The organism is Aeromonas sp. 25-248, assembly GCF_053005425.1.
The window spans coordinates 1-57229 of sequence record NZ_JBRKTB010000004.1 but is presented as its reverse complement, the minus strand read 5'-3'; the positions used below and the strand labels follow the sequence as shown (position 1 = coordinate 57229).

The 57229-nt window shown below is 62.0% G+C and carries 49 protein-coding genes and 2 tRNA genes; 30 read left to right on the top strand and 21 right to left on the bottom strand.

The genetic code is table 11. The annotated features are described in order from the left end of the window. Nucleotides 1-73 precede the first annotated feature (73 nt). Nucleotides 74-2695, bottom strand: coding sequence for a type I DNA topoisomerase (gene topA, locus ACVDHI_RS08230; RefSeq protein ID WP_039040523.1), 2622 nt, complete (start codon nt 2693-2695; stop codon nt 74-76). Between the two features lie 360 nt (nt 2696-3055). Here topA and astB point away from each other — a divergent pair, with 360 nt between their 5' ends. Further along, nucleotides 3056-4393: an N-succinylarginine dihydrolase gene (gene astB, locus ACVDHI_RS08225; RefSeq protein WP_270829621.1), complete on the top strand. Its 1338-nt coding sequence runs from the start codon at nt 3056-3058 to the stop codon at nt 4391-4393. 230 nt (nt 4394-4623) lie between these two features. Here astB and sohB read toward each other — a convergent pair whose 3' ends face one another. Beyond that, the gene (gene sohB, locus ACVDHI_RS08220) at nt 4624-5631 is read right to left on the bottom strand and encodes a protease SohB (RefSeq protein WP_039040521.1); all 1008 of its coding nucleotides are present in this window, start codon (nt 5629-5631) and stop codon (nt 4624-4626) included. A 224-nt stretch (nt 5632-5855) separates the two neighbouring features. Here sohB and ACVDHI_RS08215 point away from each other — a divergent pair, with 224 nt between their 5' ends. Both ACVDHI_RS08215 and ACVDHI_RS08210 read left to right on the top strand, forming a co-directional pair. Then, entirely contained in the window at nt 5856-6611 is a 756-nt protein-coding gene (locus tag ACVDHI_RS08215) for a YciK family oxidoreductase (RefSeq protein WP_447211953.1), read from the top strand. 89 nt (nt 6612-6700) lie between these two features. Beyond that, nucleotides 6701-7585, top strand: a complete 885-nt coding sequence (locus ACVDHI_RS08210; RefSeq protein WP_128344474.1) for a LysR family transcriptional regulator — start codon at nt 6701-6703, stop codon at nt 7583-7585. 71 nt (nt 7586-7656) lie between these two features. On the opposite strand, the gene ACVDHI_RS08205 is transcribed toward ACVDHI_RS08210, so the two are convergent. Beyond that, on the bottom strand, nt 7657-8829 hold the full coding sequence (locus ACVDHI_RS08205) for an MFS transporter (RefSeq protein WP_039040518.1): 1173 nt from the start codon (nt 8827-8829) through the stop codon (nt 7657-7659). Between the two features lie 164 nt (nt 8830-8993). Here ACVDHI_RS08205 and ACVDHI_RS08200 point away from each other — a divergent pair, with 164 nt between their 5' ends. Together ACVDHI_RS08200 and ACVDHI_RS08195 are read left to right on the top strand one after the other, a co-directional pair. Further along, nucleotides 8994-10133, top strand: coding sequence for a MalY/PatB family protein (locus tag ACVDHI_RS08200; RefSeq protein WP_324024557.1), 1140 nt, complete (start codon nt 8994-8996; stop codon nt 10131-10133). A 148-nt stretch (nt 10134-10281) separates the two neighbouring features. Continuing rightward, nucleotides 10282-11637, top strand: coding sequence for a TAXI family TRAP transporter solute-binding subunit (locus ACVDHI_RS08195; protein ID WP_201894322.1), 1356 nt, complete (start codon nt 10282-10284; stop codon nt 11635-11637). A 63-nt stretch (nt 11638-11700) separates the two neighbouring features. Here ACVDHI_RS08195 and ACVDHI_RS08190 read toward each other — a convergent pair whose 3' ends face one another. Next, on the bottom strand, nt 11701-12603 hold the full coding sequence (locus tag ACVDHI_RS08190) for a LysR family transcriptional regulator (RefSeq protein WP_041212603.1): 903 nt from the start codon (nt 12601-12603) through the stop codon (nt 11701-11703). Between the two features lie 190 nt (nt 12604-12793). Between ACVDHI_RS08190 and ACVDHI_RS08185 the strand changes: the two genes are divergently transcribed. From ACVDHI_RS08185 to ygjK, 4 genes are all read left to right on the top strand, one after another. Continuing rightward, on the top strand, nt 12794-14050 hold the full coding sequence (locus tag ACVDHI_RS08185; protein ID WP_010673886.1) for an adenylosuccinate synthetase: 1257 nt from the start codon (nt 12794-12796) through the stop codon (nt 14048-14050). Between the two features lie 178 nt (nt 14051-14228). Continuing rightward, nucleotides 14229-14762, top strand: a complete 534-nt coding sequence (locus ACVDHI_RS08180; RefSeq protein ID WP_049637270.1) for a YbhB/YbcL family Raf kinase inhibitor-like protein — start codon at nt 14229-14231, stop codon at nt 14760-14762. An 11-nt stretch (nt 14763-14773) separates the two neighbouring features. Next, on the top strand, nt 14774-15586 hold the full coding sequence (locus tag ACVDHI_RS08175) for a helix-turn-helix transcriptional regulator (RefSeq protein ID WP_048207195.1): 813 nt from the start codon (nt 14774-14776) through the stop codon (nt 15584-15586). A gap of 184 nt (nt 15587-15770) precedes the next feature. After that, complete coding sequence (gene ygjK, locus ACVDHI_RS08170) at nt 15771-18251, top strand: alpha-glucosidase (RefSeq protein ID WP_447211952.1); 2481 nt, start codon at nt 15771-15773, stop codon at nt 18249-18251. An 81-nt stretch (nt 18252-18332) separates the two neighbouring features. On the opposite strand, the gene tyrS is transcribed toward ygjK, so the two are convergent. Then, entirely contained in the window at nt 18333-19532 is a 1200-nt protein-coding gene (tyrS, locus tag ACVDHI_RS08165) for a tyrosine--tRNA ligase (protein WP_039040151.1), read from the bottom strand. 114 nt (nt 19533-19646) lie between these two features. On the opposite strand from tyrS, the gene ACVDHI_RS08160 reads away from it, so the two are divergent. Continuing rightward, entirely contained in the window at nt 19647-20957 is a 1311-nt protein-coding gene (locus ACVDHI_RS08160; protein WP_069784477.1) for a peptidoglycan DD-metalloendopeptidase family protein, read from the top strand. Between the two features lie 154 nt (nt 20958-21111). Beyond that, entirely contained in the window at nt 21112-22236 is a 1125-nt protein-coding gene (locus ACVDHI_RS08155) for an anhydro-N-acetylmuramic acid kinase (protein ID WP_447211951.1), read from the top strand. Between the two features lie 113 nt (nt 22237-22349). On the opposite strand, the gene ACVDHI_RS08150 is transcribed toward ACVDHI_RS08155, so the two are convergent. After that, nucleotides 22350-22751, bottom strand: a complete 402-nt coding sequence (locus ACVDHI_RS08150) for a hypothetical protein (protein ID WP_223929890.1) — start codon at nt 22749-22751, stop codon at nt 22350-22352. A gap of 377 nt (nt 22752-23128) precedes the next feature. Then, the gene (locus ACVDHI_RS08145) at nt 23129-24001 is read right to left on the bottom strand and encodes a hypothetical protein (RefSeq protein WP_041212597.1); all 873 of its coding nucleotides are present in this window, start codon (nt 23999-24001) and stop codon (nt 23129-23131) included. A 1070-nt stretch (nt 24002-25071) separates the two neighbouring features. Between ACVDHI_RS08145 and ACVDHI_RS08140 the strand changes: the two genes are divergently transcribed. Further along, nucleotides 25072-26337, top strand: coding sequence for a RidA family protein (locus tag ACVDHI_RS08140; RefSeq protein ID WP_447211950.1), 1266 nt, complete (start codon nt 25072-25074; stop codon nt 26335-26337). A gap of 441 nt (nt 26338-26778) precedes the next feature. After that, nucleotides 26779-27153 carry a hypothetical protein gene (locus ACVDHI_RS08135; protein ID WP_447211949.1) on the top strand — a complete coding sequence of 125 codons (375 nt, stop codon included), beginning with the start codon at nt 26779-26781 and terminating at the stop codon, nt 27151-27153. Nucleotides 27154-27256: 103 nt separating this feature from the next. Here the strand turns inward: ACVDHI_RS08135 and tkt are convergent, their stop codons facing one another. Then, nucleotides 27257-29248, bottom strand: a complete 1992-nt coding sequence (gene tkt, locus ACVDHI_RS08130) for a transketolase (RefSeq protein ID WP_447211948.1) — start codon at nt 29246-29248, stop codon at nt 27257-27259. Nucleotides 29249-29588: 340 nt separating this feature from the next. On the opposite strand from tkt, the gene metK reads away from it, so the two are divergent. The 7 genes from metK to ruvX all read left to right on the top strand — a co-directional run bounded on the left by metK (nt 29589) and on the right by ruvX (nt 35259). After that, nucleotides 29589-30740, top strand: coding sequence for a methionine adenosyltransferase (metK, locus tag ACVDHI_RS08125; RefSeq protein WP_010673869.1), 1152 nt, complete (start codon nt 29589-29591; stop codon nt 30738-30740). Between the two features lie 67 nt (nt 30741-30807). After that, entirely contained in the window at nt 30808-31347 is a 540-nt protein-coding gene (locus tag ACVDHI_RS08120) for a SprT family zinc-dependent metalloprotease (protein WP_039040145.1), read from the top strand. Between the two features lie 73 nt (nt 31348-31420). Then, nucleotides 31421-32113, top strand: a complete 693-nt coding sequence (locus ACVDHI_RS08115; RefSeq protein WP_039040144.1) for an endonuclease — start codon at nt 31421-31423, stop codon at nt 32111-32113. 129 nt (nt 32114-32242) lie between these two features. Further along, nucleotides 32243-32974 (top strand): 16S rRNA (uracil(1498)-N(3))-methyltransferase, encoded by a 732-nt coding sequence (rsmE, locus tag ACVDHI_RS08110; protein ID WP_104455513.1) that lies wholly within the window; start codon nt 32243-32245, stop codon nt 32972-32974. 119 nt (nt 32975-33093) lie between these two features. Beyond that, the gene (gene gshB / locus ACVDHI_RS08105; protein ID WP_069651516.1) at nt 33094-34044 is read left to right on the top strand and encodes a glutathione synthase; all 951 of its coding nucleotides are present in this window, start codon (nt 33094-33096) and stop codon (nt 34042-34044) included. 154 nt (nt 34045-34198) lie between these two features. After that, the gene (locus ACVDHI_RS08100) at nt 34199-34753 is read left to right on the top strand and encodes a YqgE/AlgH family protein (protein WP_010673864.1); all 555 of its coding nucleotides are present in this window, start codon (nt 34199-34201) and stop codon (nt 34751-34753) included. An 83-nt stretch (nt 34754-34836) separates the two neighbouring features. Next, nucleotides 34837-35259: a Holliday junction resolvase RuvX gene (gene ruvX / locus ACVDHI_RS08095; RefSeq protein ID WP_010673863.1), complete on the top strand. Its 423-nt coding sequence runs from the start codon at nt 34837-34839 to the stop codon at nt 35257-35259. Here the strand turns inward: ruvX and yidZ are convergent. From yidZ to ACVDHI_RS08075, 4 genes are all read right to left on the bottom strand, one after another. Next, on the bottom strand, nt 35256-36296 hold the full coding sequence (gene yidZ / locus ACVDHI_RS08090; protein WP_104455511.1) for an HTH-type transcriptional regulator YidZ: 1041 nt from the start codon (nt 36294-36296) through the stop codon (nt 35256-35258). The genes ruvX and yidZ overlap by 4 nt on opposite strands. A 10-nt stretch (nt 36297-36306) precedes the next feature. Next, complete coding sequence (locus tag ACVDHI_RS08085) at nt 36307-37473, bottom strand: MdtL family multidrug efflux MFS transporter (RefSeq protein WP_447211947.1); 1167 nt, start codon at nt 37471-37473, stop codon at nt 36307-36309. A gap of 292 nt (nt 37474-37765) precedes the next feature. Next, a complete protein-coding gene (gene blaMOX, locus ACVDHI_RS08080; RefSeq protein WP_323919106.1) occupies nt 37766-38917 on the bottom strand; it encodes a CMY-1/MOX family class C beta-lactamase in 1152 nt (383 codons plus the stop codon). A 179-nt stretch (nt 38918-39096) separates the two neighbouring features. Continuing rightward, entirely contained in the window at nt 39097-40527 is a 1431-nt protein-coding gene (locus ACVDHI_RS08075; protein ID WP_010673860.1) for an alanine/glycine:cation symporter family protein, read from the bottom strand. 725 nt (nt 40528-41252) lie between these two features. Here ACVDHI_RS08075 and tal point away from each other — a divergent pair. Together tal and ACVDHI_RS08065 are read left to right on the top strand one after the other, a co-directional pair. Then, nucleotides 41253-42203 carry a transaldolase gene (gene tal, locus ACVDHI_RS08070; protein WP_447211946.1) on the top strand — a complete coding sequence of 317 codons (951 nt, stop codon included), beginning with the start codon at nt 41253-41255 and terminating at the stop codon, nt 42201-42203. Between the two features lie 180 nt (nt 42204-42383). Continuing rightward, complete coding sequence (locus tag ACVDHI_RS08065; RefSeq protein WP_010673858.1) at nt 42384-42563, top strand: DUF3545 family protein; 180 nt, start codon at nt 42384-42386, stop codon at nt 42561-42563. A 96-nt stretch (nt 42564-42659) separates the two neighbouring features. Here ACVDHI_RS08065 and ACVDHI_RS08060 read toward each other — a convergent pair whose 3' ends face one another. Both ACVDHI_RS08060 and ung read right to left on the bottom strand, forming a co-directional pair. Then, complete coding sequence (locus ACVDHI_RS08060) at nt 42660-43205, bottom strand: hemerythrin domain-containing protein (protein WP_041212588.1); 546 nt, start codon at nt 43203-43205, stop codon at nt 42660-42662. Between the two features lie 160 nt (nt 43206-43365). After that, entirely contained in the window at nt 43366-44046 is a 681-nt protein-coding gene (gene ung / locus ACVDHI_RS08055; protein ID WP_323907652.1) for a uracil-DNA glycosylase, read from the bottom strand. A 611-nt stretch (nt 44047-44657) separates the two neighbouring features. Between ung and grcA the strand changes: the two genes are divergently transcribed. After that, nucleotides 44658-45038: an autonomous glycyl radical cofactor GrcA gene (gene grcA / locus ACVDHI_RS08050; protein ID WP_010673855.1), complete on the top strand. Its 381-nt coding sequence runs from the start codon at nt 44658-44660 to the stop codon at nt 45036-45038. A 78-nt stretch (nt 45039-45116) separates the two neighbouring features. Here grcA and ACVDHI_RS08045 read toward each other — a convergent pair whose 3' ends face one another. The 7 genes from ACVDHI_RS08045 to hemA form a co-directional block, all read right to left on the bottom strand. Next, nucleotides 45117-46400 (bottom strand): dicarboxylate/amino acid:cation symporter, encoded by a 1284-nt coding sequence (locus ACVDHI_RS08045; RefSeq protein WP_447211945.1) that lies wholly within the window; start codon nt 46398-46400, stop codon nt 45117-45119. 289 nt (nt 46401-46689) lie between these two features. Next, entirely contained in the window at nt 46690-47544 is an 855-nt protein-coding gene (gene kdsA / locus ACVDHI_RS08040; RefSeq protein ID WP_039039605.1) for a 3-deoxy-8-phosphooctulonate synthase, read from the bottom strand. Nucleotides 47545-47555: 11 nt separating this feature from the next. Then, nucleotides 47556-48356 carry a SirB1 family protein gene (locus ACVDHI_RS08035; RefSeq protein ID WP_447211944.1) on the bottom strand — a complete coding sequence of 267 codons (801 nt, stop codon included), beginning with the start codon at nt 48354-48356 and terminating at the stop codon, nt 47556-47558. An 11-nt stretch (nt 48357-48367) separates the two neighbouring features. Next, nucleotides 48368-48751 carry a SirB2 family protein gene (locus ACVDHI_RS08030; RefSeq protein WP_324062282.1) on the bottom strand — a complete coding sequence of 128 codons (384 nt, stop codon included), beginning with the start codon at nt 48749-48751 and terminating at the stop codon, nt 48368-48370. 41 nt (nt 48752-48792) lie between these two features. Further along, nucleotides 48793-49626 carry a peptide chain release factor N(5)-glutamine methyltransferase gene (gene prmC / locus ACVDHI_RS08025; protein WP_069651507.1) on the bottom strand — a complete coding sequence of 278 codons (834 nt, stop codon included), beginning with the start codon at nt 49624-49626 and terminating at the stop codon, nt 48793-48795. After that, nucleotides 49626-50714 (bottom strand): peptide chain release factor 1, encoded by a 1089-nt coding sequence (gene prfA / locus ACVDHI_RS08020; RefSeq protein ID WP_324062279.1) that lies wholly within the window; start codon nt 50712-50714, stop codon nt 49626-49628. The genes prmC and prfA overlap by 1 nt, the downstream gene beginning before the upstream one ends. Nucleotides 50715-50764: 50 nt before the next feature. Then, entirely contained in the window at nt 50765-52024 is a 1260-nt protein-coding gene (gene hemA / locus ACVDHI_RS08015) for a glutamyl-tRNA reductase (RefSeq protein ID WP_041212583.1), read from the bottom strand. Between the two features lie 125 nt (nt 52025-52149). On the opposite strand from hemA, the gene lolB reads away from it, so the two are divergent. The 7 genes from lolB to ACVDHI_RS07980 all read left to right on the top strand — a co-directional run bounded on the left by lolB (nt 52150) and on the right by ACVDHI_RS07980 (nt 57229). Further along, nucleotides 52150-52728 carry a lipoprotein insertase outer membrane protein LolB gene (gene lolB / locus ACVDHI_RS08010; RefSeq protein WP_039039599.1) on the top strand — a complete coding sequence of 193 codons (579 nt, stop codon included), beginning with the start codon at nt 52150-52152 and terminating at the stop codon, nt 52726-52728. After that, nucleotides 52728-53606: a 4-(cytidine 5'-diphospho)-2-C-methyl-D-erythritol kinase gene (gene ispE / locus ACVDHI_RS08005; protein WP_447212014.1), complete on the top strand. Its 879-nt coding sequence runs from the start codon at nt 52728-52730 to the stop codon at nt 53604-53606. Before lolB ends, ispE begins: the two co-directional genes overlap by 1 nt. Beyond that, nucleotides 53586-53660, top strand: a tRNA-Gln gene (locus ACVDHI_RS08000). The genes ispE and ACVDHI_RS08000 overlap by 21 nt, the downstream gene beginning before the upstream one ends. Nucleotides 53661-53899: 239 nt before the next feature. Further along, complete coding sequence (locus ACVDHI_RS07995; protein WP_010673845.1) at nt 53900-54847, top strand: ribose-phosphate pyrophosphokinase; 948 nt, start codon at nt 53900-53902, stop codon at nt 54845-54847. Nucleotides 54848-55096: 249 nt separating this feature from the next. Then, nucleotides 55097-55693: an aminoacyl-tRNA hydrolase gene (gene pth, locus ACVDHI_RS07990; protein WP_039039597.1), complete on the top strand. Its 597-nt coding sequence runs from the start codon at nt 55097-55099 to the stop codon at nt 55691-55693. A gap of 132 nt (nt 55694-55825) precedes the next feature. Continuing rightward, the gene (ychF, locus tag ACVDHI_RS07985; RefSeq protein WP_010673843.1) at nt 55826-56917 is read left to right on the top strand and encodes a redox-regulated ATPase YchF; all 1092 of its coding nucleotides are present in this window, start codon (nt 55826-55828) and stop codon (nt 56915-56917) included. Nucleotides 56918-57152: 235 nt separating this feature from the next. Further along, nucleotides 57153-57229, top strand: a tRNA-Met gene (locus ACVDHI_RS07980).

The following is a 57229-nucleotide window of genomic DNA, read 5'->3' as shown; positions in this document are numbered from 1 at the left end:
GTATATCGCCATCCACCAACAAAGAAGCCCCTCGCAAGGGGCCTCTTTCATCATGCCGTGAGCGGCGTCGCCATCAGGCTTTCTTCGCCTTGGGCAGGCTCTCCTGCCATTTTCCGTTGTCGTAATGGGCTGTCCAGCCGGTCGCCTTGCCGTTGACCTCGGTCATCACGTACTGCTCCTTGGTCTTGCGGCTGAAGCGCACCACGGAGGCGTTTCCGTCAGGATCTGACGCCGGGGCGTCCGCCAGGTACTGGTGCTTGGGAGAGAGGCGATCGCGGAAGCGCTTGAGCTCCTCCACCAGGGGCGCACGGGTCTCGCGGGATTTGGGGAAGTTGCTGGCGGCCAGGAAGAGACCGGCAGCGCCGTCCCGCAGCACGAAGTGGGCGTCGGACTGGGTGCATTTCAGCTCGGGCAGGGGTACCGGATCCTCTTTCGGCGGTGCAATGTCGCCATTTTTCAGGATCTTGCGGGTGTTCTTGCAGCTCTCGTTGGTGCAACCCATGTATTTGCCGAAACGGCCGTTCTTGAGTTGCATCTCGGAGCCGCAGCGATCGCACTCGATGCTCGGCCCTTCGTAGCCCTTGAGCTTGAACTGCCCCTGCTCCACCTCGTAGCCATCGCAATCCGGGTTGCGACCGCAGACGTGCAGCTTGCGGCTGTCGTCGATGATGTAGGCGTCCATGGCGGTGCCGCAGATCCCGCAACGATGCTTGGCACGCAGCGCATCGGTTTCCGCCTCGTCCCCGTCGGTGGCGGAGACGAACTCGTCCGCACTGACCAGGTTGATGGTCTTCTTGCAGCGCTCCTTGGGCGGCAGGGCATAGCCGGAGCAGCCGAGGAAGACGCCGGTGGTGGCGGTACGGATACCCATCTTGCGGCCACAATCCGGGCAGTCGATATCGGTCAACACCATCTGGTTGGCACGCATGCCTCCCTCTTCATGGGGCTTGTCGGCCTGCTCCAGCTCCTGGGTGAACTCGGCGTAGAAGGCGTCGAGCACCTTCTTCCACTCCAGGCTCCCCTCGGCGATGCCGTCGAGCTTGTCTTCCATCTTGGCGGTGAACTCGTAGTTCATCAGCTCGACGAAGTTTTCCACCAGGCGGTCGGTGACGATCTCCCCCATCTTCTCGGCGAAGAAGCGGCGGCTCTCGACCCGCACATACCCACGGTCGACGATGGTGGAGATGATGGAGGCGTAAGTGGACGGACGGCCGATGCCGCGCTTTTCCAGCTCGCGTACCAGGGCCGCTTCGGTGAAGCGGGCGGGCGGCTTGGTGAAGTGCTGGCGCGGATCCAGCTTGACCAGTTTCAGCACCTCGCCGACGGTCACCGCCGGCAGCTGGCTGTCTTCACCCTTGCGGCCCATGGGCGGCAGGGCCTTGGTCCAGCCGGCGAAACGCAGGGTGCGACCGCGCGCCTTGAGCTCGAACTCCCCTGCCTTGACGGTCAGGGTGGAGGAGTCGTACTGGGCCGGGGTCATCTGGCAGGCGACAAATTGGCGCCAGATGAGGTCATAGAGCCGCATGGCATCGGGCTCCATCCCTTCCAGCATCTCGGCAGTCACCTGGACGCTGGAGGGGCGGATCGCCTCGTGGGCCTCCTGGGCATTGGCCTTGGCGCCGTAGAGGTTCGGATCGCTCGGCAGGTAGGCTGCGCCATACTGCTCGCCGATGTATTCCCGCACCGCGTCCACCGCCTCTTTGCTGAGGTTGGTGGAGTCGGTACGCATATAGGTGATGTAACCCGCTTCATAGAGACGCTGGGCCATCATCATGGTCTTCTTGACCCCGAAGCTCAGACGGGTAGAAGCGGCCTGCTGCAGGGTGGAGGTGATGAAGGGAGCGGACGGCTTGGAGCCGGTCGGCTTGTCTTCACGGTTGACCACCTTGTAGTCGACCCCTTCCAGGGCCGCCACGGCGGCGAAGGTCTCGGCCTGGGTCACCGGCTTGAAGTCGGCTCCGTTGCGGCTGACCACCTCCATGCGCAGCTCGCTCTTCTCGGCGGTGAGCAGGTCGGCGTTGAGATCCCAGAACTCCACCGGCACGAACGCCTTGATCTCCCGCTCCTTGTCGACGATGAGGCGCACCGCGACGGATTGCACCCGACCGGCGGAGAGGCCGCGGGCCAGCTTCTTCCACAAGAGCGGGGAGACCATGTAGCCCACCACCCTGTCGAGGAAACGACGGGCCTGCTGGGCGTTGACGCGATGAATGTTCAGCTCGGACGGCTGGGCGAACGCCTCCTGGATGGCGCTCTTGGTGATCTCGTTGAACACCACGCGCTTGTAGCGGCTGTCGTCGCCACCGATGATCTCGCGCAGGTGCCAGGCGATCGCTTCCCCCTCTCTATCCAAGTCGGTTGCGAGATAGATGGTGTCAGCCTTGGCGGCCAGACTTTGCAACTCGCTGACCACTTTTTCCTTGCCGGGCAAAATCTGGTAGTTGGCCTGCCAGCCTGCGGTCGGGTTGATGCCCATCCTTGAGAACAGGGCGTTGCGATCCTTGGCCGCCTTCTCGGATTCGCTGAGCTTGATGCCGCGAATGACAGGTTTTTTGGGCTCGGTGCTGGCGCTGCCGCTGGTCGGCAGATCGCGCACGTGGCCTACGCTGGATTTCACCACGTAGTCCTTGCCCAAATATTTGTTGATGGTCTTGGCCTTGGCCGGAGACTCCACGATGACCAGTGATTTGCCCATGCTGTAACTATTATCCTCATTGCACCCGACGGGGTTGGCGTGCGGTTTTGTGGGGCTGTATAAGAGATTTGACGGGAAAAAGCAATCTTGCGGGTCAATTTGCCCGACAGCCCGAACCGCCCTGCTTCTTTATTTATTAATGCGAAGCCGAGGCGCGGGAAGCAACCGCTTTTTTGTTTTTATGCTATATCCCCCCCTTTTTTAGATTGGAAATGACATATCCAGCCACCCTTGTGACATAAAAACCCATTCTGGTTATCAGCTTGTTACAAAGGATGAAATCTCTTTATAATGGCCGCACACCGCAGCTTTGTGCGCGGAAGGAACCGCTCCCCATATAAAAATCGAAAGGATGTGATCATGAAGCACTTCGAGGTCAACTTCGACGGCCTGGTCGGCCCCACCCACAACTATGCCGGCCTCTCCTATGGCAACGTCGCCTCCCAGAGCAACGCCAAAGAGGCCTCCAACCCCAAGGAAGCGGCCAAGCAGGGGCTGCGCAAGATGAAGGCGCTGACCGACCTCGGCATGGTGCAGGGCGTGCTGGCTCCCCAGGAGAGACCGGATCTCGCGACCCTGCGCCGCCTGGGCTTCACCGGCAACGATGCCAGCGTCCTGACCCAGGCCGCCAGACAGGCCCCCGCCGTGCTGGCCGCCTGCTACTCCGCCTCCAGCATGTGGACCGCCAACGCCGCCACCGTCTCCCCGAGCGCCGACACCCAGGATGGCCGCATTCACTTCACCCCCGCCAACCTGACCAACAAGTTCCACCGCTCCCTGGAGCCCGAGGTGACCGGGCGCATCCTGCGGGCCGTGTTCAACAACGATCGCCACTTCTATCACCACCAGCATCTGCCGGAGAACGACCACTTCGGTGACGAAGGCGCCGCCAACCACACCCGGCTGTGCCGCGCCTATGGCGAAGCGGGGGTCGAGCTGTTCGTCTATGGCCGCAGCGCCTTCGACGTCTCCCAGCCCGCCCCCAAACGCTATCCGGCCCGCCAGACCCTGGAAGCGAGCCAGGCCATCGCCCGCCTGCATGGCCTTGGGGATGAGAGCGCGGTATTCATTCAGCAGAACCCGGACGTGATCGATCAGGGGGTGTTCCACAACGATGTCATCGCGGTGGGCAACCAGAACGTGCTCTTCTTCCACCAGCAGGCGTTCCTCCATACCGAGGCGGCGCTGGCCGAGGTGCGTACCAAGTTCGGCGACGGGGAACTGCACTTCATCGAGGTGCCGACTGCAGAGGTGTCGGTGCAGGATGCGGTGAAGTCCTACCTGTTCAACACCCAGATCCTCACCCTGCCATCCGGCGAGATGGCGATCATCGCCCCCACCGAATGCCGCGACAACCCGGCGGTGTCCGCCTATCTGGCCAGGCTGGTGACCCTGGGCACCCCCATCAAGGACGTCCACTACATGGACGTGAAGCAGAGCATGAGAAACGGCGGCGGCCCCGCCTGCCTGCGCCTGCGGGTCGCCATGAACGACACCGAGCTCGCCGCGGTCAACCCGGCCTGCCTCATCACCGACAGCCAGTTTGCCCGCCTGGATCAGTGGGTCGAGAAGCACTATCGCGACAGCCTGGCGCTGGACGATCTGCGGGACCCCTCCCTGGTGCTGGAGACCCGCACCGCCCTGGACGAGCTGACCCAGATCCTGAAACTCGGTTCCGTCTACCCCTTCCAGCGCTGAGGTGCGCCATCGGCCTGCAGAGCCGACGCAATAAAAAAAGAGAGCCGGGCAATGCCCGGCTCTCTTTTTAGTCCTTTGCACTGAGCTATAAAACCTGTTCACGAGCTGTAGCGAGAGATCGTCAGCAAGGTGAAGAGCAGCGCAGGAACCGGAGTGTGTAGATACACATGAGGATTCCGAGCAGCACATGAGCCTTGATCACGACCTCGCAGTAAGCTCGAAACAGGTTCTCAGCGCCAGGGGCTCTGCTGCCACAGCCGGCCAAGGCCGGCCTCCAGCCCCAGTGCCGCCTGCTTGCCAAGCTTCTGGGTCAGGCTCCTGGGTTTGCTGTAGCGGATGCCGACCACCTTGTGATGGCTGGCCTGGGCCAGCAGGTAGTCATCGCTGGTGCAAAGCGCATCCACCAGTCCGAGCTGCTTGGCCTGGCTCGCCAGCCAATGCTCGCCGGTGGTCACCTTGTCGATGTCGAGACCGGGTCTGTGCTCGGCCACGAAGGCCTTGAACTGTTCGTGGATGGCCCCCAGCTCCTCGCGAAACTTCTCCCGCCCCAGATCGTCGTTCTCGCCGAACATGGTGATGGTGCGCTTGTACTGGCCTGCGGTGTGCATCTCGAATTCGATGTCGTGCTTCTTGAGCAGCTTGTTGAAGTTCGGCATCTGGGCAATCACCCCGATGGAGCCGACGATGGCGAACGGCGCCGCCAGGATCTTGTCCGCGACGCAGGCCATCATGTAGCCACCGCTCGCCGCCACCTTGTCGATGGCCACGGTCAGCGTGATGTCCTTGTCCCGCAGCCGCTGCAACTGGGAGGCGGCCAGGCCGTAGCCGTGCACCACGCCGCCGCCGGATTCGAGGCGCAGCAGCACCTCGTCCCCGGGCCGGGCCACGCCTATCACGGCACTCACCTCTTCCCGCAGGGAGGCCACCTCCTTGGCATCCATGCTGCCGTTGAAGTCGATGACGAACAGCCGGCTGCGCTCATCCTCCCCCTTGGCTTTGGCCTTGTGCTCCGCCTTGCGGGTCTTCTCCATCTGCTTGCGCTCGGCCTTGCCCGCCAGGGCTGCCTGCAGTTGATGGCGCCCCTGCTCCAGCTCGCCGGAGAGATCGGTCACCACCAGCTCCCCCTTGCGGGATTTGGGCTGGCGGCTGCTCGCCACCATCAGGATGACGGCGCCGATGGCCAGCAAGAAGGTGAGGGTCTTGGCCAGAAACAGGCCGTATTCGGTCAAAAATGCCACTTGATGCTCCGCTCAATGTCCGGTTTTTTCACATAGTAAGGAGTTTGCCCCCCTCGCGCAAAAACTCTGCCATCTCCCGTGCCAAGGGCGGAGGGATCGATGCTATCGCCCTGTTTTATTCACATTTTTGCCGTCTCATACTGGTCAACTGCCGGGCCGGATCAGTACACTTGCCCACTCGATTCGTTGCGCCAAGCCGCCAGGCATTGTTAACAGGAGTCCACATGCTCGACTATCAGGCCCCCCGTGATCTGCTCAAGGACAAGGTCATTCTGGTGACGGGTGCCGGTGACGGCATCGGCCGCGAAGCAGCCCTCACCTATGCGGCCCACGGCGCCACCGTGATCCTGCTCGGGCGTACCAGTACCAAGCTGGAGGCGGTCTACGACCAGATTGAAGCGGCCGGTCACCCCCTGCCCGCCATCGTGCCAGTGGACTTGAAAGGGGCTACTGCCGCCCACTACCGCGGCATGGCGGAGACCTTCGCCCAGCAGTTCGGCCGCCTCGACGGCGTGCTGTTCAACGCCGGGCTGCTCGGCACCCTGTCGCCGTTCGAACACATTCAGGAGCAGGAGTGGGACGAGGTGATGCAGGTCAACGTCAAATCCGAATTCCTGCTGACCCAGGCGCTGCTGCCCCTCCTTCGCCAGACCGCCAAGGAGCACGGCGAGGCGTCCATCGTCTACACCTCCTCCAGCGTGGGCCGCAAGGGGCGCGCCTACTGGGGCACCTATGCCATTTCCAAGTTCGCCGTCGAAGGCATGATGGAGGTGCTGGCGGACGAGCTGGAGAACACCAGGGTGCGGGTCAACACCCTGAACCCGGGCGGCACCCGCACCAGGATGCGGGCCAGCGCCTTCCCGGCGGAAGATCCGCAAACCCTCAAGACCCCGGCCGATCTGATGCCCCTCTATCTCTACCTGATGGGGCGTGACAGTCAGGGCCAGAGCGGCAAGACCTTCGTGGCCCAGCCCAAATAAATCAACAAATCAACCGGATGGGATTACAGTGAAGAGGGGGTGCCAAGGCGCGCCCTGTTGAATCCCATCGGCCCCAGACAGGTTGCACTATGTTTCGTCCCAAGAGCACGTTTGAGCAATGGCGGATCTTTCAGGCGGTGGTGGACTGCGGCGGTTATGCCCAGGCTGCCGAGGCGCTGAACAAGAGCCAATCCTCCCTCAATCATGCGGTTGCCAAGCTGCAACAGAGTCTGGGGGTGGCCCTGCTGGAGGTGCGGGGGCGCAAGGCGGTGCTGACGCCGGCGGGGGAGATCTTCCTCAAGCGGGCGCGCCAGCTCAGCCAGCAGGTGGAAGAGCTGGAGAACCTGGCCAACAACCTGGAGCGGCAGTGGGAGCCGCAGATCAACCTCTATGTGTCCGTGGTGCAGCCGCGGGAGCGCCTCTACCGGGCGCTGGCCCACTTCTATCCCCGCAGCCGCGGATGCCGCATCAACCTGCACGAGCGGATCCACTGCCACTTCAATGCGCTGCAGGCAGGAGATCTGATGCTCTCCGAGCACCTGCCCCAGGATCGCACCGGCCTGCCGCTGGACGAAGTCTGTCTGCTTCCTCTGTGCGCAGCGGGCCACCCCCTTGCGGAGCAGGGAGAGCCCATCACCGCCGAGGTGCTGGCCAGCCACAACCAGATAAGCCTGCATCCCCCCATCCACCGCTCGGTGGACTGGAACGATGCGGACGACACCGGCTGGAAGGCGACCCACTATCATGAGGTGCTCAACATGGTGCGCCTTGGCATGGGTTACGCCTGGGTGCCCCGCCACCTGGTGCAGGAGGAGCTCGCCGAGGGCTCGCTGGTGCAGCTCGATCTCACCGGCGGCAACGAACGCTATCTCTACACCTACCTGCTCACCCCCTCGGTGGAGGCGCTGGGGCCGGCGGCCGAGCTGCTGCTGCGCTGCCTGCGCATCGAATACCAGGGAGAGAACCCCAGGTAAGGCCGCTTCAGCCCCGCACGACCGGGGCACAGGTGCCGGCACATCCTGGCATCGGCTCCTTTTTGCATCCCCTATACGTTGGGGACCCGCCAGCAGGCGGCCAGCGCCATCAGCGCCAGGGCCGCCGCCACCATGAAGACCCCGTGGAAGCTCCAGAGCTCCGCCACCGTCCCCGCGATGGCCCCCGCCATGATGGAGCCGGTGCGGATGCTGTTGGAAAAGAGCGTGGTCGCCACCCCGGCGCGCCCCGGCATCAAGTCCTGGAAATAGGACATGCCGATGCCGGCCACGATGCCGATGAAGATGGCATTGAGCAGTTGCAGCGCAATGAGGGCATGCTGGCTCGACAGGGTCACGAGACCGCCATAGAAACCGACCCCGGCCAGCACCGCCAGCAGCATCATGGGCCGCTTGCCAAAGCGCCGGGTGTAGTAGCCCGCCAGCAGCATGAAGGGGATCTCCAGGGCCGCCGCCGTGCCCATCAGCAAACCGGCCAGCTTCTCCTCCAGCCCCAGCTCGCGGGTGATGTAGAGGGGCATGTTGATGAGGTACATGCTGTTGCAGGTCCACATCAGGGTGGAGGCGATGAAGAGCGCCCGCACCGACGGATCCCGCCAGCTGCTCACCCGCTCCACCTCGCTGTCCATCACCGGCAGCGGCAGGGAGGGAAGCCAGCGCCACACCACGAAGGCGCAGATGACATAGGCCAGCGCCGAGGCCAGATACATCACCTCGAAGCCGTAGCCGATGGCGAGCGCGAAGGCGATGGGCGGCCCTATCACCCAGGCCAGGGAGAACTGGGCCCGCAGCACCGAGCTGAACATGTCGGCCTGTTTGTTGCGGCTGTCGGCGTATTCCCGCGCCAGGGCGAACAGCTGCGGGCTGGCGGTGGCGGTCAGGCTCGCCAGCAGCACCCCCAGGCTCACCAGCAACCAGTACTGCCGGTTCCAGGCAAACAGCAGGGAGAGCACGATGCCGGCGAAGCAGCAACGCAGGATCAGCTGCTTGCGATCCCCCTTGTTGTCGGAGCGGTGGCCGAGCCACTGGCTGATGAGGATGCCGATCACCGCGTTCACCGTGTAGAAGAGCCCCACCAGGAAGGGGCGCACCTGCACCTCCTCGGCCAGAAACAGGCTCAAGGTCGGCACCTGCAGCGCCACCGCCACCCCGGTCATGAAGGTCACGGCGAGAAACGAGAGAGAGACGGGATCCGGCCTCTTGCGGGCAACAGACAGCAAACTCATAGAGATACCATTGATATGGAAGAAAAAAAGGAGCCAGATGCGGGCGGGCTTGGCGTATGGCGGCGGCTATTTTATGTCATTATCAACAGCCACCTCAAGGGTTGCGGGGGGGCGTCCAAGTCCGTACATTGGAAGCCCATCCAGCGCCAGTACAAGGATTTAACATGTTTGATTTTGACCGGGAAATAGATCGCAGCGGTACCATGAGCCTGAAATGGGACAAATACAAGGGTCAGGATGTCCTGCCCATGTGGGTCGCAGACACCGACTTCGTCTCTCCCCCCGCCGTACTGGAGGCCCTTACCAAACGGGTCGCCCACGGCATCTTCGGCTATTCGCGCCCCTCTCCCCGGCTCATCGAACTGATCGTATCGCGTCTGGCCAGCCGCTATGGCTGGACCATCCAGCCCGAATGGCTCGTCTTCCTGCCCGGGGTGGTGCCGGGCCTCAATCTCGCCTGCAAGGCCTGGAGCCAGCACGGGCGCGGCATCATCACCCCCAAGCCGGTCTACTACCCCTTCCTGCAGGCACCGGGCTTCAATGACCGCCCCCTGCTCACCGTCCCCGTGGTGGAGGAAGAAGGCCGCTGGGTGCTGGATCTCGAAGAGCTTGAGCGTCAGGCCCCCTCGGCGGATCTGCTGCTGCTGTGCAACCCCCACAACCCGGGTGGCACCGTCTTCACCCGGGAAGAGCTGCTGGCCATCGACGCCATCGCCGAGCGCCACAACCTGGTGATCTGCTCCGACGAAATCCACTGCGACCTGCTGCTGGACAAAGATGCCCGCCACATCCCCTATGGTGCCCTGAGCCTGGAGGCGGCCGAGCGCTCCGCCGTCATGATGGCGCCGAGCAAGACCTTCAACATCGCGGGCCTGTGCTGCTCCTTCGCCGTGATCCCCAATGCCCGCCTGCGGCTCAAGCTGCAACAGGCAATGCGCGGCATCAGCGCCGACGTCAATCTGCTGGGGTTCGTGGCGGCCGAGGCGGCCTATGAGGGGGGCGAGCAGTGGCTGAATGAACAGCTCGACTACCTGACCGGCAACCTGGCCCTGATCGAGCAGGCCGTGGCCCGCTGGCCCGGCGTCAAGCTGGCCCGCAACCAGGCCACCTACCTCGCCTGGATCGACATGAGCGCCCTGGGCCTGGACGATCCCGTCGCCTTCTTCGAACAGGCGGGCGTGGGTCTCTCCCCCGGAGCCCAGTTCGGCAACGGCCAGTTCGTGCGACTCAACTTTGGTTGCACCCGGGCCCGTCTCACCGAGGCCCTGGCCCGCATGGAGAAAGCCATTCTCCAGACCCGCTAGCGAACCGTCCCGGGCGGCGGCCCCAGGCCGCCCGGTGCGCGCAAAAGCGGTAAAATCCGTTCAGCTTCCCGTCTGATACGGATAAGATGAGGCTCATCACCGGATGAGCCCGCCTCCTCCTCATGTTCAGCCACGGTTTCGGTCCACTATGCGCCCATTCGCCTTCTCTGCCCTGTTGCGTCTGTCACGTACCGCCCTGCCCTGGCTTGCGGCCGTGCTGGCGCCCTCCCTCTTCGCCTCCCCCGCCTATGTCACCATCGGTACGGGAGCCCTCAACGGCGTCTACTACCCCACAGGGGGGGCCATCTGCCGCCTGCTCAACGAGGAGAGTGCCCGCCACGGCCTACACTGCACGGTGCAGAGTACCTCGGGCTCCATCGCCAATCTGGCGGCCCTCGCCAAGGGAGAGGTACAGCTCGCCCTGATGCAGTCGGATGTGCTCTACCATGCGGTGCACGGCACCGGCCCCTTCGCGGGCCAGGCCCCGGACGATCAGCTGCGCAGCCTGTTGCGGCTCCACAAGGAGTCCCTGACCCTGATTGCCAGCGCCACCAGCAACATCACCACCCTGGCCGACATCAAGGGCAAGCGGGTCGATGTCGGCGCCCCCAACTCCGGGGACAGGGTCACCAGCCGGGCCCTGCTCGATGCCATGGGGTGGCGGGTCGCCGACTTCAGCCGACCGCCTGTGATCTCCCCGGGCAACCGGCTGGAGGGGCTCTGTGACGGCACCCTGGATGCCGCCTTCGTGGTCGCCGGTCACCCCAATCAGGCCATCGGCGATCTCACCGGCCGCTGTCAGGCCCGCCTCATTCCCATCGAGGGGGAACAGGTGGACAAGCTGCTCAAGCAGCACCCCTACTATGATCGCAGCCGCATCGGCGCCAACCTCTATCCGGGGCAGACAAGCGGTGTCAACACCTTCGCCGTCACCGCCGAACTGGTGGCGCTGGCAAGCCTGCCCGAGAGCGAGGTGCGCACCCTGCGGGACGTGCTGAACGAGCGGCTCAAGCAGTTCACCCGGCTGCATCCGGCACTGACCACCCTCACCTGGGAAGGCATGCAGGCGGGCAGCATCGCCCTGCTCCATCCCGGCATGCTGGATGCCGTGCCCACCCTCCCGGCGGACACCCTCACGGCATCCGGTGCCGTGGCCACCTCGGGCGCCCTGCCAACCTTGCCCCCGGCGAGCAGCGCGGCCACACCGACCGATGGGGCAGGCCCCCAGGAAGGCACCGCGCCACTGGAGGGGTCCGACACCTTGCCGGAGCAGCCGGCCGCCGCGACCCTCTCAACCAGTTCGGGGGCGGCCTCCACCAACCAGGCCCCGGCCCTGACCGAGCCGCCCACACCGGGCAGCGCAACCCTGGCACCAGGCCATCCCCTGACCCCGCCTGAGGCGCCCGCCTCGTCGGCAACGCCGCTGGAGGCGCCATCACCGGAGGCCATGCCGGCCAGCCCGCCCAGCCATGCGGTGGGGACCACAACCCCCGCCGGGCAATGAACACCAACCAAGAGGCCACCCCAGGGGTGGCCTCTTGGTTATCGGGAACGGGCGCCTGGCCTGTCACGGCGCCAGCAGCAGCGCCGGATTCTGGATCTCCTCCTCCACCCAGTGCAGCAGCTGCTTGATGGCCCGGGACAGCACCTGGTTCTGGCGCACCACGTACCCCAGGCTGGTACCGGGAAAATCGGTGAGCCGGGTCACCGGGGCGGTCAGCTTGAGCCTGGGGTGCAGGGAGAAATCCGGCACGATGGCGACGCCAAAACCCGCCTCGGCCCAGTCGAGCTGGGCATCCACGCTCCCCACCTCCATGATGCGGCAGCTCGGCAGGCCGAGCAGGGGCAGGGAGGGATCGATCAATGCCCGGGTCCGGGTGTCGTGCCCCAGCAGGATCAGGGTCGGCTCGTCCAGAGGATCGCTCTCCCCCGAGCTGGCCCGCGCCTGCCAGCGGGCCAGGCCGTGCCCCAGGGCACACCAGGTCACCTGCTGCAACTCGGTGTAGAAGAGCGGCTCGCTGCGCTTTTGTGCCATCACGAAGCCCAGATCCGCCTTGCCCGCCCGCACCAGATCCGCCGCCTGATCCGAGGTGGTGTTGAACAGGGTGAGGTCGATGCCGGGGAAGGCCTGCTTGAAGCGCTGGAACGGCTGGATGAGCAGCAGGCGCGAGATGATGTCGCTGGCGGCGATGGCGAGCGTCCCCTGGCTCAACTGGCTCAGGGCATTGAGATCGGACTGGCAGAGCTGCAACTCGTTGATGGCGCGCTCGGCGCTTTGCAGCAGCCGCTCCCCCGCCTGGGTCAGGCGAAACGGGCTACGCTCCACCAGCTTGACCCGGGTCGCCTGCTCCAGATTCTTGAGGTGCAGGCTCACATTGGGTTGCGTCATGTGCAGTTCGGTGGCCGTCTGGCCGAAGTGCTGCAACCGGGCCAGGGTGACGAAGGTGTGCAGCCAGTGAATGTCCAGCATGGGGTTCCTCTTCTCCCGGGTCGATGGCTGGGCCAGCGCCGCCAGGGCACGGTCACCACACAAGGGAGCGCGGTGTCGATAATGGCACCGGAATTATATGGCTTCCTTATCGGAATTATAAAGATAATTAATTTTTCTAATCCTCACGGGGCTCCTAGGATGGACGCCTAACGTCTTAGGAGAAAGAGTCATGTCGTCTATCGTAGTCGTAGGTGCTAACTGGGGTGATGAAGGCAAAGGCCGCATCGTCGATTATCTGGCAGGCCAGGCTGGCGCCAGTATTCGTTTCCAGGGCGGCAACAACGCCGGCCACACCGTGGTCAACGATCTGGGCACCTTCAAGCTGCACCAGGTGCCGAGCGGCGTCTTCAACCCGGATTGCCTGGTCGTGCTGGGCCCCGGCATGGTGATCAGCCCCGAGAAGCTCACCGTCGAGCTGGAAGAGGTCAAGGCCTCCGGCGTCATTCCCAAGCTCGCCATCTCTGACCGTGCCACCCTCTGCCTGCCGCTGCACGCGCTGGAAGACACCCTGGAAGAGCAACGCCTGGGTGACGGCGCATACGGCTCCACCCGTCAGGGCATCGCCCCGGCTTACGGTGATCGGGTCATGAAAAAAGCGATCCTGGTGGGCTGGCTGAAACAGCCGGACGTGCTGGTCGAGCGCATCCAGTTCATGCTGGACTGGAAACTGCCGCAGATGAAGGCTCTCTATCCGGACTTCGAATTCACCCAGACCGCCCAGGAGATGGCCGACTGGCTGCTGGAAGTGTCTGCTCCCTGGCTGGACGCCGTCTGCAACGTCAGCATGCCCCTCAAGGCACTGCAAGCCGAAGGCAAGACCCTGCTGTTCGAAGCCCAGCTGGGTGCCGGCCGTGATCTCATCTACGGCGAATACCCCTGGGTCACCTCCTCCCACGTTTCCGGCGCCTACGCCGGCATCGGTGGCGGTCTGCCAGGCCTGCGCCCGGAGCGCGTCATCGCCGTGGCCAAGGCCTTCAGCTCCTCCGTCGGTACCGGCACCCTGCTGACCGCCATGGAGAACCAGGACGAGTTCCGCAAGATCACCAACGAGTTCGGCGCCACCACCGGCCGTCCCCGTGACGTGGGTTACTTCGATGCCGTCGCCACCAAGAACGGCGTCGAGCTGCAGGCTGCCACTGAAGTGGCCCTGACCAAGCTGGACTGCCTGACCGGTCTGCCGGATCTGAAGATCTGCGTGGCCTACGAAGGTGCCCACACCGAGAACCCGATCTGGCCGCAAACCGCCGCCCTCACCCCCGTCTACGAGAAGATGGAGAGCTGGAGCGAAGACATCAGCGGCTGCCGCACCTTCGCCGAGCTGCCCAAGGCTGCCCAGGACTATGTGCTGCGCATCGAAGCCCTGCTGGGCGTGCCGGTGCCCATGGTCTCCGTCGGCCCGGGCCGTGACGAGATGATCCTGCGCTAAGGCCCCTCGCCTCTCCCAAAAACCGGCATCCCAGGATGCCGGTTTTTTTATGCCCCTTCAAAAGCCCCGAACAGCTCACAAAAGCCGTCTCAATGGCATAATTTGAGCCATACGGGCACTCTGTTTTGAGCCAGCCCCCTTAGAGTGAATGCCATATTCACATAAAGGAGTGCCCATCATGAGATCCCCCATTATCCCGCTGCTGCCCCTGTTCTGCCTCGCGGCCCTGCCCGCCGGCGCCATGACCCTCAAGAGTACCGACATCCGCGAGGGTGAACCCATGGACAAGGTCTTCAGCTTCAACGGCTTTGGTTGCAGCGGCGAGAACCGCTCCCCCCAGTTGAGCTGGCAGAGCCTGCCCGCCGGCACCCAGAGCGTCGCCATCACCGCCTATGACCCGGACGCCCCCACCGGCAGCGGCTGGTGGCACTGGCTGGTGGTGAACCTGCCGGCCAGCCAGAGCGAGCTGCCGAGCAATGCCTCCGGCAAGATCAAGCAGGGGCTGGAGCTTGGCACCGACTACGGTACCCAGGGTTATGGCGGCCCCTGCCCGCCCGCCGGTCACGGCATGCACCGCTACCAGTTCACCGTCTGGGCCCTGCCCAAGGCGCTGGAGGTGAAGGCCAACACCCCGCCCGCCATGGTAGGCTACATGCTCAACAGCCTGGCCCTTGGCAAGGCCACCCTGACCGCCACCTTCACCACCCCCTAGGAGCCCGCCCGATGAGCACGCCCCTGCTGCAACTGAATCACTACTTCGGGATCCGCCAGCAGCCCCTGCGCCGGGTGCTCATCTACGCGCCGACCCTCATCTGGGTGCAGCAGGGCCGCAAGCAGCTGTGGTGGCGGGAGCAGCGCCTCTCCTTTGACAAGGAGAGCTGGCTGCTGATCCCGGCGGGTCACCGGCTCACCTTCGTCAACCAGCCGGAGCAGGGCACGTTTCGCTCCCAGGCGCTCACCCTGCTGGCCCCGCCACCGGCCGAGTGGCTGGCAGAGAGCACCCTCGATCTCCTCAAGCCACCGGCCATCAGGGTGACGTCGGCCCTCGCCTTCTGCTTCGATCTCGTCACCACCATGGCGCAGCGGCAGCTCTGCGAGACGGCCCAGACCCAGCTGCTGCAAGGGTTTTATGGCGAGCTCAGGGAAGCGGGGGGCCTTGGCCTGCTCTTTCCTGCCACCACCATGACCCTGGGGGAACGGCTGGCCCGTTACCTCAGCGTGGAGCCTGGTCTCGATCACCGGCTGGAGACGGTAGCGACCCACTTCGCCATGAGCCGCGCCTCTCTGGTCCGCAAGCTGGCCGCCGAGGGGCGCAGCTTTCGCCAGGTGCTGACCCAGGTACGCCTGGGGCACGCCCTCACCCTGCTGCAACAGGGGCTCACTCCGCTTCAAACCGCCCTCGCCTGTGGCTACGACTCCCCCGGCCGCTTTGCCGCGCGCTTCAAGGAGGAGTTCGGCCTGACCCCCCACCAATACCTGCGTACCTGCCCCTCCTCTCTCTCACTGACTGCCACCACAAAAGTAAATAATTACTAAAACACAAAGCTATGTAACCTCGTGTAACCGGGTGATCCGGCTCACACTCGCCCCTCCTGCACTGTGACACAGCGCCAACAATCCCGTCAAAATCGCCCTATAATGGCTCTCGCAAACGCTTTCACTAAAATAATCACTAAAAAACACCTTCCTTAACCTACAAAAACTGTCATTGGAGCGAGAAATGTTTCGTAAAAATTTACTTTTCATCACCCTGAGCGTCGCCCTGTTCGGCCTCACTGCCTGCAACGGCAATGACTCCAGCAGCCCGGCCGCCCCCAGCGCCACCCTGGCGAATCAGTATCAGAACGTGATCGACCGCAGCGGCACCCCGCTCCAGTTCCGTGACTTTGACAGCTACGCCAACCTCAAATACAACCCGCTGCTCGATCTCGGCGCTTGGCACGGCTTCCTGCTGCCCGCCAGCGACAGCGAGTGGGGCGGCTTTACCGGCCCCATGGTCATCGCCGAGGAGTACAGCCTGTTCTTCGCAAGGGAATTGGACAAGCTGACCCTGAGCGACGAGAGCGGCCGCGCCTTCCCCCTCACCAGCGCCAGCAAACAGGCGCTGTACGCCATCCCGGGAGCGCTGGTGCAGCGCTTCGATTTCGACCCCTTCACCCTGGAGCTGGAGCTGCGCTACGGCGATGCCCGCACTGCGCTGGTTCGTACCCGCCTCATCAACCACACTGACGCCCCCCTCACCCTCAAGCTCAACTGGCAGGGGGAGCTGCTCAACCAGTGGGATGCCAACAAGACGGTCGCCGAGCAGTACCCCGCCTGGACCCGCACCATCAGCCAGACCGAGCGCGGCGTGGCATTCCAGTTCGGCAAACTGCGCAGCACCTGGAACATCATGCAAAGCGGCAGCGCCAGCTACCGCATCGATCGCACCCTGCCCAGTCGCACCACCCTCGACGAGCAGGGCCTCGGCTACGTGAGCGAGGCCAGCCTCACCCTGGCCGCCAAGGGCCAGCAGGATATCTACACCCTGCAGAGCTATGTCCACAGCAGTGCTGACGCGAGCCGCTTCGAGCAGAGCCGCCAGGCGCTGCTGGCCGACCCCGCCAGCCATTTCGACGACTCCATCCGCCGCTGGGAGGATTACCTGGCGCGCGGCCTCTCCAATCAGGGGATCCCGGAATCGGAGCGGCGCATCGCGGTCAAGGCGATGGAGACCCTCAACGGCAACTGGCGCTCGCCGGCCGGTGCCATCCTGCACGACGGGGTGACCCCCTCCAACACCGCCCGCTGGTTCGACGGGGTCTGGGCCTGGGACAGCTGGAAGCACGCTTACGCAATGGCCCACTTCAACCCCGAGGTAGCCAAGAACAACGTGCGCGCCATGTATGACTACCAGATCCAGGCGGATGACCCGGTTCGGCCGCAGGATGCCGGCATGGTGATCGACGCCGTCTTCTACAACAAGCTCGCCGATCGCGGTGGCGACGGCGGCAACTGGAACGAGCGCGACACCAAGCCGCCCCTCTCCGCCTGGGCCATCTGGGAGATCTACAGCGCCACCCAGGACAAGGCCTTCATCGCCGAGATGTACCCGAAGATCCAGGCCTATCACGACTGGTGGTATCGGGCGCGGGACAACAACCGCAACGGCATCATCGAATATGGCGCCACCCGCCACGTCGAGCACAACGACGAGTTCGGCAACATCACCTTCAAGGTGCAGTACCCGACGGGGGCACCGGTCGGGCTGGATCTGTCGAGCTGTACCAATGAGGGAGATGGCTGGTATGGCTGCGCCGGCATGGCGCTCTATCAGCAGGTATTGAGCGTTGGCGGCTACGCCGACATGGATATCGGCGCCCAGCACGGGGCAGGCTGGGAGTCCGGCATGGACAACGCCGCCCGCTTCGGCTTTATCGAACCGGAGCAGCTCAAGCGCTATGCCGACAAGACCTATGGCGGCGACATGGCCAAGGCGCGCCAGGACTGGAACGTCTTCTTCTTTGAAAACCATCAGGACGACGGCAGCCTCATCGGCTTCTCCATCGATCAGGAGTCGGTGGAGCTCAACGCCTTCCTCGCCAAGGAGAAGCGCATCCTGGCCGACATGGCCGAGCTGCTCGGCAAGCCGGACGAGGCGAGCCGCTACCGCGAAGGGGCGACCCAGCTGGCCGATTACATCAACAGCTGCCTGTTCGATGAGGCCTCCGGCTTCTATTACGACCGCCAGATAGCCCAGGGGGATCTGCCCGACGCCAACGGCTGCGTCGGCAAGCTGTTGACCGCCCGCGGCCGTGGCCCGGAAGGGTGGAGCCCGCTCTGGGCCGAGGTCGCGGACAAGGAGAAGGCGGCGCGGGTGCGCGAGGTGATGCTCAATGCCCAGGAGTTCAACACCAAGGTGCCGCTCGGCACGGCGGCGCTGACCAACCCGGCCTACGACCCCGACATCTACTGGCGCGGCCGGGTCTGGCTGGATCAGTTCTACTTCGGGGTGAAGGGGCTGGAGAACTACGGCTATCGCAGCGATGCCCAAACACTCGTCAACAAGCTGTTTAGCAATGCCGAGGGGCTGGCGGGCAGCGGCCCCATCCGCGAGAACTACAACCCGGAGACCGGCGCCATGCAGGGAGCCAGCAACTTCAGCTGGAGCTCGGCCCACCTCTACATGCTCTATCGCAACTTCCTGAAAACCGAGGGTTGATCCCAACCGACCCGGTCAATGACCCAACAAAAAGGCCTCCGCAAGGGAGGCCTTTCTTATGGCAGCGCCACAGGTGGCGACTTACTTCACGGTCACCCGGGCAAACTTGCGCTTGCCGACCTGGTAGACGGCGGTACCGGCACCGATGAGGGCCTTGCCATCGTCCAGCTTCTCGCCATCCACCTTGACCGCGCCCTGCTTGATCATGCGCAGCGCTTCGGAGGTGGTGGCCACCAGATCGGCGTCTTTGAGCAGGTTGGCGATGGCCAGCCCTTCCCCTTCCAGTGCCAGCTCGACTTCCGGCATGTCGTCCGGAATGGCGTTCTTGGAAAAGCGCTGGGTGAAATCTTCGTGGGCCGCTTCAGCCGCCGCTTCATCGTGATAACGGGCGATGATCTCTTTGGCCAGCCAGATCTTCACGTCGCGCGGGTTGAGGGTGCCGGCAGCAATGCCCGCCTTGAACTCTTCGATTTCAGCCAGCGGACGGAAGGAGAGCAGCTCGTAGTAGTTCCACATCAGATCGTCGGTGATGGACATGATCTTGCCGAACATCTCGCCCGGGGCGTCGTGCACGCCGATGTAGTTGGCAGCGGACTTGGACATCTTCTTGACGCCGTCCAGGCCCACCAGCAGCGGCATCATCAACACGCACTGGGTCGCCATGCCCGCATCTTTTTGCAGCTCGCGACCCATCAGCAGGTTGAACTTCTGATCGGTACCGCCGAGCTCGACGTCCGCCTTCAGCGCGACCGAGTCATAGCCTTGCAGCAGCGGATAGAGGAATTCGTGAATGGCGATGGACTGGCCGTTGCTGTAGCGCTTCTTGAAGTCGTCGCGCTCCATCATGCGGGCCACGGTCTGCTTGGCCGCCAGCTTGATCATGCCGGTCGCGCCCAGCTCACTCAGCCAGGTGGAGTTGTACTCGATGCGGGTCTTGGCCGGGTCGAGGATCTTGAACGCCTGCTCGGCATAGGTGAGGGCGTTGTGCTTGATGGCCTCTTCGGAGAGCGGCGGACGGGTGGCGTTCTTGCCGGAGGGGTCACCCACCATGGCGGTGAAGTCACCGATCAGCAGGATCACTTCATGGCCCAGATCCTGGAAGGTCTTCAGCTTGTTGAGGATCACGGTATGACCCAGGTGGATGTCCGGCGCGGTCGGGTCCATCCCCAGCTTGATGCGCAGGGGGCGCCCTTCCTTCAACTTGGCGATCAGTTCTTCTTCAACCAGAATTTCTTCCGCTCCGCGCTTGATCTCGGCTAGCGCCACCTCGAGCTGGGACATTTTTTGACTCTCCAATCACGATTCCACAGGGCCAGACATATTACTGGAATGGCGGGCCAATTGGAAAGGCGGTAAACTCCGACCTTCTTCCGGGTTCAACTTTGTCTGCTTCTCATGGTCCTTTGGCACGCCTTCAACTCTCTCCCTCACTGGCACCGCAAGATGGTGCTTATCCTGAGCATCATGGTGATGATGCTGGCGGCCTGGCCGAGCGAACAGGCAGTCGCCACCCGGGTCGATGACAACGACAACGAACTGGCCGTCGAGCAGCAGGTCGACGAGGAGGCGCAGCTGGCACGGGCCGAGCCCGTCACCCCGCCCAAACCGCGCTATGTCACCAGACAGGTGAAGGTGCGCAGCGGCGACAACATGGGGGTCATCTTCCAGCGCCTGGGCCTCAGCACCACGGATCTGCACCTCATCGACCAGCTCGAGGGCACGGATACCCTGCGCCTGCTCAAACCCGGTCAGGAGCTCACCTTCAAGCTCACCAAGGGCGGCGAGCTGCACAGCCTCTATTACCCCCACAGCCTGGAGCAGGCGCTCAAGGTGAACCGCCGGGATGACGGCTTCGTGGCCAGGCCGGTGAAGATCGAGCTCGACACCCGCGAACAGGTGGCCCAGGGGGAAATCCGCTCCAGCTTCTGGGGCGCCGCCGTCGAAGCGGGCATGACGGAAGACCAGATCATGGATCTCGCCGCCATCTTCGGCTGGGACATCGACTTTGCCCAGGACCTGCAACCGGGGGACAGCTTCCGGGTGGTCTACCAGGACAAATACCAGGATGACGAGCGGGTTGCCTCCGGCGACATCCTGGCCGCCGAGTTCATCAACCAGGGGGCCATCTACCGCGCCGTGCTGAATGAGGATGGCAACTACTACACCCCGGACGGCAAGGCGATGCGCAAGAGCTTCCTGCGCGCGCCGGTCAACTTCAAATACATCAGCTCCAACTTCAATCCGCGCCGCCTTCACCCGGTCACCGGCAAGGTGCGTCCCCACAACGGCATCGACTACGTGGCGCCGGTGGGGACCCCCATCATGGCGGCGGGCGGCGGCAGCGTGGTGGCCGCCGGCTACAACCAGTTCAACGGCAACTACGTCTTCATCAAGCACGCGGGCAACTACGTGACCAAGTACCTGCACCTCTCCAAGCGCACCGTCAACAAGGGGCAGCGAGTGAAGCAGGGCCAGACCATCGGCCTGCTCGGCGGCACCGGCCGGGTCACAGGCCCGCACCTGCACTATGAATTCGTGGTGGGCGGCGTGCACAAGAACCCGCGCACCCTCAACCTGCCCCAGGCGGAGTCTCTCAGCGGGCGGGCGCTGGCCAGCTTCAAGGCTCAGGCCATGCCCCAGCTGGCCAAGCTGGACAGCCCCGAGCTGCAACTGGCCAGAAACAAGGGCAACGGCGACGACAGCTGACCGCTGTCGACCAAGGTGGAACACGGTATCAGACCGTTCCTCTGCACCACTGAAGAGGTGATGTCATGAGCGGGCCATATATCCGATTGATGTCGGGGACCAAGGCGGAACACGGTATCGAACCGTTCCTCTGCATCATTGAAAGGGGGTTGTCATGACTGAACGCTATATAGGCTTGATGTCCGGTACCAGCATGGATGGTATCGACGCCGTGCTGGTGACGATGGATAGGGAAGCGCTTCGAGTAGAGGCGGCCCTCTGCCATCCCTGGCCTGTCGATACGGCTCGCACCCTGCATGAGCTTTGCACCCCGGGGGAGAACGAAATCGACCGCATGGGGGTAGCCGACAACCTGGTGGCCCGCGAATTTGCCGCCGCCACCCAGGCCCTGCTCGCCAAGGCGGCGCTGACTCCCAAGGAGATTCGCGCCATCGGCAGTCACGGCCAGACCATACGCCACCGCCCTGCCCTCGGCTTTACCCTGCAGATTGGCAACGCGGCCTTGCTGGCGGCCCTGACCGGCATCGACGTGGTGGCCGATTTTCGCACCATGGACATGGCCCTCGGCGGTCAGGGGGCGCCCCTGGTGCCCGCCTTCCATCAGGCGCTCTTTGCCCGCCCCGGCACCCTGCGGGTCGTGCTGAACCTCGGCGGCATTGCCAATATCTCGGTGCTGCCCGGCCAGGCCGACGGGGGGGCTGGTGCAGGGGTATATGGCTTCGATACCGGCCCCGCCAACACCCTGCTCGACGGCTGGTATCGCCGCCACCAGCCCCACGGTGGCAGCTATGATGCCGGTGGCCAGTGGGCCGCCAGCGGCAAGCTTATCCCTGCGCTGCTGGAGCAGTTGCTGGCTCACCCCTACTTCGCCGCCCCCGCCCCCAAGAGCACGGGGCGTGAGATGTTCACCCTCGACTGGCTCGACGGCGAGCTGGACGGCTGCGCATACGCCCCCGCTGATGTGCAGCGTACCCTGCAATCCCTCACCTGCCACAGCATCGCCCGCCAGTTGCCCGCCCACAGTGGCGCGCCAACCCGGCCCGAGCTGTTTGTCTGCGGTGGCGGCGCCCACAACGCCCCGCTGCTGGCGGAGCTTGCTGCCCTGCTACCCGACTGGCATCTGACCAGCACCGCCCAGCTCGGCCTTGCACCGGACTGGGTGGAAGGGGCCGCCTTTGCCTGGCTAGCACAACGCTTTATCCAGCGAAAGCCGGGCAACCTGCCTGCGGTGACCGGCGCTAGCCGCCCGGCGGTACTGGGCGCCCTCTATCCCGCCTGAGCCGCTCCCCGAGCGCCATCCGCCCCTAATGAAACAAGCCCGAGCAGGTGCACCTGTTCGGGCTTGTTGTTATGCCTGGCGCCAGATGGCGCAGACCCGTCACTCTGTGCTCCCTACCCGAGCCGCTCTTTCAACCTGGCCGCCTGCGCCTTGAAGGTCTCATAATCGGCGACATGCCGACTCCTGGCGGCGGTGATCCACTGCACGCCCGTCTCGTCGGCGTGGGAAAATTCGATGCAAAACTCATATTTCGCGCTGGAGAGCAGCCCCATCAGGGCGCCAGACAGAAAACCCACCAGAGGCAGGAAGAGCACGATGAGCCAGTTGCCCGCCTGCTCGTAGGAAGGGGTGAAGTAAAAGAGCACACTGGAGGTAACTACTCCCAGCAACAAGGTCTTCTTGAGCCTATCCATCCAGCCGAGAGCTTTTACCTGCACGCCGACGATGCGGCCCAGATCGTAGCGATCCTTGTTGACCCTCAGTGTGTTGTCCGACTGTTCAATGGCAATGGCCATCCTGATACTCCGTCCTGTTGGCTATGGCGATAAGGGGTTGCCGTGGCGGCCCCGGATTGTGCATCCCGTGATCATGACAGGACCAGCGGCCAGCCACGGGGGCGATGGGCGGCGCCTCCCCCAACAGGAACACACGCTGCGCATGGTATCGTATGGCGCCAAACATCAAAAGGCGTTCACATCAAAAGGCGAGGTGGATCACCTTCTACCCGCCCCTTGTCCCCTGTGCAGCCGTTGGCTTTTCTGGCCATCCCCTCTTGGGCAAGGTAGCCGGGGGATCAGGGGTCAGTGAGATAACCGTCCCGTGATGACCCTCAGGAGGGGCGGGCCGATGGGATGGCGCCATGGGCCCGCACCTCGAGAGCACTCCCATGGCCCTAGAAGGCCCACTTCAGGAAGCGGTTTACCTGGCGCTTGACCGGTGCACAGAGCGGCGGTTTGGGAGGCTCCAGGTTGATCTGTCTGCGGCCCACCCTGGCTTCGCCCCGCAGCAGGATCTGGAGATAGTGGGGGTGCTGGCGCTGGATGAATCGAGAGATCTCATGGGCCCAGGGTTTGGGCACTCCCCACAGGGTCGAGGCCAGGGCGCCGACGATACAGAAAAAGGCGGGCTCGTGCATGCCCATCCTGACGCCATTCTCCAGCGCCTCTTTGAAGGAGCCAGAATGGGCGATGCAGGTCATCACATTGACCATGAAGGCGGCATAGTCATCTTCCCCGCCGTGGCCCACCCTGGCCACCAACCCGGCCTGCGGCCTGTAGCCGAACTGGTGGCCGATGTGCTCAAGCACCGCATTGCGCTGGCGAATGACCTTGGCATAGAACATCAGCATGGCGGTGCAGTCGAGCGCCTGGCTCAAGGCCGCCTGATGAGGATGGGTCTGGGTGGGACGGGGGGTGGTCAGCAGCGCGATCTCCTCCGAGATGGCGAGCAGACCGATGGGCACCGCCGTACTGATAAAGGCGAGATCGATGGCGATCGCCAGGTCCTGGCCCTCCTCCATCCGGCCGATGACCACCTGCTCGGCAAAGAGGCGACGCTGGCGCTCGATAAAGGCGCCATAGATCAGGGCCCTGAACTTCTTCTGGGGATAGGGGGTATCGAGCAGGGTCTCCATGGTCAGGATGGCGGCACCGGTGCGACCGCGCAGTTGATAGTCGGGGGCGAGGGGGAAGTGCTTGCCTAGGCGGGGGGGTGGCCGAAACCCGCTGGTGCGGCTGTACATGTCACCCAGAATGAATCCAAGCATAAAACCTCCGAAGTCAGATGACGGGGATCGCGATGCGATCGCATGTGCCACTCCCGGGCAGATGAGTGCCGATCCGTGCTGCTCGTCGGCAGGGTCCCTGATTTCATTATTAATCATACAGTTAATAATCCACCCAAACCCCGACCCAGGTCGCAATAACGGCAGTTGATGATAAAGAACACAAATAAGGGTGGTGCGGGGAAGATGAGCCGGCTGCATCGCAAGGAGTGCGGGATACGTCAGGGCGGCAAAGCAGGGCGGACTCCGGGGCCCCCTCACAGGAAAGGTCATGACAGGAGTGATATGCATCGGGGGGCGGCAAGTCGGGCCAGGCAAGGGGAAGGCCCCCTCCCCTTGCGTATGAGCCTTGTTGGCGGGCTGCGTTCGCGCCGCTGAAAAGATATGGCATAGGCGATGTGGCGACCCGCCCATGTCAGCCTCCGCCGCAGGGGCTAAAAAGCGCCCTCTCTTTCTCCCGTATTTATGTCATGACCTGTGGCCATGCAAAGAGGGTGAATGTTATTTCAGTGTGCTCGCCGCAGCATATTTTGGCGGCGCTGAACAGGGCGTCGAGAGAGCGATAAATAGATAGCTATGCAAAACCGGGAGAATAAGCTGCAATGTCGCCAAAAGTATTAACGGAGGATTCACAGGCTGTAACCCTGATACGCGACAATATGGCGCTATCTGGTTCCACTTTCATGGTAAAGCGGGATCATCATCACCTTTATTTGCCATGTCCGTCATGAATTGAATCGCAAAATGAATATATTTCACTCTGTTGAGCCACTTCATAGAAACAGGATCCCGGTTTGCATCCCCGGATAACCGCCCCCTAGAATTCTCCCGTCTGAATCACCAGGCCAACTTCTCTCCCTTGTCTGTTGCACGCGCTGTCTGCATCGAAACAGGGCTCGACACTGTGATGATCGTTCTCCTTTTCTCCGTCGTCCTGCGGCGGGAACGGGCAACTGTTGCCGCAATATCACGAGTCATCAGCGTGCCGCATTCGGTCAGGGAAGAACAATGCGGCCCGGACCCTACATCAAAAACGAAAAAGGAGTATCGCCATGAGTGGTACCATCATCAAATCCGCCAGAAATACCCCCAATGCGCCTCAGGATCTGGGGCCCTATACCCAGAGCGTGGCCTTCTCCCACTACAACAATATTGCCGCCCAGCTGCCGGTCGATCCGAAAACGGGCGCGCTGGTCGCAGGGGATATCCAGGCGCAGGCCAGACAGTGTCTCACCAATATCCAGGCCATCGTCCAGAGCGTTGGCCACGGCATGGAGGACATGGTGAAGGTGACCCTGTTCCTCGCGGACATAGCCGACCTCGATGCCGTCAACGCCGTCTATCGGGCATTCTTCCCCCACTCGCTGCCGACCCGCACAGTGCTCGCCGTCGCCAGTCTGCCGCTCGGCGCCAGGGTGCAGATGGATGCCCTGCTCTCCAACGGGGAAGGCACCTTCCCCCAGGCTCCCTGCCCGCTGCTCAAGATCTCCCGAAACAGCGACCACGCCCCGCAGGATCCGCTCTCCAGCCAGAGCGTCGCCTTCTCCCATTACAACAATATCGGTGCCCAGCTGCCCCTCGACCCCGCCTCCGGCGCTCTGGTTGACGGTGGCATTCGCGAGCAGGCGGCCCAGTGCCTGCGCAATATCAAAACCGTGCTGGAGAGCATCGACGTGCCCTTTGACGACATCGTCAAGGTGACTGTCTATCTGACCCACCTCGCCGATCTGGACGCCGTCAACGAGGTCTACACCACCTTCTTCCCCGATTCGGCCATTGCCCGTGCCGTCGCCTATCTGCCGGCCCGCAGCGTGATCGCGGCCTCTGCCCTGCCGCTGGGTGCCCGGGTGCAGATGGATGCGGTCATCTCCCACGGTGACGGCACCCCGCCCCAGTTGGTGGAAGACAGGCACAACCTGGTGATCCGTGCCCGCAATACCGACAAAGCGCCACGCAGCCCGCTGCATAGCCAGAGCGTCGCCTTCTCCCACTACAACCATATCGCCGGCCAGTTGCCGCTCGACATGACCACAGACAAAGTGCTGACCGGTTGCGTCCGTGAGCAGACCGCCCAGTGCCTCGGCCATATCAAGACCATTGTGGAGAGCATCGGCCACGTGATGGACGATATCGTCAAGGTCAATATCCAGGTGAAGAACATTGCGGATCTGGCGGACGTGGATGCCATCTACACCCAATACTTCCCGGCCTACCTGCCCGCCCGCACCGTGATTGGCGTCAGCGAGCTGCCCGCAGGCGCCCTGGTGCAGATGGATGCCGTACTCTCCAATGCGGAAAGCACCCCGCCGCAGGTGTAAGACATTGCTTTAACGATAAAAAGACACCGGCTTAGGCCGGTGTCTTCGTTCACTTATAGTAGATTTCTCTTCTAATCTAAAACTTATATCCATCTGAATAAACCTATCTAATTATAAATATTTGCAGACAGTTACACATTTATAGTCACAGTTGTAGCCACAGTCGCGAGTAACATCTCATTTATTAAACTCTAGGAAATCCTCACCACCTATGGCATGCTTCATCTAACTACCAGCCTTCAACTTAACCTGTGAAAACAAAGTAAATAATCGACAGGGGATTTTATATTTATGTCTGAACGTTCCATAGAGTTAATAAAGTAAAGCATTAATGGGGCAAATAAATATGACTATTTTATAGTTGGCATCGGAGCTGCAACATTCTCTTATTTTGCCAAAGATTTCAAGGTTAGTGATAATTTCTATATTAATGAAAGTACATTGACTTTGTTAGCGTTAGCTTTGCTATCTATATCAGTTGTTTGTGGGTTAAAGACAATATCACTTTACAATGTTTACCTAAATAAAAATGGCAAATACCTTGATCTTTCAGAACATCTAGCAGGATACAAAAAGAATGCAATAGAAGGCGGCGTTGCAATCAACGAAGAGAATGGGGACATTCTCTATCCAGATGAATCAGAGTTAAAAGCTCAGGTATTATCAGAACTACTTCCAGAGCGAAAGTATCAGCTACTCAAGCTAGGAAATAAAATAGAAATTGGTTACAAAATTAGAGATTACTCACTATTTCTATCTTATATATTCCTAGCAATGAGCAAGTCTATTCCGCTTTTTATTCACTTAATACCATAGAACTAACATTAAGGCTTAGTTATATATTGCAAGCCATAATTATTATATAAAAAAGCGCCTCCCGAGGGAGGCGCTTTTCAGTTCAGTACCAAGCAATCAGCGATTACAGGGATTCAGCGGTCGCAACCACGTTTTCCACGGTAAAGCCGAATTCCTTGAACAGCAGCTCGGCCGGCGCGGACTCACCGAAGGTGGTCATACCGATGATCTTGCCGCCGAAACCGACGTACTTGTACCAGTAGTCAGCGATGCCCGCTTCGATGGCCACGCGCTTGGTAACGGCGGCCGGCAGGACGGACTCCTTGTACTCGGCAGATTGAGCGTCGAACACGTCGGTAGACGGGATGGAGACCACGCGCACGGCACGGCCCTTGGCAGTCAGCTGCTCATAGGCGGCCACGGCCAGCTCCACTTCGGAACCGGTGGCGATCAGGATCAGTTCCGGGGTACCGGCGCAATCCTTCAGCACATAGCCACCCTTGGCGGCATCGGCCAGTTGCTGGGCGGTGCGGTCCATCTGGGCCAGGTTCTGACGGGAGAAGATCAGGGAGGTCGGGCCGTCGGTACGCTCGATGGCGTGTTTCCAGGCGATGGCGGACTCTACCTGGTCACACGGGCGCCAGGTGCTCATGTTCGGGGTCAGACGCAGGGAGGCGATCTGCTCGACCGGCTGGTGAGTCGGGCCATCTTCACCCAGACCGATGGAGTCGTGGGTGTAGACGAAGATGGCGCGCTGCTTCATCAGGGCGGCCATGCGCAGGGCGTTGCGGGCGTACTCCATGAACATCAGGAAGGTGGCGCCGTAGGGGATGAAACCACCGTGCAGGGCGATGCCGTTCATGATGGCGGACATGCCGAACTCGCGCACGCCGTAGTGGATGTAGTTGCCTGCGGCGCTCTCGGGAGTCAGGGACTTGGAGCCGGACCACATGGTCAGGTTGGACGGCGCGAGATCCGCGGAGCCGCCCATGAATTCCGGCAGCAGCTTGCCGAAAGCTTCCAGGGAGTTCTGGGACGCTTTACGGGTCGCGATCTTGGCCGGGTTGGCCTGCAGGGTTTCGATGATCTTGGCGGATTCAGCAGCCCAGTTGGCCGGCAGCTCGCCAGTGGTGCGGCGCTTGAATTCGGCAGCCAGGGCCGGGTGAGCGGCTTCATAGGCGGCGAACTTGGCAGCCCAGTCGGATTCGAGCTTGGCACCCTTCTCCTGACCGTTCCACTCGGCGGCGATGTCGGACGGGATGACGAACGGCGCGTGGTCCCACTTCAGGAAGGCACGGGCGGCGGCAATCTCGTCGTTGCCCAGCGGTGCGCCGTGGCAGTCGTGGGAGCCGGACTTGTTCGGGGAACCGTAACCGATAATGGTGCGGCAGCAGATCAGGGTCGGCTTGCCGGTCTCGGCCTTGGCGGCTTCGATGGCAGCGTTGATGGCTTCCGGGTTGTGACCGTCAACGGCCGGGATGACGTGCCAGCCGTAGGCTTCGAAGCGCTTGGGAGTGTCGTCGGTGAACCAGCCTTCTACGTGACCGTCGATGGAGATGCCGTTGTCATCCCAGAACGCGATCAGCTTGCCCAGACCCAGGGTGCCAGCCAGGGAGCAGGCTTCGTGGGAGATACCTTCCATCAGGCAGCCATCGCCCATGAAGGCGTAGGTGTAGTGGTCGACGACATCAAAGCCCGGCTGGTTGAACTGCTCGGCCATGGCCTTCTCGGCGATCGCCATGCCCACGGCGTTGGTGATGCCCTGACCCAGCGGGCCGGTGGTGGTTTCAACGCCCGGCGCATAACCGTACTCCGGGTGACCCGGGGTGCGAGAGTGCAGTTGGCGGAAGTTTTTCAGATCGTCGATGGAGAGGTCATAACCGGAGAGGTGCAGCAGGGAGTACAGCAGCATGGAGCCGTGGCCGTTGGAGAGAATGAAACGGTCGCGGTCGGCCCACTTGGGGTTGTTCGGGTTGTGTTTGAGGTGGCTGCGCCACAGCACTTCAGCGATATCCGCCATTCCCATGGGGGCGCCCGGGTGACCGGAGTTGGCTTTTTGAACGGCATCCATACTCAATGCACGAATGGCATTGGCAAGCTCTTTACGAGAAGGCATCTGTATCTCCTGCGATTGCTTCATTTGATGGCCAAGATTAAGGCGCGTTATTGTCCCAGCAGGGGGCGCGGCGTGCAAATATTATCTGGGCGAATAAAGTGGCTTTGGGAGCACAATCGCTTTTCTGGGCGGGGAAAACGATTCAATCCGCCCCCTGCCTTACCTCCATGGAGGTGGATCCCTTCCCCATCCCGCCCCGGGCGGCTCCACCCCCAAATAGTGCTGGCAATCACCGGATGACCTATTTAAAATAGACGTCCAGATGTAGATACCTCTACAGTCATCCTGTCATTATCCGGTTATGGCCAAGGCGATAACCCTTACGAATCGAGAACCAAACATGGCAAAGCTGTTTACTTCCGAGTCGGTCTCCGAAGGCCATCCCGATAAAATCGCCGACCAGATCTCCGATGCGGTGCTGGACGCCATCCTGCAGCAGGACACCAAGGCGCGCGTCGCCTGCGAAACCCTGGTCAAGACCGGCATGGTGATGGTAGCCGGCGAAGTGACCACCTCTGCCTGGGTCGACATCGAACAGATCGTGCGCGACACCGTGCGCGAGATTGGTTACACCCACTCCGACATGGGCTTCGACGCCGACTCCTGCGCCGTGCTGAACGCCATCGGCAAACAGTCTCCGGACATCAACCAGGGCGTCGACCGTACCGACCCGCTGGAGCAAGGTGCCGGTGACCAGGGCCTGATGTTCGGCTACGCCACCAACGAAACCGACGTGCTGATGCCCGCGCCCATCACCTACTCTCACCTGCTGGTGAAGCGTCAGGCTGAAGTGCGCAAGAATGGCACCCTGCCGTGGCTGCGTCCGGACGCCAAGAGCCAGCTGACCTTCGCCTACGACGACGCAGGCAAGATCCTGGGTGTCGATGCCGTGGTGCTCTCCACCCAGCATTGCGACTCCATCAGCCACAGCGATCTGGTGGAAGCGGTGCGCGAAGAGATCATCAAGCCGGTGCTGCCCGCCGAGTGGATCAACAAGGACACCAAGTACTTCATCAACCCGACCGGCCGTTTCGTCATCGGCGGCCCCATGGGTGACTGCGGTCTGACCGGTCGCAAGATCATCGTCGACACCTACGGCGGCATGGCCCGTCACGGTGGTGGCGCCTTCTCCGGCAAGGATCCGTCCAAGGTGGACCGCTCCGCCGCCTACGCCGCCCGCTACGTGGCCAAGAACATCGTGGCCGCAGGTCTCGCGGATCGCTGTGAAGTGCAGGTCTCCTACGCCATCGGCGTGGCCGAGCCCACCTCCATCAGCGTCGAAACCTTCGGTACCGGCAAGGTGGCCGAAGCCCTGCTGGTCAAGCTGGTGCGCGAGTTCTTCGAGCTGCGCCCCTATGGCCTCATCGAGATGCTGGATCTGAAGCGTCCGATCTACCAGGCAACCGCCGCTTACGGCCACTTCGGCCGCGACGAGTTCCCCTGGGAGAAGACCGACAAGGCCGAGCTGCTGCGCGCTGCCGCTGGCCTGTAAGGCTCGAGGTTGTGATAAAAGGGGAGCCTGGCTCCCCTTTTGCTTTTGTGTCCGTCCCGAGGATCCCATGCCTGCCACTGCCACCCGGCTTGACCCCGCCCTCATCGAGATGCTGCTCGCGCGCGTCGAGGCCTGCTTTGTACAGGCCGAAACGCGCCTTGGCCGCACCTTTCCCCGCCCGCAAGTCCATTGCAACATGCGGGGCCGGGCGGCAGGGTCTGCGCGGCTGCAAACCTGGGAGCTGCGTTTCAATCCGGCGCTCTATCAGGCCAATCAGCAGGCGTTTCTCAGGGAAGTGGTGCCCCACGAGGTGGCGCACCTGCTGGTCTATGCGCTCTGGGGAGAGGGGCGCGGCAAGAGCCGGGTACTGCCCCATGGCCGCCAGTGGCAGTCGGTGATGCGGGAGCTGTTCGGCCTCGAACCCAGCACCACCCACAGCTTCGATCTGGGGGTGCTGGCCCAGCGCACCTTCGTGTATGCCTGCGCCTGCCAGCAGCATCCCCTCTCGGTGCGCCGCCACAACAAGGTGATGCGCGGCGAGGCCCGCTATCACTGCCGCCGCTGTCGCCAGCCCCTGGTGTGGCAGCGCGACACGACGGCGGATTGAGTCACCCCGTGTCGCGCTCCTGTGATAGGGTGCGCGCTTACTTCATTCAACTGTCTCATTGCCAAGGATATTCATGTTTCGCCCTCTGCTCTCCCTCTGCCTGGCCCTGCTGGTCAGCGCCCCGGCTCATGCCGACAACATCCAGACCTTTCGCGCCGCCAAGCAGGATCTGAACAAGCTCTACCAGAGCCACCCCGTCACCTTCTACTGCGGCTGCAACATCAAGTTCAGCGGCAAGAAGATGGCCCCCGACTGGGAGAGCTGCGGCTACCTGCCGCGCAAGCAGGCCGAGCGGGCCTCCCGCATCGAATGGGAGCACGTGGTACCCGCCTGGGAGTTCGGCCACCAGCTCCAGTGCTGGCAGGACGGGGGTCGCAAGAATTGCGGCAAGAGCGACGAGTTCAACAGGATGGAGGGAGACATGCACAACCTCTTCCCCGCCATCGGCGAGGTGAACGGTGATCGGGCGAACTTCCGCTTCAGCGACTGGAACGGCAAACCGAACCAGTACGGCAAGTGCCAGATGCTGGTGGACTTCAAGGAGCGCCAGGTGCAGCCGCCCAAGGGGCCGGTGCGTGGCCAGATCGCCCGCGCCTACCTCTACATGAGCCAGCAGTACGGACTGCGTCTGGCGGCCCAACAGCGCAAGCTTTACGAAGCCTGGGACAGGCAGTATCCGGCTGATCGCTGGGAGTGCGAGCGCAACCGCCGTATCGGCAAGCTGCAGGGCAATACCAATCCCTTCATTGAAAAGCAGTGCCAATAACCCCATTTGACCAGGGAGGGGGAGTGTCCCCCTCATCCTGAATCCCTTCACTCTCTGTCTCGCGAGCCTTGCTCGCCGCCGTGCAGTAGGGTATTGAAGGGTTTCCAAGCAAGAGACTGACTATCAGCCATGCGCATTCCACGTATCTATGAACCGGCCAGCCTGCAGGTTGGCCAGACCCTCGCCCTGTCGGAAGACGGTGCCAATCACATCGGCCGCGTGCTGCGCATGCAGCCGGGCCAGCAGCTCGAGCTGTTCAACGGCGACGGCCACCAGTACCCCGCCACCATCGCCAACGTCGGCAAGAAGTCGGTGGAAGTGACCATCGACAGTTGCGAGACCCGCTCGGTGGAGTCCCCCCTTGCCATCCACCTGGGTCAGGTGATCAGCCGCGGCGACAAGATGGACTTCACCATCCAGAAATCCGTGGAGCTCGGCGTCACCTGCATCACGCCCCTCTTCTCCGAGCGCTGCGGCGTCAAGCTGCCCGCCGATCGGCTGGAGAAAAAGCGCGAGCAGTGGCAAAAAGTGGTGATCAGTGCCTGCGAGCAGTGCGGTCGCAATACCGTGCCCGAGGTGCGCATGCCGATGGAGCTGGACGCCTGGCTGGCGGAAGAGACTCAGGAGCTCAAGCTCAACCTGCACCCGCGCGCCCCTTACAGCATCAACACCCTGCCCATCCCCGAGCACGGCGTGCGCCTGCTGATCGGCCCGGAAGGGGGCTTGTCCAGCGACGAGATCGCCCGTACCGTGCAGGAAGATTTCAAGGAGATGCTGCTGGGGCCGCGGGTGCTGCGCACCGAAACCGCCGCCCTGACGGCGATTACTGCGCTTCAGTGCCGCTTTGGCGATCTCGCTTGATACTATCTGGCGGTGTCGATAAGCCGTGTGGCGCATCACATCATGGCAGCCTCAAACGGCCGATTACGCTGCGCTAATCGACCCTACAACCCTATCGAGCCATTAGGAAGGAAACTCGGATGACCATTAAACTCGGCATCGTGATGGACCCCATCTCGGCCATCAACATCAAGAAGGACTCCAGCTTCGCCATGCTCGAAGAGGCGCAAAAGCGCGGCTACGAGCTGTTCTATCTGGAGATGAAGGATCTCTACATGGAGGCCGGTCGCGCCTTCGGTACCATGCGCCCGCTCACCGTCAAATATGACTATGCCGACTGGTACACGCTGGGCGAGGTGGTGGATCAGCCGCTCTCCAGCCTGGACGTGATCCTGATGCGCAAGGATCCCCCCTTCGACACCGAGTTCATCTACGCCACCTACATGCTGGAGCGGGCCGAGGATGAGGGCTGCCTCATCGTCAACAAGCCCCAGAGCCTGCGCGACGCCAACGAGAAGCTCTACACCGCCTGGTTTGCCGAACACACCCCGACCACGCTCGTCACTCGCAGAGCCGACAAGCTGCGTGCCTTCCACGCCAAGCACAAGGACGTCATCCTCAAGCCGCTCGACGGCATGGGCGGCGCCTCCATCTTCCGCATGAAGGAGGATGACGCCAACGTCGGCGTCATCATCGAGACATTAACCTCTCACGGCAGCCAGTACTGCATGGCGCAGACCTATCTGCCCGCCATCAAGGATGGCGACAAGCGGGTGCTGGTGGTGGACGGTGAACCGGTTCCCTACTGCCTGGCCCGCATTCCGGCCCAAGGTGAGACCCGTGGCAACCTGGCGGCCGGCGGCCGTGGTGAGGCGCGCCCTTTGAGTGACGCGGACTGGGCCATCGCCCGCGCGGTAGGCCCGACCCTGAAAGAGAAGGGACTCATCTTCGTCGGCCTCGACATCATCGGCGATCGCCTGACCGAGATTAACGTCACCAGCCCGACCTGCATCCGCGAGATTGAGGCGGCCTTCGACGTCTCCATTACCGGCATGCTGATGGACGCCATCGAGCGCCGGCTGGGCCGCTGACCCCTTGCCCAGCGACCCGTTGCCGCCGCGAGGACACACACACAAGGGGCCGTGAAGGCCCCTTTGACTGCCGGCAAAAAGCGGTTTTGCCCGCCGCCATCAACTGCCATAATCACCCCAAATACCTTTGCACGCTAAGAGATACATACGCTCCATGCAAACACTGCAAAATCACTTTCTGCTCGCCATGCCGAGCCTCACGGACGCCTATTTCCAGCGCTCCCTGGTCTATCTGTGCGAACACAGCAGCGAAGGCGCCATGGGACTGGTGGTCAACATTCCGGTCGACATGTCCCTGGACGCCATGCTGACCAAGCTCAACCTCAATCCCCCCGCCACCGCCGAGATGAAACAGCCGGTGTTGCAGGGGGGGCCGGTGCACGGGGATCGCGGCTTCGTGTTGCACAGCTTCCGCCCGGGCTTCAACTCCACCCTGCAGGTGAGCGACGAGATGATGGTCACCACCTCCAAGGACATCCTGGAGACCCTGGGCACCGACGAGGCGCCGGACCACTGGCTGGTGGCGCTCGGTTACGCCGGCTGGAGTGCAGGCCAGCTCGAGCAGGAGCTGGTGGATGGCGCCTGGCTGGTGATCCCCCCCAATCCCAAGCTGGTCTTCGATACCCCCATCCACCTGCGCTGGCAGCAAGCCGCCGCGAGCATTGGGGTCAACCCCCTGCACCTCTCCAGCCAGGTGGGCCATAGCTGACACCCCGGCCCTCCCCCCACGAGCAGGGGGAGACAGGGAGGGGTCTTCCCCCTTCATTTATCCATCCATTTCGAGGAGACCCCATGTCATCACGCAGCATCATGGGCTTTGACTACGGCACCAAGAGCATCGGTGTCGCCATCGGCCAGGAGCTCACGGGCAGCGCCCGACCCCTTCGCTCCCTCAAGGCCAACGACGGCATCCCCAACTGGGACGAGATAGAGAAGCTGATCAAGGAGTGGCAACCGGATCTGCTGATCGTCGGTCTGCCGCTCAACATGGATGGCACGGACCAGGAGATCACGGTGCGAGCTCGCAAGTTCGGCAATCGCCTGCACGGTCGCTTCGGCAAGCCGGTGGAGTTCAAGGACGAGCGGCTCACCACCACGGATGCCCGCGCCCGCCTGTTTGAACGTGGCGGCTACAAGGCGCTGGACAAGGGGAGCGTGGACGGCGTCTCCGCCCAGCTCATCGTCGAAGCCTGGATGGAAGAGCAGTACGACTAAACCGGGGAGCCTCCTCCCCCTTGCTTCTCTTTCGCCGCCCCGCTCTCCATGGGCCCGCCCCAGGCAAAACGCGTCATCCCCGCCGCGGCCAGGCCATAGAGCCGCCGGATCTCCCCCCGCAACCACATCACCTTGGCATCCTGATTGTGGCGCTTGTGCCACAGCAGGATGAAGGCGATCTCCAGCTGGGCATAGAGAGACTCTTCCAGCGGCAACGGCATGGGGATGAGGTCGGGGTGATGTCTGGCGGCATAGTCCGCGCAATATGAAGGCACCACGGCGATCAGCTCGTGGCTCTTTTGGGCGGCGATATGCAGCGCCTGCTCGAAGCTCGCCACCATGATGGGCACCTGCCGCCTGTGGCCTTCGTCCTCCAGCAGATCGTCCAGTGCCCAGCTGTCGCTGGCCTCCCACACCACGCTCACCTGGGGGCAGGCCAGAAAGCGGGTCAGCGACCACGTCTGCCCGAGCAAGGGGTGATCCTTGCGCAGGAACACCACGGGACGATCGCAGAACAGCACCTCGTGATCGATGTAATAGGGCAGCCGGTTGACCCTGGCATGGGAGCGGCCGTGGGTCTCCCGGGCGCAGAAGCCGAGATCCGCCTCCCCGTTGACGATGTCGTTGAGGGAGTGGTGATCCCAGCCCAACATTCTGACCACGGAGTGGGGGTACTTCTGGTAGATGGTCGTGGGCAGCTCACTCAAGAAGCTGATGCCAAAGGGGGACTCCATCACCAGACTGAAGCGGGCCCCCTCGGGGATCGCCTCGCTGTTGAGGGTGCTGATGCTCTCGGTGAGCTGGAACCAGGTCTTGAGCTCCTCCGCCAGGGTCAGGGAGAGATTGGTCGGCTGCAAGCCCTGGCGCACGCGCACGAAGAGGGGATCCCCGAACCAGTCCCGCAGCTTGCCAAGCGCCTTGCTCACCGCCGACGGGGTGACACACAGCTTCTTGGCCGCCCCCGCCACGCTGCGCTCCTGCATCAGGTGCCTGAAGACCACCAGCAGGTTCAAATCGAGTTCACCCAGATTGCGCATCGCGTCTCTCCTATCCCCGAGCCCGTACTCGCCGTACCGCACGCCATGGTAGCAGCACCTTGACCACCAGGTAACCGAGCAGCGCCAGCAGGAGTGCCAGGATCAGCATCCAGAACGCAGGCATCCCCAGATGGCCCATCCCCCAGATGAAGAGCCCGGACAACCCTATCTGCATGATGCAGAGCAGGGCGCTGGCCGATGCCACCTGATCCCCGCACACATCCAGCGCCTCCCCCATCGCCACCCCGAACCCGCAGGAAAACCCGATGCAGACCAGGGAAAACCCCGCCAGCAGCCAGGACAGGCCGCCTTCGGGCCCGCTGCTGCACAGCAGGGCGAGCAAGGCCAGCAGGTAGGCGAGGTGGGAGAGCGCCAGCACCCTTGCCTTGCCGAGCCAGCGCAGCAGCAAGGGGGTCAGGAAGGAAGCGGACATGCTCACCCCGGCCATCGCCATCATCAGCCGGGTGTACTGCTCGGGAGACAGGCCGAACGTGGTCATCAGGACGAGGGGCGAGACGCTCACATAGACCAGGATGGCGGTCACGCTGGCGCTGGTCAGCAAGGCGCGCAGCATGAAGGGGGCCATGCCCAGCAGGGCCAGCGGCGATGCCCCCGCAGGCTGGCGGGCGGGGCGGGTCTCCTTGAGCAGTCGCAGGTTGACCAGGGCACTGATGGCAGCCACCAGCGCCATGCCCACGAAGATGCCGCGCCACTCGAAGTGCGACAGGATGAGATAACCGAGTACGGGAGCCAGCACCGGAATGATGCAGATCACGCCGTTGATGAGGGAGAGGGCCATCGCGAGGCGCGCCTGGCTCAGCACATCCCGCAGCACGGTGAAGGTCATGATGTAGAGCGCTCCAGCGCCCACCCCTTGCCAGAAACGCCCCAGATAAAACTGGGCGATGCCGGTCGCCTCCCCCGCCACCAGGGAGGCGACCACGAAGATGAGGGTGCCCCCCAGTACCACGGGGCGCCTGCCATGGCGATCCGCCAGCATGCCCCCCGGCAGCACGGTAGCCGCCATGCCCAGCAGATAGATGGAAAAAGCGGTGTGGATCTGCGCCTCGCTCCCCTGCAGGGTTTGCGCAATGCGGGGCACGGCCACCAGATAGAGATCGATCCCGAGGGGATAGAGGATGATCATCAGAAAAGTACACAGCAGAAACATACCCATGAAGGCTCCATAGCAGCAGGTTTCACCATCACAGGTGCGCTGTCAGCGAGATTGACAACTCAATCCTGCAAAAGCAGAGGAAGATGCCGGGCACTATAGAGCGGGCGGCCTGCCGGGGCCTAGTGACGAGATGGCACTCGGTGGATGCCAATCCGGACATCTCCCGCAGGAGAGGTCCGGACTGGCATGTTCATCGACCCGCCCCCTGCCAGGTCGCCCTTGAGGGGGCGGGTCCGAGGTAACGGGCACGCCGCGATGCGGCGTGCCCTCAAGGCTCAGCGACGGCGCACCATTACCTGGCCAGTTGCGTCAGGATGGCGTGAGCCGCCTTGATGCGCGCCTCGTTGGGGTAGTTGCGATTGGCCAGCATGACGATGCCGATCCCTTTGGCCGGCACGAAAGCCACATAGGCCCCGAAGCCGTTGGTCGAGCCGGTCTTGTTGAAGAGCACAGGGTGCCCTGCCGCAGCGGGCGCGGGCGCCGCCGGGTTGGCATTGTAAATCATCGCCGGGGAGTTGCCCGCCAGCAGCGTCTGCTCGCTGACGGGATAGGCGTAACGCTCCCAGCCCAGTCCCTGGGTCATCTCCCCCACCGCATACTGGCCCTGGTGAGTCAGGTCGATGGCCTGCTGCATGGCCGCATTATCCACCCCGCTGATGTTCGCCTTCACAAAGCGCAGCAGATCCGCCGAGCTGGTCTTGATGCCGTAGGCCTCGTCCGCCAGCATGCCGGGAGTGACGCGGATCGGCTTGTCCTCCTTCGAGTAGCCGTAGGCGTAGTGCCCCATGGCCTGCTCGGGCACAGTGAGGTAGGTATGGTACAGGCCAAGCCCCGGCAGGATCGTCTGCTCCATCAGGCGATCGAACGGCTGCTTCATGCTGCTCGCCGCCAGATAGCCAAAGAGCCCGATGCTGGGGTTGGCGTACTGGCGATGGGAACCCGGCGAGTAGGCTGGGGTCCACTGGCGGTAGTAGGCCTGCATCTTCTCGAGCGAATCCACCTCCTCGGGGAATTGCAGCGGCAAGCCGCCCGCGCTGTAGGTAGCCAGCTCCCCCATGGTGATGTTGTCAAAGGCGGATCCCTTGAGCCAGGGGGCGAACAGACTCGCCTTGTCATCGAGCTCGAAGCCCCCCTGCACCACAGCGTAGGCCCCCAGCGTCGCGGTCAGGGTCTTGCTCACGGAGCCTATCTCGAACAGGGTCTGCTCGCTGACACCGACCGCGCGCTCCCGATCGGCCACACCGTAGTTGAAATAGTGGGCCTTGCCATCCTTGAGCACGGCCACCGCCATGCCCGGGATCCTGTGCTCCTTGAGCAGCGGCCGGATGCTGGCATCCACCACGGGGCGCAGGGGATCGGTCGCCGCCTTGTCACCGGCATGAGCCAGACCGGCCCACATCAGGGTGGCCAGAGCGCCCCACAGGATGGATTGTCGTTGTTGCATTGCATGTCTCCTGACTGTCGTTAGCAAGGTATCGCCATGGCGGCGAGTGATGAGCCCAGCATAGTCCCGCGAGGTGTGCTGCCGATGAGGCTCTGTGAAGTCTGTGTGAAGCCGCCCCCTCTTTTTACCCATGAAAAAGGGGAGCCATGGCTCCCCTTCAATCACCTTGCAACACGGGCTTATTTCTTGCCCGGGTTGTCCCAGATCCCCTCTTCCAGCTGACTGCGCAGCTCGGGGTACTTGTTGGCATCGAAGGTGGGGACGCGCCCCAGCTTGAGCTGGTCGTTGTAGTCCTTGGCCAGCTTGATGGCGACGCCGGAGAGCAGCAGGATGGCCACCAGGTTGACGATGGCCATCAGCCCCATGGAGACATCCGCCAGAGCCCACACGGTCGGCAGCTCGCCCACGGAGCCGAACATCACCATGCCCAGCACGAACATCCGGAACAGCATCAGGCCGCCCTTGTGGTTGTGCTCGAGGAACACCAGGTTGGTCTCCGCATAGGAGTAGTTCGCCACGATGGAGGTGAAGGCGAAGAAGAAGATGGCCGCCGCGATGAAGATGTTGCCACCGCCGCCCACCTGGGAGGAGAGCGCACGCTGGGTCAGCTCGACACCGGTCACACCGGAACCCGGCTCGAACTGGCCGGACATCAGGATGATGGCGGCAGTACAGGTACAGATGACGATGGTATCGAGGAAGACACCCAGCATCTGCACATAACCCTGGGAGGCCGGGTGCGGCGGATAGGGGGTGGCGGTGGCGGCAGCATTGGGGGCAGAGCCCATGCCCGCCTCGTTGGAGAAGAGGCCGCGCTTGATGCCGTTGATCATCGCCTGGGAGATGGCATAGCCCATGGCGCCGGAACCCGCCTGCTCGATGCCGAACGCAGACTTGATGATCAGGGCCAGCACGCCGGGCAGCTCGCTGATGTTCATGGCCACCACGAACAGCGCCATCAGGATGTAGGCGAGCGCCATGAAGGGCACCACCAGCTCGGCGAAACGGGCGATGCCGCGGATGCCGCCGAAGATGATGAGGCCGGAGAGCACCACCAGGGCCAGACCGCTCACCCAGTCAGGGATGCCGAAGGCGACGTTCATGGCCAGGCTGATGGAGTTGGCCTGCACCGCGTTGAACACCAGACCGAAGGCCAGCAGCAGGCAGAGGGAGAAGACCACCCCCATCCAGCGCATGCCGAGGCCGCGCTCCATGTAGTAGGCGGGACCGCCCCGGTAGTTGCCGTCCTCGTCCTTGACCTTGTAGAGCTGGGCCAGGGTGCTTTCCACGAAGGCGGTGGCCATGCCGATGAAGGCAATCAGCCACATCCAGAAGACGGCGCCAGGGCCACCTAGATAGATGGCGACGGCCACACCGGCCAGATTGCCCGTCCCGACGCGAGCCGCCAGGCTGGTACACAGAGCCTGGAAGGAGGAGATGCCGGCGCTGTCGGATTTGCGACTGTTGCGCAGGACCGAGAACATGTGGCCGAAGTGGCGGATCTGGATAAAGCCCAGGCGGAAGGTAAAGAAGATACCGACCCCGATCAGCAGGTAAATGAGCACGGCTCCCCACATCAGGTCGTTAATCATTGCAATCAAGGTGTCCATAATTCTCTCGTTGTTATCACATCCATGGCCAGTCTGCGCTGACCGCTCTCTGTCAATTTCCGAACCAGCATTGCGCCGAAGGGGCGGAATCTAGCATAGGGAGGGAATTCAGAATAGTGACAGGGCTCACTGGGGAGACAAAAAACGAGCAATTTGATGCAAAAAAGCTTCATTTAGCACGCAATAAATCAACAAAAATTGATGCGCTACCCAGCGCCCTTACAAATTAGAGCCAATAGAGAACCATTTTACAGCTCATCCCATGGGGGTAAAAACCGCTGAGTGAAACGACATCAGGGAGACAAGCGTTTGCTTCTCATGCCTCATCGGCAAGGGGTTGTAACGCAAAACGTTTTACACGTAATTAAATTTCAAGTAGCTGACAGAACTATTTATGTGACATACCGCACAAATTCATGAATTCACCAAAATAATTGCGCTTTTCCATGTCGGAGCCAGCCGCCACACCATGAATAAAACTCGTTTTTTATCAAACACTTTCACCAGACAGCCGGTACCGCTTTCACCACCTGGCTGATTCGCATACAAGCCCCCCTATTGCAGGATGCGCCACATCCGTATTAATTAGGCAGGCAATGACGATGGGGCCTGCCCATCGCCCCTTTCTGAGCCTGAGCCGCCGGGATTTTGTAATTTAATTTCAGAACTGCCGTCTCATGCCCGCCACCCTGGGATTGCTCCCTCATAAAGAGATGATATTTGCCATGGCCGATAAATTGACCCAGCTGAAAGCCCTGACCACAGTGGTTGCCGATACCGGCGACATCGAAGCCATCAAGCGCTACCAGCCCATCGATGCCACCACCAACCCCTCTCTGGTACTCAAGGCCTCCGAGATCCCCGAGTACTCAGCCCTGATCCAGGACGCCATTGCCTGGGCCAAATCCCAGAGCCAGGACAAGGCACAGCAAATCATCGACGCAGGCGACAAGCTGGCGGTCAACATCGGCCTCGAAGTGCTGAAAATCGTCCCGGGTCGCATCTCCACCGAAGTGGACGCCCGCCTCTCCTTCGACACCGACGCCAGCATCGCCAAGGCCCGCAAGCTGATCCGCCTCTACAACGAAGCCGGCATCAGCAATGATCGCATCCTGATCAAGCTGGCCTCCACCTGGGAAGGGATCCGTGCCGCCGAGGTGCTGGAGAAAGAGGGTATCCAGTGCAACCTGACCCTGCTGTTCTCCTTCGCCCAGGCCCGCGCCTGTGCCGAAGCCGGCGCCTTCCTCATCTCCCCCTTCGTGGGCCGCATCCTCGACTGGTACAAGGCCAAGAACGGCCGTGACTACACCGCCAGTGAAGATCCGGGCGTGGTCTCCGTCACCGCCATCTACAACTACTACAAGCAGCACGACTACCCGACCGTGGTCATGGGCGCGAGCTTCCGCAACACCGGCGAAATCCTGGAACTGGCCGGCTGCGACCGCCTGACCATTGGCCCCGCTTTGCTGGAAGAGCTGAGCAAGGCCGAAGGCACCGTGGTGCGCAAGCTGGACTACACCGGCGAGCGCACAGCCAAACCGGCCCCGATGACCGAAGCCGAGTTCCGCTGGGAGCTGAACCAGGACGCCATGGCCGTCGAGAAACTGGGGGAAGGCATCCGCCTGTTCGCCATCGACCAGGGCAAGCTGGAAACCATGCTGGCAAGCCACCTGTAAGGCCGCTCGCCACACGGCTTTCACAGAGCGAAGTGGCGCTGCAAAAACCGGGCTCCCGCAAGGGCAGCCCGGTTTTTTTGTGCCTGTTTCCGGTTGTCACAACTTCGTCATAAAAACGTTTTATTTTCAAAGGCGTCGTGTTATACGGATGGTGAAAACCATAAAACCAAGGAGGGAGCCATGGACATGTTCAACTTCGATTTTGACGAGGTCGTTGAGCTGGGTTCACGTAGCCGCGGGACAACGGGAAAAAAACGCAAATGGCGTGAGATTGAGGCGCTTAAAGACAAGCACCGCCTGCAAAAGGAGCTGCAGGCCATCGACATCGCCTATGAAGGATCGGACGACCTGGAGCTCTGATACGCCCACGTCGCCCATGTTTCACTCCAGCGAGTGGAGCCATAAAAACAGCGCCCCGGATTGACCGGGGCGCTGTTTTTATGGGTGAACCTCCTGTCAGGCTGCAGGCAGCGAGAGCTGTTTGGCCAGCGCCTGGAAATGCTGGCTCACCTCCGCCCCGAACAGGGGATCATTGATGGCCCGGTTCTGCCAGAGCTGTTCGAGATGACGCCAGTCATCCTCGGTCAGGGAGTCGCGCAGATGGGGGAAGATGACCCCTTCCTCATAGTTCATGTGCGCCTCCTGCTGCTCGATGAACTGCTCCAGACGGGCCACGAACTGATCCAGCGGGATGACCGCATCCATCAGGATCATCTCCACCATCTCCTTGAGCTCGGTCCCTGCATCCAGCAGACGGGCGTGCTCCTCGTGCAGCCGGTTGGCCACCTCCCCCTCCACCACCCTGTATTTCAGGTAGTAGTCATAAATCATGTCTTCCTTCGGGTGGTGGTACTTGTCGGATACCTCGCGCAGATAATCCACCACATCCCGCAGCAGGAAGTAGCTCACCGGCTGCTCATTGCGAATGGCCGCCAGCTTTTGCTTGAGCAGCGTCAGCAACCGGGTGATGTTGAGGTGGTCCTTATGCAGACTGGATAACATGGGCACTCCTTGCACTGAAATGAGAAAACGTCTGTCTCGAGTATACGGTCATTTATTGCCTGAACTTTGCACTCAATCAAGTCGGATGCAGACAGCGGCTGCACCAGCCTCTCACCACAGAGGGCACAGGGGAGACCATTTCCCCTGTGCATTTACGACGTCAGGCCGCCGGATCGGCGCAGACCGAGAGCCAGTCGATGGGACTGCGTCCCTGCAGGACCAACAGGCGATTGGCCTCGGAGAAGTGGCCGCAACCGATGAAACCGCGATGGGCAGAGAGCGGGCTGGGATGGGGGGCGCTCAGCACATGGTGGCGCGACCGGTCGATGAAGCGCCCTTTCTTCTGGGCATGAGCGCCCCACAGCAGGAAGACGACGCCCTGGCAATGGGCATTGATCCGCTCGATGACTCGATCGGTAAAAGTCTCCCACCCCAGGTGGGCGTGAGAGTGCGCCATGCCAGCCTGTACCGTCAACACCGTATTGAGCAGCAGCACTCCCTGTCTGGCCCAGGATTCCAGGAAGCCATGATGGGGTGTGACAAAACCCGGCAGATCCCGCTGCATCTCCTTGTAGATGTTGACGAGGGACGGCGGCGTGCGCACTCCGGGCAAGACGGAGAAACAGAGGCCGTGCGCCTGGTCCGGGCCGTGATAGGGATCCTGCCCCAGGATCACCACCTTGACGTCATCCAGCTCGGTCAGTTTGAAGGCATTGAAGACCTCGGTCGCCGGGGGATAGATCACCTTGCCCGCCTCCCGCTCGGCCCTGACGGTGGCCAGGGTGTCCATGAAATACGCCTGCTCTTTCTCCGAACCAATCACATCTTTCCAGGTCAGCACACCCGTCTCCTCTCGTTGCGAATCCACTCCTTCCATCCTGGCTGGCATGCCAGCCTCTCCCTCTCCCCACTCCCCGCCTTCTGTCCAGCTTGGCACCGCTATCTCCTCGGTCAATAGAGCAAGGGGCTCAGGATAGGGTCCTCGCCCCCAAGACGCAACCGCATGGAGGTCAGGCTCAGCCTTACCAGCCTGGGAAGTGGTGGCGTTCACGGGCAATGACCGGGGCTGCGTCGACACAAGAATAACAGGACGTCCTTCGGACAAGCCTCATGGGCAGGCCGGTTTTCGCTGACGCCAGAAATAAACCATGAAGGTGTAGTTAAATTACTAGATATGAATAATAAAAAATGCATAATTCATATATCTTACAAAAACAGAAAAATGATCTGTTTTTGATTCAACTCAATGATTTAATCCCTTTCAATGCACGCAAAATGGGATTTTATTGATTTAGATCAATTTTCGTAATATTACCGTCGTGGTATATATGGCCCCAACGAAGTAAAGGTGTAAGGCAAGGCCCCGTTAAATCATTCCTTCCAAGAGGTGGTTTAAAAACATCAGGGTAATGTGCTTACCGTTGAATCCGCTTTCCTATGAGGAGTCATACCATGATCAAGGGCATCCAAATCACCCAGTCCGCCAACGCCGCTCTGCTGAACTCTTTCTGGCTGCTGGACGAAGAGAAACAACAGGCTCGCTGCATCTGCGCCAAGGGCGACAGCTTTGCCGCCGATCAGGAAGTCAGCCTCTCCGACCTGGGTCAATTCGAATACCGTGAACTGCCGGTTCAGCAAGAGCCTGTGGTCGAAGGGGGTCAGCACCTGAACGTCAACGTACTGCGCCGCGAAACCCTGGAAGACGCCATCGCCAACCCGGAAAAATACCCGCAGCTCACCATCCGCGTCTCCGGTTACGCCGTGCGTTTCAACGCCCTGACCCCGGAGCAGCAGCGTGACGTGGTCACCCGCACCTTCACCCAGAGCCTGTAAGGCGCCCTGCGTAAAGAGATAAAAAACGGCCCCCTCGGGCCGTTTTTTCATGGGTGATGATCGCCGCCGGAACCTGGGTCAGCTTCGCAGGTCCACCGACCTTGCCACCACGGGTTTCGCCAGGGCGTCCTGCATGGTGGCCTCGTCGAGCTGATCGCAGTAACGGGCCACCACCAGGGTCGCCACCCCGTTGCCGATGAGGTTGGTCAGGGCGCGCGCCTCCGACATGAAGCGATCAATCCCGAGGATCAGCGCCAGCCCGGCCAGCGGCAGATGCCCTACCGCCGAGATGGTGGCTGCCAGCACGATGAAGCCACTCCCCGTGACTCCGGCCGCCCCCTTGGAGGAGATAAGCAGCACCACCAGCAGGGTGAGCTGATGGAACAGGTCAAGCGGGGTGTTGGTCGCCTGGGCGATGAAGACGGCTGCCATGGTCAGATAGATGGAGGTGCCGTCCAGGTTGAATGAGTAACCGGTCGGGATCACCAGACCCACCACCGATTTCTTGCAGCCCAGCGCCTCCATTTTCACCAGCATGCGCGGCAATACGGATTCCGACGAGGATGTTCCGAGCACGATCAACAGCTCTTCCCGGATATAGGCAATAAAGCGCACAATGCTGAAGCCATTGGCTTTGGCGATACTGCCGAGCACCAGAAAAATAAACAGCAGGCAGGTCAGATAGAAGCTAGCAATTAATTGCCCCAGCTGCACCAAAGAACCAATACCGTATTTCCCTATGGTGAATGCCATGGCACCAAATGCCCCGATCGGCGCCAGTTTCATGATCATGTTGATGATGCAGAAAATAACCTGGGAGAAACCATCGATGATATTGAAGATGGGTTTTCCCTTCTCCCCGATATGATGCAGGGAAAATCCGAACAGGACGGCAAACAGCAACACCTGGAGTATATTGCCGCCGGCAAAGGCACCGATGACGCTGGCCGGTATCACATCCAGCAGGAAGGGAATTATCCCCTGGGACTGGGCCTGATCTGCATAGACGGAGATGGCGCTGGCGTCGAGTGAGGAGGGATCCACATTCATACCGGCCCCGGGTTGCAGCACGTTGACCACGCACAGACCGATGATCAGGGCCAGGGTGCTCACCACTTCAAAATAGATCAGCGCAATGGCACCGGTTTTGCCCACCGCCTTCATGCTTTCCATACCGGCAATGCCGGTGACCACGGTACAAAAAATGACGGGGGCGATGATCATCTTGATTAATTTAACGAAGCCATCACCAAGGGGTTTCATATCTGCGCCCAGACTCGGATAGACATGTCCCAGACATATTCCGATGGTGATTGCCAATATCACCTGAAAATAGAGGCTACTGACAATTTTCTTGTGCATGTTCAACGTCCTGTTAATAAGTGTGACTCCACTGACAGCAAATAACGCATGCAGCAGTCTGCGGCGAGAAATAGAGTTATCTCACCCGCTTCATACCTTTTTGCCATCCTGACGGTCGCTACTTTTGCATGTCATAAGAAGCAAATAAGAGACATCAATCACACAACATATTTAACATCATTAACACCACGGAAACGTGGTCGCAATGGACGCCGAAGAGCACCAAATGAAAATGACGGAAATAAAAATGCCCCGCATGGCGGGGCATTTTTGATAGTAAAAATCGCGATCAGGCGGAGGTATCGAGGGGCTCGAAGCCCTTGACGAGATCGTCGATGGCCTTCATCTGCTTGAGGAAGCCTTCCAGCTTCTCCAGCGGCAGAGCGCTCGGGCCGTCGCAGCGGGCAATTTTCGGATCCGGGTGGGATTCGATAAAGAGACCGGCCAGGCCCACCGCCATGCCGGCACGGGCCAGCTCGGTCACCTGCTCGCGGCGACCGCCGGAGGCCGCTCCCAGGGGATCACGGCACTGCAGGGAGTGGGTGACGTCAAAGATGACCGGATAGCCGCCGGTGCTCTTCTTCATGACGCCCAGGCCCAGCATGTCCACCACCAGGTTGTCATAGCCGAAGTTGGCACCGCGCTCGCAGAGGATCAGGCGATCGTTGCCACACTCCTCGAACTTGTCGGTGATGTTCTTCATCTGGCTTGGGCTCAGGAATTGCGGCTTCTTGATGTTGATGACGTTGCCGGTGCGGGCCATGGCCTCCACCAGATCGGTCTGGCGCGCCAGGAAGGCGGGCAGCTGGATGACGTCGACCACCTCGGCGACCGGTTTGGCCTGATGGGGCTCATGCAGATCGGAGATCACCGGCATGCCGAAGGTCGCTTTCAGCTCCTGGAAGATCTTCATCCCCTCTTCCAGACCCGGGCCGCGATAGGAGTGGATGGAGGAGCGGTTGGCCTTGTCCCAGCTCGCCTTGAACACGAACGGGATGCCGAGCTTGCTGGTCACTTCCACGTACTTCTCGCACACCGCCATCGCCATGTCGCGGGATTCCAGCACGTTCATGCCGCCGAACAGCACGAAAGGTTTGTCGTTGGCGACGTCGATCTGGTTGACCTTGATATTCTTCTGTTCCATCTCAGGGATCCTTAATGGAGGGGCTTGGGACTGAGGTCCAGGGTGGCCAGCTGGGTTTTCAGCACATCGGCCACGGGATCATCAGGGCATTGTTCAATAAAGTATTCGAAATCGTCGGCGGCAAAGCGCGGGCAATCGAGTTGCTCATAGATGAAGCCCCGATCCCGCGTCTCCAGCGGATCGCCGGGCTTCATGCGCAGCAGCAGCTCGCTGCAGCGCAGCGCCTCCGTCATGCGCTCCTCGCGAAGCAGGGCGCCCTTGCTGACATTGAGCAAGCGCTCGATGATCTCCCACTGCCCCGATGGCTGCAGATGATCATCGCTCAGACTCGCCAGGTTGCCGAGGGCACCGCGCAGCAGCAGTTCGATGCGGTGCCGGCTCAGTTCATCACCGTTGAAGGGGTCCACATAGACCTCCCCGTCCAGACCGGCAAAACTCAGGAGGAAATGGCCGGGGAAGCAGATCCCCTCCACATCCAGCCCTATCTTGCGACCCAACTGGATGAGGAGGATGCCGAGACTGACCGGGATCCCCTTGCGCCTTGCCAGCACCTGGTCCAGATCGCTGTTGGCGGACGAGAAGTAATCCTGCCAGTCGCCACGAAAGCCCAGGGTCTGGTAGAAACCCTGCAACAGCTGACGGCGCACCTCGTCGCAGTCTCCCTCGGCAATCGTCTCGTCCAGCCAGGCATCGAGGAGGGCAAGCTCGGCCTCTCCCGTGCCGCCATGGCCCCGGATCTCGTCGCTCACCGACAGCGCCAGCTCGGCCAGATCGTGAGCCTCGAAGTCGGTCCACTCATCCACACGTATCATCGTCATCCTTCCTAGCCGAACAGGCTGGCCTGCTTTTGCACCGCAAGCTTGGCGATAAAGAAGATCCACCCCAGTGCGCCCAGGAAGGCAAACCAGCGGATGCCGTTGCTACGGGCCAGGCGCAGCGCCATCATGGCCAGAAACGCCACCACCAGGATGGACGTCAGCTTCTCGGCCAGCCAGGGAATGGCGTTGTTGAGGGGGTTGAGACCCAGCACCATGCAGAGCAGCACACCGGAGAGCACCACCAGGCCGTTGAGCCAGCCGCTGATCTTGAGGGTGCGGGCTCCCCCTGCCAGCGCGGAGCCGGTCTGCAACCAGTAAAAGCGCAGGATCAACATCAGCACGGCCCCGGCAATCAGGGTGAGGTGCAGATGCTTGAGCACAACATACATAAGATTTCCTTGAACAGGGGCAGACCGGGCCGCCCGTCATATCACTGAGCCAGGCAACCCAGGGTCACCCGCTCGTTATCGCCGTAATCGCGCACGGTTTCCACCTGAACGTAGCCTTGTTGCAGCAGGAGTTGACGCACCGCCTCCCCCTGATCCCAGCCGTGTTCCAGCAACAGCCAGCCACCTGGCACCAGATGGGCGGGCGCCTGGGTGACGATGAGGCGGATATCCGCCAGCCCCTGCTCCTCCGCCACCAGGGCGGAGCGCGGCTCGAAGCGCACGTCCCCCTCGTGAAGATGGGGGTCCGTCCCGTCGATGTAAGGCGGGTTGGAGACGATCATCGCAAAGCGCGGTGCATCCGAGAGCGGCGCAAACCAGCTGCCGTCGCGCACCTCGATGGGCAACCCCAGGGCGGCGCTGTTGGTGCGGGCCAGCGCGGCCGCGGCCGGCATCCTGTCCACCGCCCATACATCGGCATCCGGTCGCTCAGACTTGAGCGCAAGGGCGATGGCACCGGTGCCCGTGCCCAGATCCAGCAGGGCGCAGGGGCCGCCCGGCAGGCGGGCCAGCGCCTGTTCCACCAGCACCTCGGTATCGGGGCGCGGGATCAGGGTGGCCGGGCTCACTTTCAGCGGCAGCGACCAGAACTCCCGCTCGCCGATGAGGTGGGCAATGGGCTCACCATTGAGGCGACGGGCAAGCCAGCCCGCCAGGGTTGCCTGCTGGGCGGCATCGAGCTCGTGCTCCGGCCAGGTCATCAGATAGCTGCGCCGGCAATCCAGCAGATGACAGAGCAGGGCATCGGCGTCGGCACGGGGGGATTCCCCGGAGGCCAGGGTCGCCATGATATGGGCACGGGCCTGCTGGATCTGCATCAGTTGCTCTCGGCCAGGGAGGCGAGCTGATCCGCCTGATACTCCTGCACCAGGGGGGTGATCACGCAGTCCAGATCCCCTTCCAGGATTTCGCCCAGACGATACAGGGTGAGGTTGATCCGGTGCTCGGAGAGACGCCCCTGGGGATAGTTGTAAGTGCGGATGCGCTCGGAGCGATCCCCGGAGCCCACCAGGTTGCGGCGGGTACTCTGCTCGGCGGCGCGGTGGCGTTCGTCCTCGGCCGCCTGCAGGCGGGCGGAGAGCACCGACATCGCCTTGGCGCGGTTCTTGTGCTGGGAGCGCTCGTCCTGGCACTCCACCACCAGCCCGGTGGGCAGGTGGGTGATGCGGATGGCGGAGTCGGTCTTGTTGACGTGCTGGCCGCCGGCACCGGAGGCGCGGAAGGTGTCGATCTTCAGCTCGGAGGGGTTGATCTCCACCTGCTCGGCTTCCGGCACTTCCGGCAGCACGGCCACGGTACAGGCGGAGGTGTGCACCCGGCCCTGGGATTCGGTCTCGGGGACTCGCTGCACCCGGTGGCCGCCGGACTCGAACTTGAGGCGGCCGTAGACGTGCTCGCCGTCCACCTTGGCGATCACCTCCTTGTAGCCACCGTGTTCGCCGTCATTGCAGCTGACGATGGAGACACGCCACCCCTGACGCTCGGCGTAGCGGGAGTACATGCGGAACAGATCCCCCGCGAAAATGGCCGCTTCGTCGCCACCGGCACCGGCACGGATCTCCAGATAGCAGTTGTTGTCATCCTTGGGGTCGCGCGGCAACAGCATCACCTGAAGCGCCTGCTCCTGCTCCTCGAAGGTCGCCTTGGCGAGCGGCAGTTCCTCCTGCGCCATCTCGCGCAGGTCGGCATCATCCTCTTCCAGCATCTGGCGGGTGGCGTCCAGGTTCTCTTCGGCCTGGCGGAAACGCTGGAAGGCGTGAACGATATCTTCCAGCTGGGCGTATTCCCGGGTCAGGGCGCGGTATCTGTCCTGATCCGAGGCGACCCCGGGCTCCCCGAGCAGGGCCTGTACTTCTTCATGGCGCTCGATGAGGCCTTCCAGCTTTCTGATCAATGAGGGGTTCATGACTCTTGGATTCTCGATGGAGGACGGGACGGCAAACGGCCGTCCCAACACTATGATTCTTGTGACAATCCCAGCACCTGACGCAGTTGGGCCAGCTTGTGGCTGTCCCCCTGGGCGGCGGCCTGGCGCAGGGCCTGGGTCGGTGCGTGGATCAGCTTGTTGGTGAGGCGATGGGCCATGGCCTTGAGCGCCTGCTCGGCATTTTCACCCTGTTGCAGGGCCAGCAGGGCCCGCTGCAACTCTTCGTCGGCGACCTGCTGTGACTGATGGCGATAATCGCGAATGAGATCCACCGAGTGCTGGCTGCGATACCAGCCCATGAACTCGTCGCGCTCTTCCTGCACGATGAGTTCCGCTTCGGCGGCCGCCCGCTTGCGGGTCTCCAGGTTCTGCTCGATGATGCCCTGCAGATCGTCCACCGTGTAGAGATAGGCATCGGAGAGCTCGTCTACCTCGGCTTCGATGTCGCGGGGCACGGCGATGTCCACCAGGAACATGGGCTTGAAGCGACGCGCCTTGAGCGCCCGCTCCACCATGCCCTTACCGATGATGGGCAGGGGGCTTGCCGTGGAGCTGATGACGATGTCCGCCTCGTGCAGGTAGTCCGGGATCTCCTCCAGGGTCATTACCTGGGCACCGAACTCCTCTGCCAGCAACTGGGCCCGTTGCAGGGTCCGGTTCGCCACCATCATCCGGGTCACGCTCTGCTCGCGCAGGTGGCGGGCCACCAGTTCGATGGTTTCACCAGCGCCCACCAGCAGCACCTTGGTCTGGGAGAGATCGGAGAAGATACGGCGGGCCAGGCTCACGGCGGCGAAGGCCACCGACACTGCGCTGGCGCCGATCTCGGTGTCGGTGCGCACCCGTTTAGCCACCGAGAAGGATTTCTGGAACAGGCGCTCCAGGGATCCTTTCACCGCATCCGCCTGCTGGGCGTGGGCGTAGGATTGCTTGATCTGCCCCAGGATCTGCGGCTCCCCGAGCACCAGGGAGTCGAGGCCGCAGGCCACCCGCATCAGGTGGCGCACCGCTTCCTCGTCCTGGTGCCGGTAGATGGCGGAGAGCACCTCGCTCGCCTCCAGCGCGTGGAACCGCTGCAACCAGTTCAGCACCTGCTCCCCCTGCCCCTGCTCCAGACTGCAATAGAGCTCGGTGCGGTTGCAGGTGGAGACAATCACCGCCTCGCTGACGCCAGGCTGCTCCACCAGCTCACGCAGGGCGCGATCGATGCGGTCCGGGCCAAAGGCGACCCGCTCCCGCAAGGCGACACTGGCGGTGTTGTGGTTGATTCCGAGGGCAAGCAGACTCATGGGTGGGTGATGATCGTTTCATGCACAGGGTGTAGAGGCCGACAATTGTACGAGAAAGGGTAAGTCTTTAAAAGCAATACGGCCGCCCCTTATACTGTCGCAAACCTCATCTGCGGAGCTCCACCTTGTTGTTGCGTATCTTCTCCCTCGCCTGCCTGCTTGTGCTGGCGGGCTGTACCACCACCCAACCCCAGCGGGATCAGGTCAACTGGCAGCAGGAGCGCGCCCGCCTCGAACGCCTCACACACTGGCAGTTGTCGGGCAAGATGGCCATCATCACCGCCCGCCAGAAGGGCAGCGCCCGCCTCAACTGGCAGCAAAACGGCGACGACTATCGCCTCAACCTCACCAGCCTCATCGGCACCCATATTCTGGAACTCTCCCGCACCGGCGGCGAGGTGACTCTGCTCGACAACGACGGAAAACAGCACCAGAGCCAGGATGCCGAGCTCCTGGTCTATCAGCTCACCGGCTGGCACATTCCGGTGGCCGGGCTGCCTGAATGGATCAAGGGATTACCGGGGCAGGCCGAATTCGAGCTCAACCCCGATGCCAGCCTCGCCAGCGTGCGCGACGGCCAGTGGCAGATCGTCTACGGGGACTATCGGGATCAGGACGGCTATCGCCTGCCCCACCTGCTCACCATGACCGGGCAGGAGAGCCGTCTCAAGCTGCAGATCAACGAGTGGACCCTGGCACCATGATGCACGACCAGGCGCCGATCCGCTGGCCAGCCCCGGCCAAGCTCAACCTCTTCCTGCACGTCAACGGCCGCCGCCCCGATGGCTACCACGAACTGCAGACCCTCTTCATCTTTCTCAACCACGGCGACTGGCTCGAATTCGAGCCGATCCCCGGCAGCGACCAGCTCACCTTGAGCCCGGCCATTCCCGGCGTGCCCGATGAACAGAACCTCATCATCCGGGCTGCGCGACTGTTGCAGAGCCGGTTGACCAGTCCGCAGGGAGCCCATATCCGGCTGGAGAAGGTACTACCCATGGGCGGTGGCATCGGGGGCGGCTCGTCGGACGCGGCCACCACCCTCGTGGCCCTGAACCACCTCTGGCAAGCCGGCTTGAGTGAAGACGAGCTGGCCGAGCTCGGCGTGCAGTTGGGCGCCGACGTGCCGGTGTTCGTGCGGGGCAAGGCCGCCTTCGCCGAGGGCGTGGGGGAGCGGTTGCAACAGATCGCGGTGCCGGATGCCTGGTACCTGGTACTCAAGCCGGATTGCCATGTGGCCACCGCCGCAGTGTTCCAGGATCCCGACCTGCCCCGCAACACCCCCAAGATGACCCTGGACAATCTGCTGGCAGGAGAGTGGAAAAACGATTGCGAACTGCTGGTGAAAAAGCGCCACCCCGAGGTTGCCAATGCGCTCGGCTGGTTGCTAGAATACGCGCCGTCAAGAATGACGGGCACTGGCGCCTGCGTCTTTGCTCGATTTGAAGACGAAATGGCTGCTCGGAAGGTGTTGGCAAGAGTGCCGGAAGGCTGGGATGGGTTTGTCGCCAAGGGCGAGAACATATCACCACTCTTCGTCACTTTGCAACAAGTGAGTGATTGGGGTATCGCCAAGCGGTAAGGCAGCGGGTTTTGATCTCGCCATTCCTAGGTTCGAATCCTAGTACCCCAGCCAACTCTCTCCTTGTTGAGGCCGCATCGGCAGGTGTTGACCTCGTCGATGTGTCTTGGGCCAATCTGACGCGATGGCGCTCAAGGTGGATTCCCGTCCACCCACCCTGCGGGTGATGAGACGCCATCCTCGACATCGCCCAGAGACCTTGTCCGTCATCTTGCTAAATCGTTTGCCCCCAAACGATACGGGTCTAAAATCAGACTCCCCACATACTGGATGCAACCCCGAGGTTTCAAACCGTGCCTGACATGAAGCTGTTTGCTGGTAACGCAACGCCGGAACTAGCCCAGAAGATCGCAGATCGCCTGTTTATCAAACTCGGCAATGCTGCCGTAGGTCGCTTTAGCGACGGCGAGATCAGCGTACAGATCAACGAGAATGTACGCGGTGGCGATATCTTCATCATTCAATCCACCTGTGCCCCAACCAACGACAATTTGATGGAATTGATCGTCATGGTGGATGCACTGCGTCGTGCTTCAGCTGGCCGTATCACTGCCGTTATCCCCTACTTTGGTTATGCCCGTCAGGACCGCCGCGTCCGCTCCGCCCGTGTGCCCATCACCGCCAAGGTCGTCGCAGACTTCCTCTCCAGCGTGGGTGTGGACCGTGTGCTGACCGTTGACCTGCATGCCGAGCAGATCCAGGGCTTCTTCGACGTCCCCGTCGACAACGTGTTCGGCAGCCCGGTGCTGCTGGAAGACATGAAGGCCAAGAACCTCGAATCCCCCGTGGTCGTGTCACCGGACATCGGCGGCGTGGTCCGTGCCCGTGCCATCGCCAAGCTGCTGGACGACACCGACATCGCCATCATCGACAAGCGTCGTCCCCGTCCGAACGTCTCCCAGGTCATGCACCTGATCGGCGACGTGGCCGGTCGTGACTGCGTCATCGTCGACGACATGATCGACACCGGCGGCACCCTGTGCAAAGCGGCCGAAGCGCTGAAAGAGCGTGGTGCCAAGCGCGTGTTCGCCTATGCGACCCACCCTGTCTTCTCCGGCACCGCCGTTGAAAACATCAAGAATTCGGTCATCGACGAGCTGATCATCACCGACTCCATCCCGCTCACCCCGGAGATGAAGGCAGTCGGCAAGGTCAAGCAGCTGACCCTCTCCTCCGTGCTGGCCGAAGCGATTCGCCGCATCAGCAACGAAGAGTCCATCTCTGCCATGTTCGAGCATTGATAGACCCTGTCGTGACAAAAACCGCCGAATGGCGGTTTTTGTTTTTTTGGGTGCCTGGCGCCAACCGCCAGCCTTCACTCGGCAAGAGACGAAAACCTCGGACGAGCCACTCCACCCGAGCCCTTCTGTCCGGCTTTTCCCCGACCTTGCCGCACTTTGGTTGAGTGATCGCCACTCGGCGGCTAGAATATTGCGTCCCATTGCCCCGGGTCATCCTCCCATGGCAAGTAGCGAGTGAAGACATCAAGCGTGACAAGTCAAATCAAACTGATTGTCGGGCTGGGTAATCCCGGCCCCGAATATGCCAAGACCCGCCACAATGCGGGCGCCTGGTATGTGGAGCAACTGGCACGCTGGCACAATGTCAGCCTGCGCGAAGAGCCCAAGTTCTTCGGCCACACCGCCCGCATCCTGGTGGACGGGCAGGATGTGCGGCTGCTCATCCCGAACACCTACATGAATCTCTCCGGCAAGGCCGTGGCGGCGCTCGCGCGCTTCTACCAGATCGCCCCGGAAGAGATCCTGGTGGCCCACGACGAGCTGGACCTGCCTCCCGGCATCGCCAAGTTCAAGCAAGGGGGCGGTCACGGCGGCCATAACGGCCTCAAGGACATCATCGCCAGGATGGGCAACAACAATAACTTCTTCCGGCTGCGCCTTGGCATCGGCCATCCGGGCGCCAAGGAGCTGGTCGCCGGCTTCGTGCTGACCAAGGCACCCAGCAGTGAGCAGAGTCTGATCGAGGCCGCACTGGACGAATCCCTGCGCGCCACCGACATCCTGTTCAAGCAGGACATGACCAAGGCCATGAATCGCCTGCACAGTTTCAAGGCCGAGAAAGTCTAGGCCTTCAGCCTGCATCGCCAGGCAGTTCAAGATGACCGGCCCCCTGGCGAGATCCCTCGCCTCGAGGTCAAGCAACACGACACGGGCCGCCCGCGCGGCCCCTTGAAGCATCCACCAACAAGGTAACAATCCATGGGTTTTAAATGCGGTATCGTGGGCCTGCCCAATGTAGGCAAATCCACCCTGTTCAATGCGCTGACCAAGGCTGGCATCGAAGCCGCCAACTTCCCGTTCTGCACCATTGAGCCGAACACGGGTGTGGTCCCCATGCCGGATCCCCGCCTCGACCAGCTGGCGGCCATCATCAATCCGCAGCGTGTCGTGCCGACCACCATGGAGTTCGTGGACATCGCCGGCCTGGTGGCCGGTGCCTCCAAGGGCGAAGGCCTTGGCAACCAGTTCCTGGCCAACATCCGTGAAACCGAAGCCATCGGTCACGTGGTGCGCTGCTTCGAGGACGAGAACATCGTCCACGTGGCGGGCAAGGTCTCCCCGGCCGACGACATCGAGGTCATCAACACCGAGCTGGCCCTCTCCGACCTGGATGCCTGCGAGCGCGCCATCAATCGCCAGTCCAAGCGTGCCAAGGGCGGCGACAAGGATGCCAAGCTGGAAGTGGAAGTGCTGGAGAAGATCAAGGTTGCCCTGGAAAACGGCCAGATGATCCGCGGCATGAAGCTGGACAAGGATGAGCTGGACGCCGTCAGCCACCTCAACTTCCTGACCCTCAAACCCACCATGTACATTGCCAACGTGGCGGAAGATGGCTTCGAGAACAACCCCTACCTGGATCAGGTCCGTGAGATAGCCGCCGCCGAGAACGCCGTTGTCGTGGTCGTCTGCTGCGCCATCGAGGCGGACATCGCCGAGCTGGACGACGAAGACCGCGCCGAGTTCATGGCGGATCTGGGTATCGAGGAGCCGGGCCTGAACCGGGTGATCCGCTCCGGATACGAGCTGCTCAAGTTGCAGACCTACTTCACCGCCGGTGTGAAAGAAGTGCGCGCCTGGACCATTCCGGTAGGCGCCACCGCCCCGCAGGCCGCTGGCAAGATCCACACCGACTTCGAAAAAGGCTTTATTCGCGCCCAGACCATCGCCTTCGACGACTTTATCACCTACAAGGGTGAGCAAGGCGCCAAGGAAGCAGGCAAGATGCGCGCGGAAGGGAAAGACTACATCGTCAAGGATGGCGATATCATGAACTTCCTGTTCAACGTCTAACCCCATGAGAGGCCAGCATTTGCTGGCCTCTTTTTTATCTGGCCAGAGGCGCGATCTGGGTGCGAATGTCGTAAAAAAAACCAGATTGTTGGGCTTTTGCACGACAGCGGCCAATAACTCGCCAAACGCACCCAAATTCGTTTTTTCAAACAAAAAAAGGGTTGACGCCCCAGAGCCAGATACGCATAATTCCGGCCGCACAGTGACGAGGCAACGACTCACTGGAAGCACGGTTGGCTATGTAGCTCAGTTGGTTAGAGCATCGCACTCATAATGCGGGGGTCACAGGTTCGAATCCCGTCATAGCCACCA

What these genes read in the sequence shown, in the direction of transcription:
- topA (WP_039040523.1), bottom strand. Translation starts at nt 2,695, where the DNA reads ATGGGCAAATCACTGGTCATCGTGGAGTCTCCGGCCAAGGCCAAGACC.
- astB (WP_270829621.1), top strand. Translation starts at nt 3,056, where the DNA reads ATGAAGCACTTCGAGGTCAACTTCGACGGCCTGGTCGGCCCCACCCAC.
- ACVDHI_RS08215 (WP_447211953.1), top strand. Translation starts at nt 5,856, where the DNA reads ATGCTCGACTATCAGGCCCCCCGTGATCTGCTCAAGGACAAGGTCATT.
- ACVDHI_RS08210 (WP_128344474.1), top strand. Translation starts at nt 6,701, where the DNA reads ATGTTTCGTCCCAAGAGCACGTTTGAGCAATGGCGGATCTTTCAGGCG.
- ACVDHI_RS08205 (WP_039040518.1), bottom strand. Translation starts at nt 8,829, where the DNA reads ATGAGTTTGCTGTCTGTTGCCCGCAAGAGGCCGGATCCCGTCTCTCTC.
- ACVDHI_RS08200 (WP_324024557.1), top strand. Translation starts at nt 8,994, where the DNA reads ATGTTTGATTTTGACCGGGAAATAGATCGCAGCGGTACCATGAGCCTG.
- ACVDHI_RS08195 (WP_201894322.1), top strand. Translation starts at nt 10,282, where the DNA reads ATGCGCCCATTCGCCTTCTCTGCCCTGTTGCGTCTGTCACGTACCGCC.
- ACVDHI_RS08190 (WP_041212603.1), bottom strand. Translation starts at nt 12,603, where the DNA reads ATGCTGGACATTCACTGGCTGCACACCTTCGTCACCCTGGCCCGGTTG.
- ACVDHI_RS08185 (WP_010673886.1), top strand. Translation starts at nt 12,794, where the DNA reads ATGTCGTCTATCGTAGTCGTAGGTGCTAACTGGGGTGATGAAGGCAAA.
- ACVDHI_RS08180 (WP_049637270.1), top strand. Translation starts at nt 14,229, where the DNA reads ATGAGATCCCCCATTATCCCGCTGCTGCCCCTGTTCTGCCTCGCGGCC.
- ACVDHI_RS08175 (WP_048207195.1), top strand. Translation starts at nt 14,774, where the DNA reads ATGAGCACGCCCCTGCTGCAACTGAATCACTACTTCGGGATCCGCCAG.
- ygjK (WP_447211952.1), top strand. Translation starts at nt 15,771, where the DNA reads ATGTTTCGTAAAAATTTACTTTTCATCACCCTGAGCGTCGCCCTGTTC.
- tyrS (WP_039040151.1), bottom strand. Translation starts at nt 19,532, where the DNA reads ATGTCCCAGCTCGAGGTGGCGCTAGCCGAGATCAAGCGCGGAGCGGAA.
- ACVDHI_RS08160 (WP_069784477.1), top strand. Translation starts at nt 19,647, where the DNA reads ATGGTCCTTTGGCACGCCTTCAACTCTCTCCCTCACTGGCACCGCAAG.
- ACVDHI_RS08155 (WP_447211951.1), top strand. Translation starts at nt 21,112, where the DNA reads ATGACTGAACGCTATATAGGCTTGATGTCCGGTACCAGCATGGATGGT.
- ACVDHI_RS08150 (WP_223929890.1), bottom strand. Translation starts at nt 22,751, where the DNA reads ATGGCCATTGCCATTGAACAGTCGGACAACACACTGAGGGTCAACAAG.
- ACVDHI_RS08145 (WP_041212597.1), bottom strand. Translation starts at nt 24,001, where the DNA reads ATGCTTGGATTCATTCTGGGTGACATGTACAGCCGCACCAGCGGGTTT.
- ACVDHI_RS08140 (WP_447211950.1), top strand. Translation starts at nt 25,072, where the DNA reads ATGAGTGGTACCATCATCAAATCCGCCAGAAATACCCCCAATGCGCCT.
- tkt (WP_447211948.1), bottom strand. Translation starts at nt 29,248, where the DNA reads ATGCCTTCTCGTAAAGAGCTTGCCAATGCCATTCGTGCATTGAGTATG.
- metK (WP_010673869.1), top strand. Translation starts at nt 29,589, where the DNA reads ATGGCAAAGCTGTTTACTTCCGAGTCGGTCTCCGAAGGCCATCCCGAT.
- ACVDHI_RS08120 (WP_039040145.1), top strand. Translation starts at nt 30,808, where the DNA reads ATGCCTGCCACTGCCACCCGGCTTGACCCCGCCCTCATCGAGATGCTG.
- ACVDHI_RS08115 (WP_039040144.1), top strand. Translation starts at nt 31,421, where the DNA reads ATGTTTCGCCCTCTGCTCTCCCTCTGCCTGGCCCTGCTGGTCAGCGCC.
- rsmE (WP_104455513.1), top strand. Translation starts at nt 32,243, where the DNA reads ATGCGCATTCCACGTATCTATGAACCGGCCAGCCTGCAGGTTGGCCAG.
- gshB (WP_069651516.1), top strand. Translation starts at nt 33,094, where the DNA reads ATGACCATTAAACTCGGCATCGTGATGGACCCCATCTCGGCCATCAAC.
- ACVDHI_RS08100 (WP_010673864.1), top strand. Translation starts at nt 34,199, where the DNA reads ATGCAAACACTGCAAAATCACTTTCTGCTCGCCATGCCGAGCCTCACG.
- ruvX (WP_010673863.1), top strand. Translation starts at nt 34,837, where the DNA reads ATGTCATCACGCAGCATCATGGGCTTTGACTACGGCACCAAGAGCATC.
- yidZ (WP_104455511.1), bottom strand. Translation starts at nt 36,296, where the DNA reads ATGCGCAATCTGGGTGAACTCGATTTGAACCTGCTGGTGGTCTTCAGG.
- ACVDHI_RS08085 (WP_447211947.1), bottom strand. Translation starts at nt 37,473, where the DNA reads ATGGGTATGTTTCTGCTGTGTACTTTTCTGATGATCATCCTCTATCCC.
- blaMOX (WP_323919106.1), bottom strand. Translation starts at nt 38,917, where the DNA reads ATGCAACAACGACAATCCATCCTGTGGGGCGCTCTGGCCACCCTGATG.
- ACVDHI_RS08075 (WP_010673860.1), bottom strand. Translation starts at nt 40,527, where the DNA reads ATGGACACCTTGATTGCAATGATTAACGACCTGATGTGGGGAGCCGTG.
- tal (WP_447211946.1), top strand. Translation starts at nt 41,253, where the DNA reads ATGGCCGATAAATTGACCCAGCTGAAAGCCCTGACCACAGTGGTTGCC.
- ACVDHI_RS08065 (WP_010673858.1), top strand. Translation starts at nt 42,384, where the DNA reads ATGGACATGTTCAACTTCGATTTTGACGAGGTCGTTGAGCTGGGTTCA.
- ACVDHI_RS08060 (WP_041212588.1), bottom strand. Translation starts at nt 43,205, where the DNA reads ATGTTATCCAGTCTGCATAAGGACCACCTCAACATCACCCGGTTGCTG.
- grcA (WP_010673855.1), top strand. Translation starts at nt 44,658, where the DNA reads ATGATCAAGGGCATCCAAATCACCCAGTCCGCCAACGCCGCTCTGCTG.
- ACVDHI_RS08045 (WP_447211945.1), bottom strand. Translation starts at nt 46,400, where the DNA reads ATGCACAAGAAAATTGTCAGTAGCCTCTATTTTCAGGTGATATTGGCA.
- kdsA (WP_039039605.1), bottom strand. Translation starts at nt 47,544, where the DNA reads ATGGAACAGAAGAATATCAAGGTCAACCAGATCGACGTCGCCAACGAC.
- ACVDHI_RS08035 (WP_447211944.1), bottom strand. Translation starts at nt 48,356, where the DNA reads ATGATACGTGTGGATGAGTGGACCGACTTCGAGGCTCACGATCTGGCC.
- ACVDHI_RS08030 (WP_324062282.1), bottom strand. Translation starts at nt 48,751, where the DNA reads ATGTATGTTGTGCTCAAGCATCTGCACCTCACCCTGATTGCCGGGGCC.
- prmC (WP_069651507.1), bottom strand. Translation starts at nt 49,626, where the DNA reads ATGCAGATCCAGCAGGCCCGTGCCCATATCATGGCGACCCTGGCCTCC.
- prfA (WP_324062279.1), bottom strand. Translation starts at nt 50,714, where the DNA reads ATGAACCCCTCATTGATCAGAAAGCTGGAAGGCCTCATCGAGCGCCAT.
- hemA (WP_041212583.1), bottom strand. Translation starts at nt 52,024, where the DNA reads ATGAGTCTGCTTGCCCTCGGAATCAACCACAACACCGCCAGTGTCGCC.
- ispE (WP_447212014.1), top strand. Translation starts at nt 52,728, where the DNA reads ATGCACGACCAGGCGCCGATCCGCTGGCCAGCCCCGGCCAAGCTCAAC.
- ychF (WP_010673843.1), top strand. Translation starts at nt 55,826, where the DNA reads ATGGGTTTTAAATGCGGTATCGTGGGCCTGCCCAATGTAGGCAAATCC.